The organism is Streptomyces sp. NPDC029216, from assembly GCF_040648015.1.
Lineage (GTDB): Bacteria > Actinomycetota > Actinomycetes > Streptomycetales > Streptomycetaceae > Streptomyces.
On sequence record NZ_JBEZWL010000041.1, the window covers coordinates 1 to 54,358 of the forward strand.

Consider the following 54,358-nt stretch of genomic DNA (forward strand, 5'->3'; position numbering starts at 1 on the left):
CCAGCCCCCGCCGGCGCCGCCAGCGCCCCCGCGGCCCAGCCCAGCCCCCGCCGGTCCTCCCGCACCGCCCCCGCCGCGCAGACCACTCCGCCCAGCGCGAGCACCAGGGCCAGCACCGGCGCGTCCCCCGCCGCCAGAGCCGCCCCCAGGGCCCCGGCCCCCGCCGCGGCCGCCTCCGCCGGGACGCGCACCGGCCCCAGCCGGGGCCCCAGGGCCACCGCCGCCGCCGGGACCGCCAGCACCGCCACCCCCTGCCAGGACACCGCCAGGCCGCCCTGCGCGCCCAGCGCCACCACCGTCGCCGCCGCGTACCCGACGGCCGCGACCGCGCAGGGACCCCGCAGGGCCGCCCGGGCGCCCCCGTACGCCGCTCCCAGCGCGGCCCCGGCGCCCAGCACCCCGAACACCCCGAAGGTGGCCACACGGCCGTCCAGGGCCGCCAGGGACACCCCGAAGGCCCCGACGGCCGCGCACACCCCCGCGGGCCCCGCGACGGCCGCCCCGCCCGCCCGCAGCGCCACCACCCCGGCCCCCGCCGTCACCGCCACCTGCGCCACGAGCACCGCCGCCACCGGCAGCCCCACCGCCACCGGCGCCACGAACACCCCGGCCCATCCGCACACCACCGCCACCGCCCGGGCCACCCGCTCCGGCGCGCCCCACCGGCGTCCCGGCTCGCCCGCACCGCCCGGGAGGGCGCGGGGGAGGAGGGCGAAGGCCGCGGCTGCCAGAAGCAGGGCCGCCGGGAGGCCCGGCGCGGGCGTTTCCGAAGGCGGGGTCGTCGGGGCCCACACCTCGCGCAGCACACCCAGGCGGGACACCAGCACCACCAGGACCGCCGGCAGACCCGCCAGGGCCGTCAGGGCGGCCACCCCCGCCCCCGCCAGGGCCAGCCCGCGCCGGACCGGCTCCGGGACCGCGTGCACCCGTACCGCCGCCACCAGCGCCAGCCCCGCCGCCACCCGCACCGCCACGGGCCACCACGCGGAACCCGACCCGGCCGGGACCAGCGCACCCACCGCCGACACCGCCGCCAGACCCCCCGCCACCGCGGCCGCCGAAGCCCGCGGCTCCCGCCAGGCCACCGCCACGCCCAGCAGGGCCCCCGCGGCCAGCAGCAGCGCCGGACCGGCCGCCCCGGGCTCCACCAGGGACATCACCAGCCCCGCCGCCGTCGCCGACCCGCCCAGCACCCCCGCGCACACCCACGCCGGCACCCGCACCGCCCGCCGGGCCACCGCCACCGCCAGGACGGCGTCCAGCGCGGCCGTCACCAGCAGCGCCCAGCCGCCGGCCGTCAGGTCCGCCCCCGCGGCGGCCGCCGCCAGCGGCAACGGCAGCTGCGCCGCCCCCACCGCGGCGAGCGGCGCCGCCCGCAGCCCGCACAGCAACGCCCCGTAGACCGCCCACAGCGCGGCCAGTGCCGCGGACGCCCAAGCCGAGTAGGCCGGGCCGTCGCTGCCGGGCAGGCCCACCGCGTGCAGCGCGTACGCGTCCAGCACCGTCAGCGCCAGCCCCACCCCCGCGACCGCCTCGGCCGTCGAACGCAGCCCCCGCCGCAGCAGCGCGACCGGCGCCGCCAGCGCCGCCGCCGTCACCGCGGCCAGCACCGCCGAGCGGCCCCCGATGCCGAGCGAACCCCAGCTGACCAGCGTGAAGGCCAGCGCGGCCACCGCCAGCAGCACCGCACCCAGCACCAGCAGCACGTTCTGCGCACTCCGCTTCGAGGCGGCAGGGGCGGCAGGCGCGAAGGGTGCGGCAGGCGCGAACGCGGGCGTCGCCGGCCCGAACTCGCCCGCCCGCGCCGCGCCCGACTGCCACAGCAGCCGCAACAGCCAGTCCCGGCGGGCCAGCAAGTACAGCCTCCGGGCGTCCAGTCGGGCCAGCTCATCGTCGATGAGCGCCAGCTCCCGGGCCGGCGGAAGGGGGGTGTCCATAGCCGGAGCGTGGCGCCCGTCACGCCGTCAGGACATCGGTGTGCGTACTCAGATCGCCCGTGAGTACCCCCGGCACCCCCTGCGTACCCGGCCCCGCCGCCACCCGTCCGGGGCGCTCTCGCCAGAAACCGCCCGTACGCCGGCGCACGACGCACCAGACTGGAGCCATGCCCCGCTGGACGCACTACCGCTTCCGCAGCGTGTGGGACCTCGACGCCCCGCCCGCCCTCGTCTACTCCCTCCTGGAGGACCCCGGGCGCTACCCCGGCTGGTGGCCACAGGTCCGCCGGGTCGCGCAGGCCGACCGGCAGTCCGGGAGCGCGGTGATCCGCTCCGTCCTCCCGTACGAGATCCACGTCACCCTCACCGGCCTGCTCCGCGACCCCGCCCGCGGTGTCCTGGAGGTGGCGCTCGGCGGGGACCTCGACGGCTGGGCGCGCTGGACCGTACGCCCGCGCGGCGGGCCCGGCGGCGGCCGCACCCGGGCCGTCTACCAGCAGGAGGTCGACGTACGGGCCCCGCTGCTGCGGCGGTTCGCGCTCGTCGGACGGCCCGTGCTGCGGCTCAACCACGCCCTGATGATGCGGGCCGGACGGCGCGGCCTCGCCGCCCGCCTGACCCCTCCGCCCGAAGCGGTTTGAACAGACCCCGGGGCTCTTGTATTGTTCAGTGCGTTCCCGGGCGATTAGCTCAGCGGGAGAGCACTTCGTTCACACCGAAGGGGTCACTGGTTCGATCCCAGTATCGCCCACCGGGACAGGCCGGTCCGTCGAAAGACGGACCGGCCTTCCGCATTCCGGGGCTCCTTTTCAGGCGGCCGCCGCCGGGACCTCCGGGCGCAGCGGCCAGTGCGGGTCCACCGACTCCGGAGTGCCCTGCCGCGCGAACCACGCCTGGAGCCCGCGCGCCTGCGCCGCGTGCCACACCGCCTGCAGCTGGTGCAGCTCCGCCGGCGTCAGCCGCTCCAGCCGGGCCGCGAACCGGCGCCCCACCGCCCGGACCAGCTCCAGCGAGGCCATCGCGTCCGCCGAGGCGTCGTGCGCCCCCTCCAGCTCTATCCCGTAGTGCGCGCACAGGTCCGTCAGCGTCCGGCGGCCCTTGCGGTAGCGGTCCAGGTGCTTGTCCAGCACCCGCGGGTCCAGCACCGTCAGCGGCCGGTCGTCCAGGTACCGGGCGAGCGTCGACGCCCGGTGCCGGCGCAACTCCCGGTCCAGCAGCGTCAGATCGAACGGCGCGTTCATCACCACCACCGGCCGGCCCGCCAGCTGCTGCTCGCCCAGCGCACGGGCTATCTCCTCCACCACCGGAGCCGGCCAGCGGCCGTTCCGCTGGAGGTGCTCATCGGTCAGGCCGTGCACTTCCGTGGCACCCGGGGGCACCGGGATGCCGGGATTGACCAGCCACCGTGTGGAGCGCACCCGGCCCCCCGCACACTCCTGCACGACGAGCGCGGCGGACACGATCCGGTCCTGCTCGACGTCCACCCCGGTGGTCTCCGTGTCGAAGGCGGCCAGCGGCCCCTCGTACCAGCGTGTCATGGCGAACTCCTCGTCCCCGATCGGCAGATGGGGCGCACCGGGCGCCACCGCCCCGGGACCTGCCGCCCCCGCCGATTCCGTGATACCCGGGCTCTTTGCCCCGTACGCCGTTTGCGCGCAGCCGGGTGCGGAGACAACTCCCCAGGGGGGTCGTGCACGTGACCGGCCGTCACCCCGCACCACCCACTACACCACCCGCACGGCAGAGCCCGGAAGGCATGGGGAGCCGGCCATGGCGCTCGCGCAGCCCGAACCGGGCGGGGTGCTGGACGCGGACACCGGAGCGAGAACCGGTCCGCTGCGCGGCACGCTCGCCACCACCGCCTGCATGGAGACCCTCCAGGTGGGCTACCTGCACGCCGTCGCGGCCGCCGCCGGCTGCTCGCTGTCCCAGCCGTTCCCGGACAACGGCATCGACTGGCACGTCAGCCACGGCGCGCCCGAGCACGTCGTCGACGACGAGGTCACCATCAAGGTGCAGTTGAAGGCGACCTACCAGGTACCGCCGCGGCCGGCCGGGCCCACCTTCGGCTTCACCCTCGACAACGAGCACCTGGTGAAGCTGGCCCGCACCCCGGTCGCCGTGCACAAGATCCTCGTCGTGATGCTCGTACCGCGGGAGCGGGAGCAATGGCTGAGCGCCGGGCACGACCGGCTCGACCTGCGGCACTGCTGCTACTGGACCAACCTCGCCGGGCACCCGGTGACCGGCCGGCGCCGGACCACCGTACGGATCCCGACCGCGCGGATCTTCGACGACCGGGCGCTGTGCGAGATCATGACCCGGGTCGGGTCGGGAGGGACACCCTGATGGACCGATACCCACCACGCCCGGAGCCGCGTCCGGCACCGCGCCCGCACGCGCGCCTCGACACGCGCCTCGACACGCGCCTGGAGCCGCTCCGGCTGCCGCCCGCCGGTCCCGCCGTACCGGGCGCACCCGATCCCGCCCAGGTCGACCCCGAGGTGCTCGGCGCGCTGCTGCGCCGGCACGGATGGCTGCGGCGCGGCGGCGCGGCGGGCCGCTACGGGCGCTGGACCCCGCCCGGCCACGGCGGCACCAGCCTGCTCGTCCCCGAGACCCGTACCTTCCCCGACTGCGCGGACCTGCTGGAGGAGGCGCTGACCGCGCTGTCGCGCAGCGCCCTGCCGTCGGCGCGGGAGGTGCTGTTCGGGCTGAGCGTGCCCAGCGACGAGGTCCGCTGGGAGCGCGAGATCCCCGAGGCGCCGTACGGGTTCCAGGGCGGGTCGGCCTGGACGGCGCAGGAGCGGCTGCGCTCGGCGGCCCGCAAGCTGCTGCTGGCCGGGGCCCTCGCCGAGCGGGCCCGCGCCGGGTACTACGGCGCCCGCCACCGGGCCCAGGCCGAACGGTCCCTGGACGGGGTCCTGGTGGGGCCCGGCCCGGACGGGCGCCGGCTCGCCGCGTACGTACCGGTGGACGGGGGGCGGGGGGTGGTGACGCGGCTGCACCACGCCCTGCACGCGGCCCGCGAGGCCGTGGACTACCAGCGGGCCACCGGTGGCATGGAGGCCTTCGACGCGGCGGTCGCGGCGGGGGTCAGCCGGGAGTTCGCCGACGCGCTGATCGCCCTCGTGCGGGGTTCGGAGGGGGCCCGGATCGCCCTGGCCTGGGCCCCGGCGGCCGGGGTCCCTGCCGGGTGTGCGGCGCGGCCCGAACCGGTGGAGTTCTCGCCCGGCGACCTTCCCGTGCTGCGCGAGGCCTCCGCCCGCTACACCCGGGCCGAGCCGGCCGTGGCCGTACGGCTCGCGGGGGCGGTGGTCCGGATGCGGAGGGCCGCGGCGGGCGGCGGGGGGACGGTCCGGCTGCGGGTGCTGGCCGGCGCGGAGGTCCCGTACGTACGGGCCGCGCTCGGGGAGGAGGCGTACCGGATCGCGGTCCACGCCCACCTCGCCGGTCTCCCGGTCCGCATCAGCGGCCGGCTGTCACGGCGGGGCGGCTTCCGCCGGCTGGCGGACGCCTCGGACGTGACGCCGGTACCGCTGGACGAGGTGGAGCGGGACCGGCTGATGAAGTCCCTGGACGAGGCCTTCGACCCGGAGGACGTGCTGCCGTCGGACGACTAGGGTCTGTCGTCAGCCCTCGGCCGGACCCGGGGCGGGCAGCCGGGGGTGGCCGCCCGCCGACCTTCGACAAGCAGGTCTACCGGCGCCGGAGCCTGGTGGAACGGTGCTTCAACCGCCTCAAGCGGTGCGGGCTTGTTCCACGTCGTGGAGGAACTCCGTCACCCGGGTGGTGAAGGGTGTCACGGGGATGCCGTGTGCGGCGCCCGGGACGATCTCGGTGCGGACGTCCGGGATCAGGTCTCGCGCACGGGTCTCGGCGCGGCGGGAGTCCATGACGCGGTCGGCGCCGCCGAGGAGAACGAGGGCGGGCGCGGCGATCGAGCGCAACTCCTCATCGGTCATGTGCTGTGGCTGCGGCAGCCGGATCCGGAAGCCGCGCATCGCCTCCAGTGACAGCCGCAACTCCGCCTCGGCCTGGTCCGGGGCCGCGCCCGTCTCGCCGAGGAGGTTGGCGAGCCAGCGGCGTTGGAGTTTCTCGGAGCCGCTCGCGAAGGCGGCGATGGCGCCCAGTACGAAGCCCGGCTTCAATGGGGCCAGGGCCCGGGGCGGGTCGTACACCGCGACCGAGGCGACTCGTCCCGGAACGCGTGCGGCGTGCTGGAGCGCGACGACGGCGCCGTACGAGTGCCCGATCAGGTGCACGCGTTCCAGGCCCAGCCCCGTGAGGGTCTCCTCCAGCCATGCGGCCGTATCGTCGGCGTCGCTGATCTCGCGGCTCTGCGTGCTGTAGCCGGGCGGGGGGAAGATCGCCGGGGGCGGAGCGCCCCGCCCTAGCGCGTGAGGCGGGGGAACCATTCGGGGTGCCGGGCGCGGAGGTCCGCCATCGCCGGGAGGAACGCGCGCACGGCCGTCAGGAGCGGGTGACCCTCGCCCTCCGTGACCTCCAGCCGGTGGTGCCCGAAGGCGTAGACCGTGGTGAAGGTCGGTACGTCCTCGCTGGACCCCGCCAGATCGGTGACGGTCACCACGCGCTCCACACGGGACGAGACGGACAGGGAGAGCTCCTGGAGCCGGACGTACGGGACCCTCAGGGCCCTCGGGGCGTCCACGACGTACAGGTGCGTGTCGCTGAAGGCGACGGCGCGGGCCAGGCTGTTCGCGGTGCGGCCGACCAGCCGCTCCTCTTCGGCCATGCCGTACCGCTTCCTCAGGGAGTTCGCGGCCCAGGTCAGGCGCGGTCCGCCGTCCCGTACGAGGGTGCACCCCTGCAGGAGCAGCACCAGGCGCAGCGCGTCCTCGAACGTGGCCGGCCGGTGGCGGTGCTCCTCGACATGGGCGTTCACCTCCGCGACGTCGAAGCCGTGGAACTTGCGCCGTGACTCGGTACGGAAGTACGGCGGGGCGGCCTGCGACCACCGCTCGGGGTCGGCCGCCGTCGCCCTGACCTCCGCCAGGCGCGCGTTGACCTCGTCCATCCGGTAGCCGCCGCCCTTGACGGTGGTGAAGTGGAGCTTCCCGTCGGCGGTCCGGGCCCGTGGGACCGCGGCGGCCACGGGGAGGGGCCCCGGGTCCGGGTCCGGGTCCGGGACGGGCTCCGGCGGGTGGTCGAGCCGGTTGCGTACGAAGGGGAAGGTGCCCGCGCCCGTCTTGCCGCAGTCCTGGGGCAGGTTGAGCCCCTCGGCCCACATGCGGCGGCGGACCTCCTCGTAGACCTCGCTCAGGCTCAGCACCGGCCCGGCGCCCGAGAGCCCCTTCCGCACGGTGTCCAGCAGGAACCCGGTGAACGCGCTGTACGTGGCCCCCGGCGGCGCCTTCGAGGTGCGGTCTTCGGGGGCCGAGGTCAGGGAGTAGATGCCCTGGAAGGCGGCCAGCTGGTCCGTCACCAGCCGGGACTCGGCGCCCATGAGGTCGGCGTGCGCCCTGCCGCTGTAGCAGGCGTCGAGGACGACGATCCTGACGCTCGCGGGGGACTGCTTGACGATGCCCGCCAGGTAGGAGAACGGCAGGCTGGTCCAGTCCTGACCGGGTTCGCTCTCCGTGAGGCTGAGGTGGAGGGCGCCGCCGGCCGTGAGCAGCCCGTGCCCGCTGTAGTAGACCAGCAGGACGTCCTGCGCCTCCCGGGCGGCCGCTGCCACGGGCGCCATGATGTCCTGCGCCTTGCCGGGATCGTCCACGAGCCGTACGTCCCGCGCCGCGAAGCCGCCCAGCGCCCGGTCGGTGAGCACGTCCGCGAGGCCGCGGATGTTGCGCGCGGAGTGGGGGATCGCCTTGAGGTCCCGCGAGACGTACGACCCGGTGCCGACCAGAACGGCGCGTGACGACGCGTACGACGGGAAGGGGCCCGCGCTCACCGACCGTCCAGCTCGCGCACGATGCGGACGGCGACCTCGTCGGGGTCCTGGAGCCGGGAGGCGTCGATCTCCACCTCCTTCTCCCCGCTGCGCACGCGGATCCGCACCGGCCGGCGCCGGACACCGGCCCAGGTCCCCAGGGAGGCCGCCACGGCGGTCAGCACCCCCTGTGGTTCCAGCAGCAGCTGGAGGGCCTCCGCCACGGGGCCCATGTCCCCGTCCTCGGCCGGGGCGGCCTGGGCGGTGATGGTGACCCGGGCGAGGTCCCGGTCCTGGCGCAGCCACTGTTCCAGCCGGCGCAGCTCGTCGCCCGCGCCGTCGCCGATCAAGCCCACCCGCACGATCATGGAGTACCCCCGGAAGTCACAACTCGCAGGCCGCACATGCTAGTCAGGCGTGGCGGCCGCCGCCGGTGATTCGGCGATGAGGGGGCGCCCGCGGCTGAACGAGGCCATGCGCAGGCCGGGGACGGGGGAGAAGTCGGCGCCCCGGACGAAGCCCAGGCGTTCGTACAGGGTCACCGCCGGGGTGTTGGCGGCGCCCGTGGTGACCTCCACCGGGCGGCCGGGGAAGAGCTCCTCCAGGGCGTGCCGCAGCAGCAGCGAGGCGACGCCCCGGCGGAACCGGGCCGGGTCCACGCAGAGCCGGTCCAGGCGGAGCGGACCGTCCCCGCCCGGCTCCTCCCAGGCCAGGAACCCGGCGATCTCCCCGTCGGGCCCCACCGCGCCGAGCCAGCGCAGCTCCCGCGCCCGCATCTCGGCCAGGCTCTCGCCCAGCGCCGGGATCCCGTCGAAGCCGATCAGCTCCGCCTCCACCGCGTACGCGGCCCGCCCGATCCGGTGCACGGCGACGGCGGTCGCCTCGTCGGCGAGGTCCAGCGGACGGACGTACGGGCTCGGCATGGGAGAGGTGTCCCTTCGGGGCGGGGCGGGGCGGGGCGGGCACGGAGCGGCCACGCTACCCGCGCCGCCGGGCGGGCCGCCGCGTATTTCGCCCGGCCCCGCCCGCCGGCGGCGCGGCGTCCGGAACAACCGTTTAGCGGCGCGGCCACTCCGCTCGGTACGATTCACATGCGCCGGAACCACCGGCGCGTTCCCCGCCCGGCTGCCGTCGGGAGGGCGCCCAGAGTTCAGGAGAAACCGGTGTCAGACGTCCGTGTGATCATCCAACGCGATTCCGAGCGGGACGAGCGCGTGGTGACCACGGGCACTACGGCTGCCGAGCTGTTCGCCGGTGAGCGCACCGTCGTCGCCGCGCGCGTCGCGGGCGAGCTGAAGGACCTCTCGTACGAGGTCCGGGACGGCGAGACCGTCGAGCCGGTGGAGATCTCCTCCGAGGACGGCCTGAACATCCTGCGCCACTCCACCGCGCACGTCATGGCCCAGGCCGTGCAGGAGCTCTTCCCCGAGGCCAAGCTGGGCATCGGCCCGCCGGTCCGCGACGGCTTCTACTACGACTTCGACGTGGCCAAGCCCTTCACTCCCGATGATCTGAAGACCATCGAGAAGAAGATGCAGGAGATCCAGAAGCGCGGGCAGCGGTTCGCCCGCCGCGTGGTCTCCGACGAGGCGGCCCGCGAGGAGCTCGCGGACGAGCCCTACAAGCTGGAGCTCATCGGCATCAAGGGCTCCGCGTCCTCCGACGACGGCGCGGACGTCGAGGTGGGCGGCGGCGAGCTGACCATCTACGACAACCTGGACGCCAAGACCGGCGAGCTGTGCTGGAAGGACCTCTGCCGCGGTCCCCACCTGCCCACCACCCGCAACATCCCGGCGTTCAAGCTGATGCGCAACGCTGCCGCCTACTGGCGCGGCAGCGAGAAGAACCCGATGCTCCAGCGCATCTACGGCACCGCGTGGCCGTCGAAGGAGGAGCTGAAGGCCCACCTCGACTTCCTCGCCGAGGCCGAGAAGCGCGACCACCGCAAGCTCGGCAACGAGCTCGACCTCTTCTCCGTCCCGGACGAGATCGGCTCCGGCCTCGCCGTCTTCCACCCGCGCGGCGGCATCATCCGCCGGACCATGGAGGACTACTCGCGCCGCCGGCACGAGGAGGAGGGCTACGAGTTCGTCTACTCCCCGCACGCCACCAAGGGCGCCCTCTTCGAGAAGAGCGGCCACCTCGACTGGTACGCGGAGGGCATGTACCCCCCCATGCAGCTCGACGGTGGTACCGACTACTACCTCAAGCCCATGAACTGCCCGATGCACAACCTGATCTTCGACGCGCGCGGGCGCTCCTACCGTGAGCTGCCGCTGCGCCTGTTCGAGTTCGGCACCGTGTACCGGTACGAGAAGTCCGGCGTGGTCCACGGCCTGACCCGGGCCCGCGGCTTCACCCAGGACGACGCGCACATCTACTGCACCCGTGAGCAGATGGCCGAGGAGCTCGACCGCACCCTCACCTTCGTGCTGAACCTGCTGCGCGACTACGGTCTGACCGACTTCTACCTGGAGCTGTCCACCAAGGACCCGGAGAAGTTCGTCGGCTCGGACGAGGTCTGGGAGGAGGCCACCGCGGTCCTCCAGCAGGTCGCCGAGAAGCAGGGCCTGCCGCTGACCCCCGACCCGGGCGGCGCGGCCTTCTACGGCCCGAAGATCTCCGTGCAGGCGCGCGACGCCATCGGCCGTACCTGGCAGATGTCGACCGTCCAGCTCGACTTCAACCTGCCGGAGCGCTTCGACCTGGAGTACACCGCGGCCGACGGTTCCCGCCAGCGCCCGGTCATGATCCACCGTGCGCTGTTCGGCTCGATCGAGCGGTTCTTCGCGGTGCTGCTGGAGCACTACGCGGGCGCCATGCCGCCGTGGCTGGCCCCGGTCCAGGCGGTCGGCATCCCGATCGGCGACGCGCACGTGGAGTACCTGCAGGAGTTCGCCGCCGAGGCGAAGAAGCAGGGGCTGCGGGTGGAGGTGGACGCGTCCTCCGACCGGATGCAGAAGAAGATCCGCAACCACCAGAAGCTCAAGGTCCCCTTCATGATCATCGTCGGTGACGAGGACATGGCTGCGGGCACTGTCTCCTTCCGCTACCGCGACGGTTCGCAGGAGAACGGCATCCCGAAGGACGAGGCGCTGGCGAAGCTGGCCAAGGTCGTCGCGGACCGCGTCCAGGTCTGACCCGTCCAGGCCTGACCCGGGCACGAGGGCCCCCGGAGGAGCGATCACCTGGTGATCACTTTCCGGGGGCCTTCCTCGTTCCTCCGGACGAGGTCATATGCTGCGTCCTATGACGATTGAGCCGGAGCAGCAGATCGGTGTGGGCACGCAGGACGCGTTCCAGCGTCTGTGGACGCCCCACCGGATGGCCTACATCCAGGGCGAGAACAAGCCGACCGGCCCGGAGGCCGGGGACGGCTGCCCCTTCTGCGGGATTCCGGAGATGTCCGACCAGGACGGCCTGGTCGTGGCGCGCGGCCGGCACGTCTACGCCGTGCTCAACCTCTACCCGTACAACGGCGGCCATCTGATGGTCGTCCCGTACCGGCACGTCGCCGATTACACCGAGCTCGACGGCCTGGAGACGGCCGAGCTGGCCGACCTGACGAAGCGGGCCATGGTCGCGCTGCGCAAGGCGTCCGGGGCGCACGGCTTCAACATCGGCATGAACCAGGGCGCCGCCGCCGGCGCCGGTATCGCCGCGCACCTGCACCAGCACATCGTGCCGCGCTGGGGCGGGGACACGAACTTCATGCCGGTCGTCGGGCACACCAAGGTGCTGCCGCAACTCCTCGCGGACACCCGCCAGATGCTCTCCGACGCCTGGCCGAGCGACTAGTCCTCCCGGCGGGGGCCCGAGCAGGGCCCCCGGGGCGTTCCGGGTTCCTCCAGCCTGCCTAAGCGTCGTACACGTCCGCCTTGCGCGGGGCCGGCTCCTGGATCAGGCCGTTCATGATCGAGGAGCGGTTGGTGAAGGCCGACGTGTCCACGCCGTTCTCGTCCAGCACCCTGAAGGCCGCCGTGTGCACCGCCCGCAGCACCGGGGCCACCGTGCGCAGGGCGTCGTCCGCCATGAAGCGGTGGCGCCACATGGAGCCCGCCCAGACGTGCCGCAGCCCGAAGGGCTCGGGCAGGACCAGCTTGCCGCCGAGGTAGTCCAGCAGCGGCGGGTACCAGGTCAGAGGGGCGCGCACGGCGAGCCGTACGACCTCGCTCGCGTCGACCAGCGGCAGCGGGCGCTCCACCGTCTCCCAGAACCGGATGGACTTGGGGACCTCGACCACCGGGGGCTTGGACTTGGTGGTGAACAGGCCGTGCACGGGGCCGAGGGCGTGCGCGGTGACGTCCACGCGCAGGGTCTTGTAGAGCACGGTGACGGTGACCAGCATCGTGATGACGAGCTGGCCGTCCCACAGCGGCCACTGGACGCCCAGGTAGTGCCGGTTGCCGGCGCTGAACTGCTGCTCGTTGCAGATGCGGGTGATCTCGTGCGGCTTGACCAGGAAGGTGTCCACGTCCTCGCCGCCCGGCCGGGCCACCTCGGTGGCGCCCTCGCCGACGGGGGTGACGATCCAGTGCTGGATCGAGGCGGGCGGGAAGCCGCCGGTGTGCAGGGGGCCGCGCTCCAGCTTGCGCAGCTGGGTGTCGATGGCGCGTATGACGTCCCAGCTGCGGAACGGGTGGATGTCGTGGCCCTCGGTCTTCGGGGTGAGCTCCTCGGCCATCTGCCAGCTGCCCCAGCGGGTGCCCATGCCGAGGATGCCCTTGGGGCCGGCGTAGAAGACGGAGTTGCTGCGGTCCTCGGCGGTGAGCTTCGCCAGCTGGTGGCGCAGGTCCTCGCGGGCCTTCTCGTCGGGGTTGCCGGGGACCGCCTCCGGGATCTTGGCGGCGACCAGGCCACCGCCGCCGAGCAGCCCGTCCCAGCGCGAGCGCAGGTCGGCCGCGGTCCGCTCGCAGGTCCGGCGGGCCCCGTACCAGCCCAGGACGGGGGCGACGACGGCGCCGAGCAGGTAGAGCTCCAGCAGCCCGCTGCCCGGCTGGCGGTAGGCCACCCGGTAGAGCAGGACGGCGGCCACGAGGGCGACGCCGACCAGCAGGGCGGTGCCGATCCAGGTGTTCTTCTTGCCCTCGCCCTTGGCCAGGGTCTTGCGCAGCTGGAAGAGGCCCAGCCACATCAGCAGGCCGGGCAGGAAGACCACCCCGCACACCAGCATGATCAGGCGCAGTCTGCGGTCGCGCTCCTTGCGGATGCGGGAGGCGGCCAGGCAGTGCTCCACGACGGTCTGCGGGTCGGCGCCGAAGGACTGGATGAGCGGCTTGCGGCCCGCGCCGAGGGTGCGGGCCTCGACGGCGCGGCAGAAGGCCTCGCCGAGGTTGGGTTCGAAGAGGGAGATCTTCGGGTCCTTGACCGAGGCCGGGTGGTTCTCGCTGTTGGCCCCGAGTATGTCCTTCAGCTTGGTGTCCTTGCCGCCGTCGCGGTACGCGGCGGAGGCCAGCGCGTTCGTCGCCGCGGTCTGGCCGCCGCCCCCCTGCAGAGGAATCTGTGCCCCGGGCCTGAAGTCGAAACCGTCGTCCGCCACCGCTGCCCCCATCGCCGTGCCACTGTGCTCTTTGCCGGTCGTGCTCGTCGTGCTCGTCGCGTTCACCGGCTCGTCGTACGGTCTTGCCGTCGTGCGCGCCGTCCCGCCGGTTGCGCTCCGTCGTGGTCCGTTGTGCTCTGCGTCGCGCCCGAAGAGCCTAACGGGGTACTCCGCCCCATGGTCATGGGACAGGGAAATACCGCCCACCGCAAGCGGGTTGGGTGGGCGGTGGCCGGAGCGCCGGGTGGGCGCTATGTCAACGGGCTTCCCTTCTCTGCCTGTTCGCGAACCTTGTCCGCCAACTGCGGGGGCATCGGCTCGTGCCGGGCGTAGCCGCGGCCGAACCGGCCCGTGCCGTGGGACACGGAGCGCAGGTCCACGGCGTAGCGGCCGATCTCGATCTCGGGGACCTCGGCGCGCACCCTGGTCCGGCCGGATTCGGCCTGCTCGGTGCCGACGACGCGGCCGCGCCGGCCCGCCAGGTCGCTCATGACCGGGCCGACGTACTCGTCGGGGACGACGACGTCGAGTTCGGCGACGGGCTCCAGCAGGTGGATCGGGGTCTGCGCGGCGGCCTCGCGCAGGGCGAGGGCGCCCGCCGTCTGGAAGGCGGCGTCGGAGGAGTCCACCGAGTGCGCCTTGCCGTCGAGCAGGGTGATCCGTACGTCGACCAGCGGGTAGCCGGCCGCGACGCCGCGGGCGGCCTGGGCCCGTACGCCCTTCTCCACGGAGGGGATGAACTGGCGGGGCACGGCGCCGCCGACCACCTTGTCGACGAACTCGATGCCGCTGCCGGGCGGGAGCGGTTCCACTTCGATCTCGCAGATGGCGAACTGGCCGTGCCCGCCGGACTGTTTGACGTGCCGTCCGCGCCCGGCCGCCTTGGCGCCGAAGGTCTCGCGCAGGCTGACCTTGTGCGGCACGGGGTCGACCTGGACCCCGTAGCGGGTGCGCAGCCGTTCGAGCGCGACGTCCTGGTGGGCCTCGCCGAGGGACCACAGGACGAGCTGGTGGGTGTGGGGGTTCTGCTCCAGACGCATCGTCGGGTCCTCGGCGACGAGCCGGGCCAGGCCCTGGGAGAGCTTGTCCTCGTCGGCCTTGCTGTGGGCCTCGATGGCGAGGGGGAGGAGCGGTTCGGGCATCGCCCAGGGCTCCATCAGCAGGGGGGCCTCCTTGGCGGAGAGGGTGTCGCCGGTCTCGGCGCGGGTGAGTTTGGCCACGCAGGCGAGGTCGCCGGCGATGCAGGTGCCGAGGGTGCGCTGCTGTTTGCCGAAGGGGGAGGTGAGGGCGCCGATGCGTTCGTCGACGTCGTGGTCCTCGTGCCCGCGGTCCTCCAGCCCGTGTCCCGAGACGTGGACGGTCTCCTCGGGGCGCAGGGTGCCCGAGAAGACGCGGACGAGGGAGACGCGGCCGACGTAGGGGTCGGAGGAGGTCTTGACGACCTCGGCGACGAGCGGTCCGGCGGGGTCGCAGGTGACGTCCGGGCGCGGGCTGCCATCGGGGGCGGTGACCGCGAGGGGGGCGCGTTCGGCGGGGGTGGGGAAGCCGCCGGTGATCAGTTCGAGGAGTTCCACCGTGCCCAGGCCCTGGCGGGCGCCGTCGGTGGCGGGGGCGGCCATCAGGACGGGGTGGAAGGTGCCGCGGGCGACGGCCCGCTCCAGGTCGTCGACCAGGGTCTTGATGTCGATGTCCTCGCCGCCGAGGTAGCGGTCCATGAGGGTCTCGTCCTCGCTCTCGGCGATGATCCCCTCGATGAGGCGGGAGCGGGCGCCGTCGATGAGGGCGAGTTCCTCGGGGTCCGGGTCGCGTTCGGCGCGTTCGCCGGAGGTGTAGTCGTAGACGCGCCGGGAGAGCAGGCCGAGCAGGCCGTGGACGGGGCGGTGGCCGTCGGGGCCGGGGGTTCCGTGCAGGGGCAGGTAGAGGGGGATGACGGCGTCCGGGTCGTCGGCGCCGAAGATCTCTCCGCACACGGAGGCCATCTGCGAGTAATCGGAGCGGGCTGCCTCCAAATGGGTGACGACGATGGCGCGCGGCATGCCGACGGCCTCGCATTCGTCCCACACCATCCGGGTCGCCCCGTCGATCCCGTCGGAGGCCGAGACGACGAAGAGGGCCGCGTCCGCGGCGCGCAGACCGGCCCGCAGTTCCCCGACGAAGTCGGCGTATCCGGGGGTGTCCAGGATGTTGATCTTGATTCCGGCCCATTCGACGGGGACCAGGGAGAGCTGGATGGAGCGCTGGCGGCGCTGCTCGATCTCGTCGTAGTCCGAGACCGTGCCCCCGTCCTCGACCCGTCCGGCGCGGTTCACGGCCCCTGAGGTCAGGGCCAGGGCTTCGACCAGGGTGGTCTTGCCGGCGCCGCTGTGGCCGACCAGCACGACGTTCCGTACGGAGTCGGGGCGGTCGGCCGTCAGTGCCCTGCCGGCGGCCCCGGCTTGGTGTGATGTGGGTCCCATGATGCTCGTGCCTCCCGGTGTCGCGGTGAAGGAGGGTGATCGGGGTCCTTCGAGCTTTGCACTGGCGTCACACTGCGTCCATACGTCGTACCGGTCACGGCCGGCGGTGTGAAGGAGCGCCGGCGCGGGGATGGCCGAAGGACTGCGCAGGGCGAACCGGAGGGTGCGCGGCGCCCCGGACCCGGGGCGCTGGCTACGATGGGCCAGCCGGTGGCCGTGGTGGCCGCGCGGCCCAGCGACCCTCTGGGAAGGCCATGCTGAACAAGTACGCGCGTGCGTTCTTCACGCGTGTTCTCACGCCGTTCGCCGCATTTCTCCTCCGTCGGGGGGTGAGCCCCGACGCGGTCACGCTGATCGGCACCGCAGGAGTGGTGGCCGGGGCGCTGGTCTTCTTCCCCCGGGGCGAGTTCTTCTGGGGCACGATCACCATCACCCTCTTCGTCTTCTCCGACCTGGTGGACGGGAACATGGCCCGCCAGGCCGGCGTCTCCAGCCGCTGGGGCGCGTTCCTCGACTCCACCCTCGACCGGGTGGCCGACGCGGCGATCTTCGGCGGCCTCGCGCTCTGGTACGCGGGCTCCGGCCACGACAACGTGCTGTGCGCGGTGGCGATCTTCTGCCTGGCCAGCGGCCAGGTCGTCTCGTACACCAAGGCCCGCGGCGAGGCGATCGGCCTGCCGGTGGCCGTCAACGGGCTCGTCGAGCGCGCCGAGCGCCTGGTGATCTCGCTGGTCGCGGCCGGCCTGTCCGGGCTGCAGACCTTCGGGGTCCCCTCGTGGATCGGGGTGCTGCTGCCGATCGCCCTGTGGGTGGTGGCGGCGGGCTCGCTCGTCACGCTGGTCCAGCGGGTGGTCACCGTACGCCGTGAGGCCGCCGAGGCCGACGCGGCGGCCGCCGAGGGCGGGGCCCTCTGATGGGGGCGGCCAGGGACAAGCTGGTCGACGGGCTCTACGGACTCGGCTGGGCGGGCGTCAAGAAGCTGCCCGAGCCCGCGGCGGCGGCCCTCGGCCGCAAGATCGCGGACGTGGCCTGGAAGCGGCGCGGCAAGAGCGTGCTGCGGCTGGAGTCCAACCTGGCCCGGGTGGTGCCGGACGCCGGCCCCGAGCGGCTGCGCGCGCTCTCGCAGGCGGGCATGCGCTCGTACATGCGCTACTGGATGGAGTCCTTCCGGCTGCCCGCCATGGATCCGCGGCGGTTCGGCACGGACGTCGCCATAGGGGACGAGCACATCCTGCGCGAGGCCCTCGCCTCCGGCCGCGGAGTGATCGTGGCCCTGCCGCACCTGGCCAACTGGGACCTGGCCGGGGCCTGGGTCACCGGCCACGTCGGCGTCCCCTTCACCACGGTCGCCGAGCGGCTCAAGCCCGAGTCCCTCTACGACCGTTTCGTGGCCTACCGGCAGAGCCTGGGCATGGAGGTCCTGCCGCACAGCGGCGGAGCCGCCTTCGGCACCCTTGCGCGCCGGCTGCGCTCCGGGGGGCTGATCTGCCTGGTCGCGGACCGGGACCTGTCCTCCTCCGGGGTCGAGGTGGACTTCTTCGGCGCCACCGCCCGGATGCCCGCCGGGCCCGCGCTGCTGGCGCAGCAGACCGGCGCGGCCCTGCTGCCGGTCACCCTGTACTACGGGGACGCCCCCAAGATGTACGGCCGCATCCACCCCGAGGTGGAGGTGCCCGGGGCCGGGACGCGGACCGAGAAGACCGCCGCCATGACCCAGGCGGTGGCCGACGCCTTCGCCTCGGGGATCGCCGAGCACCCGGAGGACTGGCACATGCTCCAGCGCTTGTGGCTCGACGACCTGGAGGAGCGCCCGTAGTGAAGATCGGCATCGTCTGCCCGTACTCGTGGGACGTCCCGGGCGGCGTCCAGTTCCACATCCGCGACCTGGCCGAACACCTGATCCGCCGCGGCCACGAGGTGTCGGTCCTTGCCCCCGCGGACGACGAGACCCCGCTGCCTCCCTACGTGGTCTCGGCCGGGCGGGCCGTGCCCGTGCCCTACAACGGCTCCGTCGCCCGGCTGAACTTCGGCTTCCTGTCGGCCGCCCGCGTACGGCGCTGGCTGCACGAGGGCGTCTTCGACGTCATCCACATCCACGAGCCGGCCTCCCCCTCCCTCGGGCTGCTGTCCTGCTGGGCGGCGCAGGGGCCGATCGTGGCCACCTTCCACACCTCCAACCCCCGCTCCCGGGCGATGATCGCGGCGTACCCGATCCTCCAGCCCGCGCTGGAGAAGATCAGCGCCCGCATCGCCGTCAGCGAGTACGCCCGGCGCACCCTGGTGGAACACCTCGGCGGGGACGCCGTGGTCATCCCCAACGGCGTCGACGTCGACTTCTTCGCCCGCGCCGAACCGAAGGCGGAGTGGGGCGGGCAGACCCTCGGCTTCATCGGCCGCATCGACGAGCCGCGCAAGGGCCTGCCCGTGCTCATGGCCGCCTTCCCCCGCATCGCCGCGCAGTGCCCGGACGTACGGCTGCTCGTGGCGGGACGCGGCGACGAGGAGGAGGCCGTCGCCTCGCTGCCCGCCGAGCTGCGCTCCCGGGTGGAGTTCCTCGGGATGGTCTCCGACGAGGACAAGGCCCGCCTGCTGCGCAGCGTCGACGTGTACGTCGCCCCCAACACCGGCGGCGAGAGCTTCGGGATCATCCTCGTCGAGGCCCTGTCCGCCGGGGCGGCCGTCCTCGCCTCCGACCTCGACGCCTTCGCCCAGGTGCTCGACCAGGGCGCGGCCGGCGAGCTGTTCGCCAACGAGGACGCCGACTCCCTGGCGGACGCGGCGATCGCCCTGCTGCGCGACCCGGCCCGGCGCGCGGAACTCAGCGCCCGCGGCTCGGCCCACGTACGCCGCTTCGACTGGTCCACGGTCGGCGCGGACATCCTGGCCGTCTACGAGACCGTCACCGACGGCGCGGCCGCGGTGGCCGCCGACGAACGCGTCCCGCTCCGCACCCGCCTGGGCTTCTCCCGGGAGGGTTAGGCCGTCTCCGACGGCCTGCGGGACGGGCGGGCGGCGCGCCGGAGCCGGTAGTGTCGCCGCCCGTGATCGAAAACCTTGTCTGGATCGCGGTGGCGCTCGGCGTCGTCGGGGTCTACCTCAGCTGGACCGCCGGGCGGCTGGACCGGCTGCACACCCGGATGGACGCCGCCCGGGCCGCCCTGGACGCGCAGCTCGTGCGGCGCGCCTCCGTCGTCCTGGAGGTCGCCACCTCCGGGGCGCTCGACCCCGCCTCCTCCCTCGTGCTGTACGAGGCCGCGCACGCCGCCCGGCAGGCCGAGGAGGAGCACCGCGAGGTCGCCGAGAGCGAGCTCAGCCAGGCGCTGCGCGCGGTCTTCGCCGACGCCGACCAGGTCGAGGTGCTCAAGGCCGCCCCGGGCGGAGTGGAGGCCGCCGAGGAGCTGGCCGCGGCGGTGCGCCGGGTACCGATGGCCCGGCGCTTCCTCAACGACGCCGTACGGGCCGCCCGCGCGCTGCGCCGCCACCGCAAGGTCCGCTGGTTCAGACTGGCCGGACACGCGCCGTTCCCGCTCGCCTTCGAGATGGACGACGAGCCGCCCGCCGACCTCGCGGACCGTCCCGTGTAGCCGCTTCGAGGCGGGACACTGGGCCGAACGGGGTCCACCAGGGCCGCGGGGGACAAATGAAAGGGCCACCGGCTCCATATTGGCCCTTGTAGTGGACTGGTCGGTGAGGTTTTCTCTGCCGAGTAGTACCCGTCTTCCTTCCGAGTGAGGTCAACCCGTGAGCACGCTTCCCACCTCTCCCCAGTCCGAGTCGGCCATCGGCACCTCCCGCGTCAAGCGCGGCATGGCCGAGCAGCTCAAGGGCGGCGTGATCATGGACGTGGTCAACGCCGAGCAGGCGAAGATCGCCGAGGACGCCGGCGCCGTGGCCGTCATGGCCCTGGAGCGGGTTCCGGCCGACATCCGCAAGGACGGCGGCGTGGCCCGGATGTCGGACCCGAACATGATCGAGGAGATCATCGAGGCCGTCTCCATCCCGGTCATGGCCAAGTCCCGCATCGGCCACTTCGTCGAGGCCCAGGTGCTCCAGTCCCTCGGCGTCGACTACATCGACGAGTCCGAGGTCCTGACCCCGGCCGACGAGATCAACCACTCCGACAAGTGGGCCTTCACCACCCCCTTCGTCTGCGGTGCCACCAACCTGGGCGAGGCCCTGCGCCGCATCGCCGAGGGCGCGGCCATGATCCGCTCCAAGGGCGAGGCCGGCACCGGCAACGTCGTCGAGGCCGTCCGTCACCTGCGCCAGATCAAGAACGAGATCGCCCAGCTGCGCGGCTACGACAACAACGAGCTGTACGCCGCCGCCAAGGAGCTGCGCGCCCCGTACGAGCTCGTCAAGGAGGTCGCCGAGCTCGGCAAGCTCCCCGTCGTCCTGTTCTCCGCCGGTGGCGTCGCCACCCCGGCCGACGCCGCGCTGATGCGCCAGCTCGGCGCCGAGGGCGTCTTCGTCGGCTCCGGCATCTTCAAGTCCGGCGACCCGGCCAAGCGCGCCGCCGCCATCGTGAAGGCCACCACCTTCTTCGACGACCCGAAGGTCATCGCGGACGCCTCCCGCAACCTGGGCGAGGCCATGGTCGGCATCAACTGCGACACCCTCCCCGAGGCCGAGCGCTACGCCAACCGCGGCTGGTAAGGCACCCCACGATGAACAACCCCCCCGTGATCGGTGTCCTGGCGCTCCAGGGCGACGTACGGGAGCACCTGATCGCCCTGGCCGCGGCGGACGCCGTGGCCAGGCCGGTCCGGCGTCCCGAGGAGCTCGCCGAGGTCGACGCCCTGGTGATCCCCGGCGGCGAGTCCACGACCATGTCGAAGCTCGCGGTCCTGTTCGGCATGCTGGAGCCGCTGCGCGAGCGCGTGAAGGCCGGCATGCCGGTCTACGGCACCTGCGCCGGCATGATCATGCTCGCCGACAAGCTGCTGGACGGCCGTGACGACCAGGAGACGCTCGGCGGCATCGACATGATCGTCCGCCGCAACGCCTTCGGGCGGCAGAACGAGTCCTTCGAAGCGAAGATCGACTTCACCGGCATAGCGGGCGGCCCCGTCGAGGGCGTCTTCATCCGCGCCCCCTGGGTCGAGTCGGTCGGAGCCTCCGCCGAGGTCCTCGCCGAGTACGACGGCCACACGGTCGCCGTGCGCCAGGGCAACGTCCTCGCCACCTCGTTCCACCCCGAACTGACCGGCGACGACCGCGTCCACGCGTACTTCGTCGACATGGTGCGCGCGGCGCTGTAATCAGGTCCCGGTAGGATCTGAGGTGAACACTGTTGGTTACGCGAAGGAGACAGGCGGATGTCCGGCCACTCTAAATGGGCTACGACGAAGCACAAGAAGGCCGTGATCGATGCCAAGCGCGGCAAGCTCTTCGCGAAGCTGATCAAGAACATCGAGGTCGCGGCGCGTATGGGCGGCGCCGACATCGAGGGCAACCCGACGCTGTTCGACGCCGTTCAGAAGGCCAAGAAGCAGTCGGTCCCGAACAAGAACATCGACTCCGCGGTCAAGCGCGGCGGCGGCCTTGAGGCCGGCGGCGCCGACTACGAGACGATCATGTACGAAGGCTACGGCCCGAACGGTGTCGCGGTGCTCATCGAGTGCCTCACCGACAACCGCAACCGCGCCGCCTCCGACGTCCGCGTCGCCATGACCCGCAACGGCGGTTCGATGGCCGACCCGGGCTCGGTCTCGTACCTGTTCAACCGCAAGGGCGTCATCCTCCTGCCCAAGGCCGAGCTCACCGAGGACGACGTCCTCGGCGCGGTCCTGGACGCCGGTGCCGAAGAGGTCAACGACAACGGCGACACCTGGGAGATCATCAGCGAGGCCACCGACCTGGTCGCGGTCCGCACCGCCCTCCAGGAGGCCGGCATCGACTACGACTCGGCCGACTCCAGCTTCGTCCCGACCATGCAGGTCGAGCTCGACGAAGAGGGCGCGCGCAAGATCTTCAAGCTGATCGACGCGCTGGAGGACAGCGACGACGTGCAGAACGTCTTCGCCAACTTCGACGTCTCGGACGAGGTCATGGAGAAGGTCGACGCCTAGTCCCCCCTTTGCGGCTGAACCGCCGCCGCTCTCGCGGATGTGGTTGCTCGCCGTCGGGCTGGCTCAATTGACGGTTGCTGTTTCGACGGGCCGACAGGACACACCCTGTCGGCCCGTCGGCGTTGTCAGCGGTGCGGGATAGCCTGCACGCACTGGCGATCGAAGAGGGAGGGGCGCGGTGCGCGTACTGGGTGTGGACCCCGGGCTGACGCGGTGCGGTGTCGGCGTGGTCGAAGGGGTCGCCGGACGGCCCCTGACCATGATCGGCGTGGGGGTCGTACGGACCCCCGCGGACGCCGAGCTGGGACACCGCCTCGTCGCCATCGAGCGCGGCATCGAGGAATGGCTCGACGCGCACCGGCCGGAATTCGTCGCCGTGGAGCGGGTGTTCAGCCAGCACAACGTCCGCACCGTGATGGGTACCGCCCAGGCCAGCGCCGTCGCGATGCTGTGCGCCGCGCGCCGCGGCATACCCGTCGCGCTGCACACCCCCAGCGAGGTCAAGGCCGCCGTCACCGGCAGCGGCCGGGCCGACAAGGCGCAGGTCGGGGCCATGGTCACCCGGCTGCTGCGGCTGGCCGAGCCGCCCAAGCCGGCCGACGCCGCCGACGCCCTCGCCCTCGCCATCTGCCACATCTGGCGGGCCCCCGCCCAGAACCGCCTCCAGCGGGCGGTAGCCCAGCACGCCTCGAAAGGCCCCATCCGATGATCGCCTTCGTCAGCGGCCCGGTCGCCGCGCTCAGCCCCACCCTGGCCGTGATCGAGGTCGGGGGCGTCGGCATGGCCGTGCAGTGCACCCCGAACACCATCGCGGGCCTGCGCACCGGCGAACCGGCCCGGCTGGCCACCTCCCTGGTGGTCCGGGAGGACTCCCTGACCCTGTACGGCTTCGCCGACGACGACGAACGGCAGGTCTTCGAGCTCCTCCAGACCGCCAGCGGGGTCGGCCCGAGGCTGGCCCAGGCGATGCTCGGGGTGCACAGCCCGGACGCGCTGCGGCTGGCCGTCGAATCGGGGGACGAGAAGGCGCTGACGGCCGTTCCCGGCATCGGGAAGAAGGGGGCGCAGAAGCTGCTGCTGGAGCTGAAGGGGAAGCTGGGCGCGGCCCCGTCGGTGGGCGCCCAGCGGGCGCCGGCCGCCTCCGGCCCGGCGCCCTGGACCGAGCAGCTCACCGCCGCGCTGATCGGGCTCGGATACGCCTCCCGCGAGGCGGAGGACGCGGTCGACGCGGTGACCCCGCAGGCGGAGGCGGCCATCGCCGCGGGCGGTACCGCCCCCGTCCCGCAGCTCCTCCGAGCGGCCCTCCAGACCCTGAACCGCACCCGCTGACCGGCACCCCGCTGCGCGGAGCCCCTCCCCGCCCCGCCCGGTACCGACGAGAAGGCAGACTGAACCCGTGAACTGGGACGACGAAACCGACACCCCCGAGCCCGACCGGCTGGTCGCAGCGGCAGCCGACGGTGAGGACACCGCCGTCGAGGCCGCCCTGCGCCCCAAGGACCTCGGCGAGTTCGTCGGCCAGGAGAAGGTCCGCCAGCAGCTGGACCTCGTCCTGAAGGCGGCCCGCCAGCGCGGCGCCACCGCCGACCACGTCCTGCTCTCCGGCGCGCCCGGCCTCGGCAAGACCACCCTCTCCATGATCATCGCCGCGGAGATGGGCGCCCCGATCCGGATCACCTCCGGCCCCGCCATCCAGCACGCCGGCGACCTCGCCGCCATCCTCTCCTCCCTCCAGGAGGGCGAGGTCCTCTTCCTCGACGAGATCCACCGCATGTCCCGGCCCGCCGAGGAGATGCTGTACATGGCCATGGAGGACTTCCGGGTCGACGTCATCGTCGGCAAGGGCCCCGGCGCGACCGCCATCCCGCTGGAGCTGCCCCCGTTCACCCTCGTCGGCGCCACCACCCGCGCCGGCCTGCTGCCGCCCCCGCTGCGCGACCGCTTCGGGTTCACCGGGCACATGGAGTTCTACGCCCCCGAGGAGCTCCAGCGTGTCGTCCACCGTTCCGCCCGCCTCCTCGACGTGGAGATCGACACCGCCGGCGCCGCCGAGATCGCCGGCCGCTCCCGCGGCACCCCGCGCATCGCCAACCGCCTGCTGCGCCGCGTCCGCGACTACGCCCAGGTGCGGGCCGACGGAGTGATCACCCGTGAGGTGGCCGCCACGGCCCTCCAGGTGTACGAGGTCGACGCGCGCGGGCTCGACCGGCTGGACCGGGCCGTGCTGGAGGCCCTGCTCAAGCTGTTCGGCGGCGGACCCGTCGGGCTGTCCACCCTCGCCGTCGCGGTGGGGGAGGAGCGGGAGACGGTCGAGGAGGTCGCGGAGCCCTTCCTGGTCCGGGAGGGCCTGCTGGCCCGTACCCCGCGGGGCCGGGTCGCGACCCCCGCCGCATGGGCTCACCTGGGGCTTGTTCCCCCGCAGCAGCAGGCCGGCGGATCAAGCGGACAACAGGGCCTGTTCGGGCCGTGACGGCGCGGAGGTTCGACCGGTCAGGAACTGCGGTGCCATGCTGGGCGTTGTTCCATCGGTGCGGACTCGCCTAGACTCCGCCGATGCCGACCCTTCGGGTCGGCGTGCCCACCCCCGTAGAAAAAGGCCGTCTCCCGTGCGGTCGTGCGAAGGATCTCCGTCCCGTGAATCTCGTGACACTCCTCCCGTTCATCGTGCTCATCGGGGCGATGTTCCTGATGACCCGCTCCGCGAAGAAGAAGCAGCAGCAGGCCGCGCAGATGCGCGACCACATGACGGCCGGTACCGGCGTCCGCACCATCGGCGGCATGTACGCCACGGTGAAGGAGATCGGTGACGACACCGTCACCCTCGAGGTGGCTCCCGGCGTCCACGCGATCTACGCGAAGAACGCCATCGGCGCCGTGCTGGACGACGACGAGTACAACCGCATCGTCCACGGCACCACCACCGACGAGCTGACCGTCCCCGACGACGCCTCCTCGCTGACGGACTCCGAGTCCCCGAAGACGGACCTGTCGAAGGACTCCGGTTCGCAGGACGCCCCCAAGCTCGACCTGTCCAAGGACGACGAGCCGAAGGACGACGAGCCGAAGGACGGCAAGACCGACGGCGAGGCCGGCGCCAAGTAGCGCCGGCCGGGAACCGCGGTGGCGCCCGACCGGCGGCCGCCGTGGTTCCCGCACCGAACTTCTGCGGGGGGCAGGGGTCCCCACCACACATTTCGTGGCCGTCCGCGTGCTGACCCGGCGCGGGACGGTTGGACAGGGAGATACGACAAGGTGGCAGCACCGAAGAAGGGCCGGCGGCCCACGGGGGCTCAGGGGAGGCCGGGGCGCGCCCTGGCCTTCATCCTGATCGCGATGGTGGCGCTCACCGCGGGGATGTTCCTCTCTCATCAGACCACCCCCCGCCTGGGCATCGACCTGGCGGGCGGAACGAGCATCACGCTCAAGGCGAAGAGCGAGCCCGGCAAGCCGGACGCGGTCAACGAGACCAACATGAACACCGCGGTCGGCATCATCGAGCGCCGTGTCAACGGTCTCGGCGTCTCCGAGGCCGAGGTCCAGACCCAGGGCCGCGACCACATCATCGTGAACATCCCCAAGGGGACGAACGAGCAGCAGGCGCGTGAGCAGGTCGGTACCACCGCCCAGCTGTACTTCCGCCCCGTGCTGACCTTCGCCGACGGCGCCCCCGCCGCCCCGGAGACCAAGCCCAGCGGCTCCCCGAGCCCCTCCGCGAGCGGTTCCGGCGCCCCCAAGGCCGAGGGCAGCTCCAAGCCGTCCGCGCAGGCCACCCCGTCGTCCAGCGCCACTTCCCAGGGCCGTGTGCTCAGCGAGGCCCTCAAGGCCCCGGGCACCCCCACTCCCTCGCCCTCGGCGAGCGAGTCGAAGAAGGCAGACGACAACAAGGCCACGCCTTCCGCTCAGGCCTCCGGTTCCGCCTCGGCGCCCGCCCCCGCCCCGACCCCGCCCGCAGTGGACCCGGCCCTGGCCGGCCTGCAGGCGAAGTTCGCGGCGCTGGACTGCACCAACGAGGAGCAGCGTGCCGCCGCGGGCAAGGGCGTCAAGCCCGAGGACCCGATGATCGCCTGCGGCAAGCGCGGCAACCAGTGGGGCAAGTGGATCCTCGGCCCGGCCCAGGTCAACGGCCAGGACGTGAAGGACGCCAAGGGCGTCATCGACCAGCAGCGCGGTCAGTGGATCGTCACCATGCAGTTCACCGACAAGGGCGCCGACAAGTTCGCCAAGATCACCGGTGAGCTGGCCACCAAGCAGGCCCCGCAGAACCAGTTCGCGATCGTGCTCGACGGCGAGGTCATCTCCGACCCGTCCGTCAGCCAGGCGCTGACCGGTGGCAACGCCGAGATCTCCGGCGGCTTCACCCAGCAGTCCGCGCAGGACCTGGGCAACATGCTCTCGTACGGCGCCCTGCCGCTGTCCTTCCAGGAGGACAGCGTCACCACCGTCACCGCCGCGCTCGGCGGGGAGCAGCTGAAGGCCGGCCTGATCGCCGGTGCCATCGGCCTGGCCTTCGTCGTGATCTACCTGCTGGTCTACTACCGCGGTCTGGCCTTCATCGCGATCGTCAGCCTCCTGGTGTCCGCGATCCTCACGTACACGATCATGGCGCTGCTGGGCAAGGGAATCGGCTTCGCCCTGAACCTGCCGGCCGTCTGCGGCGCGATCGTCGCCATCGGCATCACGGCGGACTCGTTCATCGTGTACTTCGAGCGCATCCGTGACGAGATCCGCGAGGGCCGCACCCTGCGTCCGGCCGTCGAGCGCGCCTGGCCGCGCGCCCGGCGCACCATCCTGGTCTCCGACTTCGTGTCGTTCCTCGCCGCCGCGGTGCTCTTCATCGTCACCGTCGGCAAGGTCCAGGGCTTCGCCTTCACGCTGGGTCTGACCACCCTGCTCGACGTGGTCGTGGTGTTCCTGTTCACCAAGCCCGTCATGACCCTGCTGGCGCGGACGAAGTTCTTCTCCAGCGGTCACCCGTGGTCCGGACTGGACCCGAAGCGGCTCGGCGCCAAGCCGCCGCTGCGCCGGTCCCGCCGCACCGGCCCCGTCCCCGCCCCCGTCGACGCAAAGGAGGCGTGAGATGTCGAAGCTGGGAGATCTCGGCGCCAAGCTGTACCGCGGTGAGGTCGGATACGACTTCGTCGGCAAGCGCTTCGTCTGGTACGGCGTCTCCATCCTGATCACCATCACGGCGGCCGTGGCCCTGGCCGTCCAGGGCCTCAACATGGGCATCGAGTTCAAGGGCGGCGCCGTCTTCACCACCCCGAAGACGAGCGTGTCCGTCGCGAAGGCGACCGAGGACGCGGAGAAGGCCTCGGGGCACGACGCGATCGTCCAGGAGCTCGGCACCGGCGGCCTGCGCATCCAGATCTCCGGTCTGGACACCGATTCGGCCGCCTCCGTGAAGAAGCAGCTCGGCACCGACCTCAAGGTCGACGCGGGCCAGATCAACGCGGACCTGGTCGGCCCGAGCTGGGGCGAGCAGATCGCGACCAAGGCCTGGACCGGCCTCGCGATCTTCATGGTCCTCGTGGTGATCTACCTGGCCATCGCCTTCGAGTGGCGGATGGCCGTCGCGGCCCTGATCGCGCTGATCCACGACCTCACCATCACCGTCGGCGTGTACGCGCTCGTCGGCTTCGAGGTCACCCCGGGCACCGTGATCGGTCTGCTCACGATCCTCGGTTACTCCCTCTACGACACCGTCGTCGTCTTCGACGGTCTCAAGGAGGGCGCGAAGGACATCACCAAGCAGACCCGCTGGACCTTCAGCGACGTCGCCAACCGCAGCATCAACGGCACGCTGGTCCGCTCGATCAACACCACCGTCGTGGCGCTGCTGCCGGTCGCGGCCCTGCTGTTCATCGGCGGCGGCTTCCTCGGCGCGGGCATGCTCAACGACATCTCGCTGTCGCTGTTCGTCGGCCTCGCGGCCGGTGCGTACTCCTCGATCTTCATCGCGACCCCGCTGGTCGTGGACCTGAAGGAGCGCGAGCCGGCGATGAAGGCGCTGACGAAGCGCGTGCTCGCGAAGCGGGCGGCCGCGGCCGCCAAGGGCGAGGACCCCGACGTGGACACCGACCAGGACGAGGCCCCGCAGGTCGTGTCCCAGGGCGGCCAGGGGAGGCGGCGCCGGTGACCACCGCCCCCTGCACCCCCGAGGTCCGCGAGCTGCTGCTCAGCCGGATCACGGACGTCCCGGACTACCCGAAGCCGGGTGTGGTGTTCAAGGACATCACCCCGCTGCTGGCCGACCCCAAGGCCTTCGGCGCGCTGACCGACACGCTGGTGGAGCTGGCCGGCCGCTACGGTGCGACGAAGATCGTCGGGCTGGAGGCGCGCGGGTTCATCCTCGCGGCCCCGGTCGCCGTCAAGGCGGGCATCGGCTTCATCCCCGTACGCAAGGCGGGCAAGCTGCCGGGCGCCACGCTCGCGCAGGCCTACGAGCTGGAGTACGGGACGGCGGAGATCGAGGTCCACGCGGAGGACCTGTCGGCCGGTGACCGGGTCATGGTCATCGACGACGTCCTGGCCACCGGCGGTACCGCCGAGGCCTCGCTGGAGCTGATCCGGCGGGCCGGGGCCGAGGTGGCCGGCGTGGCCGTCCTGATGGAACTGTCGTTCCTCCCGGGGCGGGCCAAGCTGGACACTGCGCTGGCGGGGGCCCCGCTGGACTCGCTGATCGTCGTCTGACGTCGCTCTGCCGAAGCGGCGGGTGCCCGGATTGCCGGGTGCCCGCCGCTTTCGTGTGCGGCGCCGCTGCCGGGGGCCGGCCCCCGGACCCCAGCGCCTCAAACGCCGTCGGGGCTGGATGTCGGCGGCTCGGGGTCGGACGGAGGGGGGCTGGGGTTCCGTCTTGGTGGGCGGGCGCGGAGAACAGGGTGGCGGAACGCTCGCTACCATGGGTTATCCGGACCTGACCGGGCCCCGGATCCTCCCCCAAACTCCGTCCGGGGGGACCCCCAGAGGAGCGCTCTTGCCAGACGAGGTCCAGCCACTCTCCGCCGCGCAGCCCGACCCCAAGGCCGACCCGGCCGCGGCGGCCGCAGCCACGCCCCCGCCGGCCCCGCCGGTCAAGCCCCTCCCGGCCAAGCCGGCCGGGTCCTCCAACCGGGTGCGCGCCCGGCTGGCCCGCCTCGGCGTGCAGCGTTCCAACCCGTACAACCCGGTACTGGAACCCCTGCTCCGTATAGTCCGCAGCAACGATCCGAAGATCGAGACGGCGACGCTGCGGCAGATCGAACAGGCCTACCAGGTCGCGGAGCGCTGGCACCGCGGACAGAAGCGCAAGAGCGGCGACCCGTACATCACCCATCCGCTCGCGGTGACCACGATCCTCGCCGAGCTCGGGATGGACCCCGCCACCCTCATGGCGGGCCTGCTGCACGACACCGTCGAGGACACCGAGTACGGCCTCGACCAGCTCCGCCGCGACTTCGGCGACGCCGTGGCCCTCCTCGTCGACGGCGTCACCAAGCTCGACCGGGTCAAGTTCGGCGAGGCCGCCCAGGCCGAGACCGTGCGCAAGATGGTCGTCGCCATGGCCAAGGACCCGCGCGTCCTGGTCATCAAGCTCGCCGACCGCCTGCACAACATGCGCACCATGCGCTACCTCAAGCGGGAGAAGCAGGAGAAGAAGGCCCGCGAGACCCTTGAGATCTACGCGCCGCTGGCCCACCGCCTCGGCATGAACACCATCAAGTGGGAGCTGGAGGACCTCGCCTTCGCGATCCTCTACCCCAAGATGTACGACGAGATCGTGCGCCTCGTCGCCGAGCGGGCCCCCAAGCGCGACGAGTACCTGGCCATCGTCACCGACGAGGTGATGGTCGACCTCAGAGCCGCCCGGATCAAGGCCACCGTCACCGGCCGCCCCAAGCACTACTACAGCGTCTACCAGAAGATGATCGTCCGCGGCCGTGACTTCGCGGAGATCTACGACCTGGTGGGCATCCGCGTCCTCGTGGACACCGTCCGGGACTGCTACGCGGCCCTCGGTACCGTGCACGCGCGCTGGAACCCGGTCCCCGGCCGGTTCAAGGACTACATCGCGATGCCCAAGTTCAACATGTACCAGTCGCTGCACACGACGGTCATCGGACCCAACGGCAAGCCGGTCGAACTCCAGATCCGCACCTTCGACATGCACCGCCGCGCCGAGTACGGCATCGCCGCGCACTGGAAGTACAAGCAGCAGACCGTCGCCGGCGCCTCCAAGGTCCGTACCGACGTCCCGCAGGCCGCCAAGGGCAGCGCCGGCCAGGACACCGTCAACGACATGGCCTGGCTGCGCCAGCTCCTCGACTGGCAGAAGGAGACGGAGGACCCGGGCGAGTTCCTCGACTCGCTGCGCTTCGACCTCTCCCGCAACGAGGTCTTCGTCTTCACCCCCAAGGGCGACGTCATCGCGCTGCCGGCCGGAGCGACCTCCGTGGACTTCGCGTACGCGGTCCACACCGAGGTCGGCCACCGCACCATAGGGGCGCGGGTCAACGGGCGGCTCGTCCCGCTCGAATCGACCCTCGACAACGGTGACCTGGTCGAGGTCTTCACCTCCAAGGCCGAGGGCGCCGGCCCGTCCCGCGACTGGCTGGGCTTCGTCAAGTCCCCCAGGGCCCGCAACAAGATCCGCGCCTGGTTCTCCAAGGAGCGCCGCGACGAGGCCATCGAGCACGGCAAGGACGCCATCGCGCGGGCCATGCGCAAGCAGAACCTGCCGATCCAGCGGATCCTGACCGGCGACTCCCTCGTCACCCTCGCGCACGAGATGCGCTACCCCGACATCTCCTCGCTCTACGCGGCGATCGGCGAGGGCCACGTGGCCGCGCAGGGCGTCGTGCAGAAGCTGGTGCAGGCCCTCGGCGGCGAGGAGGCCGCCAACGAGGACATCGAGGAGAGCATCCCGCCGTCCCGCGCCCGCACCAAGCGGCGCGGCAAGGCCGACCCGGGCGTGGTCGTCAAGGGCGTCGACGACGTGTGGGTGAAGCTGGCCCGCTGCTGCACGCCGGTGCCGGGCGACCCGATCATCGGCTTCGTCACCCGCGGCAGTGGCGTATCGGTTCACCGCGCCGACTGCGTCAACGTCGACTCCCTCTCCCAGCAGCCCGAGCGGATGCTGGAGGTGGAGTGGGCCCCGACCCAGTCCTCCGTCTTCCTGGTCGCCATCCAGGTCGAGGCGCTGGACCGCTCCCGGCTGCTGTCGGACGTCACGCGGGTCCTGTCGGACCAGCACGTCAACATCCTCTCCGCGGCCGTGCAGACCTCCCGCGACCGGGTGGCGACCTCCCGGTTCACCTTCGAGATGGGCGACCCGAAGCACCTGGGACACGTCCTGAAGGCCGTACGGGGCGTCGAGGGCGTCTACGACGTCTACCGCGTGACCTCGGCCCGCAGGCCGTAGCGGCAGGACATACGACGGTGGGCGCCACCCCGGAAGGGGTGGCGCCCACCGTCATGAGGCGCGGGGCCCGGTCAGGGGCAGCCCCACCAGACGAAGTTGAGGTTGCCCCCGAAGAGCGCGGAGACGGCCGTCGCGGACCCTATGATCCACACCACCGTGCTCCGCCGCGCCCGGGCCAGGGCCAGCGCGAAGGGGAAGAGCAGCGGGAACGCGGGCATGATGAAGCGCATCTTCGAGAAGTAGAAGCCCGCGCCGCCCAGCGCCATCAGCATGATCATGGCCGCGAAGATCCACACGACCATGGGGGGCCGGCGCCGGCGCGTCATCAGGACGAACAGCACCACCGCCGTGACCACCGTCAGCGAGACCACCACGTGGTTGAGGGTGGTGTGCACCTCGGTGAAGGTCTTCTTCAGCTCGTTGACCGTGTCGAAGCCGCCGTCGTACACCGAACCCCAGCGCCGCTGGAGCTCGAAGTAGCCGTCCCAGCGCCCGAAGTGCCAGCCGACGTAGCCCACGTACCCGAACCAGCCCAGCGGGGCGATCAGCGAAGCGGCCACGATCCGTCCCACCGGGGGCCGCTGCGAGCGGCGCTTGCGGCGCCACTGCACGTACTCCCAGACCCCCGCCAGCACCACGGCCGCGACGATCGCCGAACCCGAGGGCCGGGTGGCACCCGCGAAGAAGGCCAGCACACCGGCCGTCAGCCAGGACTTCGTCATCACCGCGTACATCGCCCACACCGACAGGGCGAGGAACAGCGGCTCGGTGTACGCCATCGACTGGACGAGCGCCGCCGGCACGATCGCGAACAGGGCGCAGGTGAAGAGCGCGACCCGACGGCCGTAGATCTTGTCGGTGACGGCGAAGATGCCCCACGCGGCGATCACCGACGCGAACAGCGCCAGCCCCATCGCCACCCAGTTCATCGGCAGGTGCGTGACGTACGAGGTGTAGCGCACCAGCATGGGGTAGACGGGGAAGAACGCCATCTGGCAGCTCGGCCCCGCGAACGCACAGGGCGACGGCGTCGCCAGCGGGGTCGTCAGACCGTTCTCGGCGATGTGCAGGTAGTAGACGGCGTCCCAGCGCCCGCCCAGGATCTCCAGCGGCCGCACGTCCTTGCGCTCGGCCCAGATCGCCATGACGGCGAGTCCGGTGGCGCGCAGGGCGAGGTGGATCAGCAGGGCCTTGCGGGCACGCTTCAGGTTGGCGAGTACGCGCCGTCCGACACCACGGAGCCCGGAGTCCTTCTTGCCGGAAAGCGGTTCGGCGACGAGAAGTGAGTCGGGGACATCAGCGCGTATCTGGGTATGCGTCACATTCGATCCTGGTCGTCGCCCGGCAGAAGGCCGCCGAGGCGGCACCGTACAACGTTACACAGGTGGAGGGTGCAACCCGCGCGCACCCTGTGTGGAATCCACGTAACGAATCGGACGCACCCATATCCGCACACAAGCCCGCCCACACACCCGTACACACGCCGACGGGCACCACCGGAAGTAACCGGTGGTGCCCGTCGGCCTACGCGTCCGAGGACGGCGGCGGGTGTCAGCCGCCGAACTCCTCCAGACCCTTCAGCGCCTGGTCCAGCAGGGCCTGGCGGCCCTCCAGCTCCCGGGACAGCTTGTCGGCCTTGGCGTTGTTGCCTGCCCCGCGCGCGGCGTCGATCTCACCGCGCAGCTTGTCCACGGCCGCCTGGAGCTGCCCCGTCAGACCGGCCGCACGGGCCCGCGCCTCCGGGTTCGTACGCCGCCACTCGCCCTCCTCGGCCTCCTGGATGGCCCGCTCCACGGCGTGCATCCGGCCCTCGACCTTGGGACGGGCGTCGCGCGGCACGTGGCCGATGGCCTCCCAGCGCTCGTTGATGGAACGGAACGCGGCCCGGGCCGCCTTCAGGTCCGTCACCGGGAGGAGCTGCTCCGCCTCGACGGCCAGCTCCTCCTTCAGCTTCAGGTTCTCGACCTGCTCGGCGTCCCGCTCCGCGAAGACCTCGCCGCGCGCCGCGAAGAACACGTCCTGCGCACCGCGGAATCGGTTCCACAGGTCGTCCTCGGCCTCGCGCTGCGCCCGTCCCGCCGCCTTCCAGCTGTCCATCAGCTCGCGGTAGCGGGCGGCCGTCGGACCCCAGTCCGTCGACTTCGACAGCGACTCGGCCTCGGCGACCAGCTTCTCCTTGGCCTTGCGGGCCTCCTCGCGCTGGGCGTCCAGCGCGGCGAAGTGCGCCTTGCGGCGCTTGGAGAAGGCGGACCGGGCGTGCGAGAAGCGGTGCCACAGCTCGTCGTCCGACTTGCGGTCGAGCCGGGGCAGGCCCTTCCAGATGTCCACCAGCGCGCGCAGCCGCTCGCCGGCGCTGCGCCACTGGTCGCTCTGCGCCAGCTGCTCGGCCTCGGTCACCAGGGCGTCCTTGGCCGTACGGGCCTCGTCCGCCTGCTTGGCCTTCTGGACCTTGCGCTCCTCGCGCCGCGAGTCCACCGTCGCCACCAGCTTGTCCAGCCGGACGCGCAGCGCGTCGAGGTCACCGACGGCGTGGTGCTCGTCCACCTGCGTCCGCAGGTGCTCGATGGCCGTCTGGGCGTCCTTGGCGGACAGATCGGTGGTCCGCACCCGCCGTTCGAGGAGGCCGATCTCGACCACCAAGCCCTCGTACTTGCGCTCGAAGTAGGCCAGGGCCTCCTCGGGGGTGCCCGCCTGCCACGAGCCGACGACCTGCTCGCCCTCGGAAGTACGCACGTACACGGTGCCGGTCTCGTCGACTCGGCCCCACGGGTCGCTGCTCACAGCGCCTCCTCCACCTGATGCCCGCGAGGGGTTCATCCCCCTGGCATCGTCCACAGTTTCCTGGGGCGGGCAGCGCCCGCCCTGCACAACGCCAACATAGGCGACCGCCGGGCCGGCTGTCCGCATCCCGCACGACGGAATATCGCCGCGGGGGCCGCGGGCCGGCCGGGCCGGGGCCGCCGGACCCTTCAGTTCTTGGTGACGGTGGCCTTCTCGATGTTCACGGGGGTCTTCGGGGCGCCGTCCTGGGCCCCGTCGGCGGTGCCGGCCTTCGCGACCTCCGCCAGCACCTTCAGCCCGGCCGCGTCGATCTTCCCGAACGGGGTGTAGGAGGGTGCGAGGGGGCTGTCCTCGTAGACCAGGAAGAACTGGCTGCCGCCGGTGCCGGGCCGACCCGTGTTGGCCATCGCCACCGTGCCGGCCGGGTAGACCACCTGGCCCTGCTCGTTCGGCTTGCCCAGGGAGTCCAGGTTCTCGTCCGGGATGGTGTAGCCCGGGCCGCCGCGGCCGGTGCCCTCGGGGTCGCCGCACTGGAGCACGTGGATCCCGCTCGTCACCAGGCGGTGGCACTTGGTCTTGTCGAAGAAGCCCTTGTCGGCGAGCGACTTGAAGGAGTTGACCGTCTGCGGGGTCTTCGAGGCGTCCATCTCGAACGTGACGTCGCCCGCGCTGGTCTTCAGGGCGAAGGTGTACTTCGCCTTGTCGTCGATCGCCATCGCCGGGGACGGGGACTTCTTCGGCTCGGGCAGCGACGGCGACGCCGAGGGCTCGGCCGAGGCGTCGTTCTCGTCCTTGCCGTCGAAGACACCGCCCGCGATCAGCCCGATCAGCGTCGCGATCACCGCGGCCGAGGCCGCACCGATGACCGCCAGCCGCTGCCGCGACTTGCGGCGGGCCTCCGCGCGGCGCTTCTGCTGGCGCTCGTACTTCTCCCTGGCGAGCTGTCGCCGACGCTGATCGCTCGTGACCACCGGTCGTCTCCTTGTGCGTCTCTGGTACCGCTGTCCGGGCTGGGTTAGGCCGTACCGTATATGGGTTCGCTGTGTGATGAGCGGCGCCGGTAGGCTCTGAGCAGCAGATTCCGAACTGCTGCCTCCCGCCGAGCGACGATTGAGGACGAACGTGCTGATTGCCGGGTTCCCCGCCGGGGCCTGGGGGACCAACTGCTACCTGGTCGCCCCCGCCGCGGGTGAGGAGTGCGTCATCATCGACCCGGGCCACCAGGCCACCCAGGGTGTCGAGGAGACGCTGAGGAAGCACCGTCTCAAGCCCGTCGCGGTCGTCCTGACCCACGGCCACATCGATCATGTGGCCTCGGTGGTCCCGGTGTGCGGAGCGCACGACGTACCGGCCTGGATCCACCCCGAGGACCGCTACATGATGAGCGACCCGGAGAAGGCCCTCGGCCGCTCCATCGGGATGCCGCTCATGGGAGAACTGACCGTCGGCGAGCCGGACGACGTCCGCGAGCTGTCCGACGGCGCCGCCCTGAAGCTGGCCGGAATGGAGTTCTCGGTGGCGCACGCGCCGGGGCATACCAAGGGGTCGGTGACCTTCCGGATGCCCGAGCAGGCCGACGTTCCGCCGGTCTTCTTCTCGGGCGACCTGCTCTTCGCCGGCTCCATCGGACGCACCGACCTGCCCGGCGGCTCCCACGCCGAGATACTCCAGTCGCTGGCCCGCGTGTGCCTGCCGCTGGAGGACTCGACGGTGGTGCTGTCCGGCCACGGTCCCCAGACCACCATCGGCCGCGAGCGCGCGACCAACCCGTACCTGCGGGAAGTCGCCGCCGGCCTGGGGGACGGCACCGCCGCCCCACGACGAGGAATGTGACGAGAGTTTCGTGGCTACTTTTCAGGCCCCCAAGGGCACGTACGACCTGATCCCGCCGGTTTCCGTGAAGTACCTGGCGGTGCGCGAGGCCATCTCCGCGCCCCTGCGGAACTCCGGCTACGGCTACATCGAGACCCCCGGCTTCGAGGACGTCGGCCTCTTCGCCCGCGGTGTGGGCGAGTCGACCGACATCGTCTCCAAGGAGATGTACGCCTTCACGACCAAGGGCGGCGACCAGCTGGCCCTGCGCCCCGAGGGTACGGCCTCCGTGCTGCGCGCGGCCCTGGAGTCGAGCCTGCACAAGAAGGGCAACCTGCCGGTCAAGCTCTGGTACTCGGGCTCGTACTACCGCTACGAGAAGCCGCAGAAGGGCCGCTACCGCCACTTCTCCCAGGTCGGTGCCGAGGCCATCGGCGCCGAGGACCCGGCGCTGGACGCCGAGCTGATCATCCTCGCCGACCAGGCGTACCGCTCCCTGGGCCTGCGCAACTTCCGCATCCTGCTGAACTCGCTCGGTGACAAGGAGTGCCGCCCCGTCTACCGGGAGGCCCTCCAGGGCTTCCTGGGCGGCCTCGACCTCGACGAGGAGACCGTCCGCCGGGCCGAGATCAACCCGCTGCGCGTCCTCGACGACAAGCGGCCCGACGTGCAGAAGCAGCTGGTCGGCGCGCCCGTGCTGCGCGACTACCTGTGCGACGCGTGCAAGGCGTACCACGAGGAGGTCCGGGCGCTGATCACGGCCGCCGGGGTCGCCTTCGAGGATGACGAGAAGCTGGTGCGCGGCCTCGACTACTACACCCGCACCACCTTCGAGTTCGTCCACGACGGCCTGGGCTCCCAGTCCGCGGTCGGCGGCGGCGGCCGCTACGACGGCCTGTCCGAGATGATCGGCGGACCGGCCCTGCCGTCGGTCGGCTGGGCGCTCGGCGTCGACCGGACCGTGCTCGCCCTGGAGGCCGAGGGCGTGGAGCTGGACATCCCGGCCGCCACGTCGGTGTTCGCCGTGGCGCTCGGCGAGGCCAAGCCGGCCGTGTTCGGCCTGGTCACCGAGCTGCGCAAGGCGGGCGTTGCCGCGGACATGTCGTACGGGGGCAAGGGCCTCAAGGGCGCCATGAAGGACGCGAACCGCAGCGGTGCGCGCTTCGCCGTCGTCGTGGGCGACCGAGACCTCGCCGAGGGCGTCGTCCAGCTCAAGGACATGGAGTCCGGCGAGCAGACCGCCGTGGCGGTCGACGGCCTGGTCGCCGAGGTCAAGGCCCGCCTGGCCTGACGCACGCGGGCCGGCCCGCACGGCCGCCGGAGGCGGGACGGTGAGTGCTCCCCGTCCCGCCTCCACCGCTTTCCGGCCGCCCTTATACCGATCGAACGGGAGGCGGAGCCCGCGGTACGGCACAATGGCCCCTGCTTGATGACCTTGCCGACGTGGGATGTGGAGCGCGCGGGATGACGACTACGGGAGCCGGCGCGGATACCGCTCCGCGGACCTACGGCGGGAGCCGGGCGCTGGCCCTGCTGCTGGTCATCACGGGAGCGGCGGCGCTGCTCGCCGCCTGGGTGATCACCATCGACAAGTTCAAGCTGCTGGAGGACCCGAACTTCACGCCGGGCTGCAGCCTGAACCCGGTCGTCTCCTGCGGCAACATCATGAAGAGCGAGCAGGCGTCGGCCTTCGGCTTCCCGAACCCGATGCTGGGGCTCGTCGCCTACGGCATCGTCATCTGCGTCGGCATGAGCCTGCTCGCCGGGGCCCGGTTCCGCCGCTGGTACTGGCTGACCCTCAACGCGGGCATGCTCTTCGGCGTCGGGTTCTGCGCCTGGCTGATGTACCAGTCGCTGTACAACATCAACTCGCTCTGCCTGTGGTGCTGCCTCGCCTGGGTCTGCACGATCCTGATGTTCTGGTACGTCACCTCGCACAACGTCCGCCAGGGGATGCTGCCCGCGCCCGGCTGGCTGCGCGGCTTCCTCGACGAGTTCACGTGGGTGCTGCCCGTCCTGCACATCGGGATCATCGGAATGCTGATCCTGACCCGCTGGTGGGACTTCTGGACCTCCTGAGGCCCGGCGGTACTGTCACAGGGCTCGCTTAGGCTCTAGGTGTGGAACCAGACCTCTTCACCGCCGCCGCCGAGGACCGCCAGGAGAAGGACCCGGCCAGCTCCCCGCTGGCCGTCCGGATGCGCCCGCGCACCCTGGACGAAGTGGTCGGCCAGCAGCACCTGCTGAAGCCCGGCTCACCGCTGCGGCGACTGGTGGGGGAGGGCGCCGGGGGACCGGCCGGAGCCTCGTCCGTGATCCTCTGGGGGCCGCCGGGGATCGGGAAGACCACCCTCGCGTACGTGGTCAGCCAGGCCACGCAGAAGCGGTTCGTCGAACTGTCGGCCATCACGGCGGGGGTCAAGGAGGTCCGGGCCGTCATCGAGGGCGCCAAGCGCGCCGCCGGCGGCTACGGCAAGGAGACCGTCCTCTTCCTCGACGAGATCCACCGCTTCAGCAAGGCGCAGCAGGACTCCCTGCTCCCGGCCGTGGAGAACCGCTGGGTCACCCTGATCGCGGCGACCACGGAGAACCCCTACTTCTCGATCATCTCCCCGCTGCTGTCGCGCTCGCTGCTCCTCACCCTGGAACCGCTGACCGACGCCGACCTGAGCGGGCTCCTGCACCGCGCCCTGGAGGAGGAACGCGGCCTGGGCGGCGCGGTCTCGCTGCCCGCCGACGCCGAGGCGCACCTGCTGCGCATCGCCGGGGGCGACGCCCGCCGGGCGCTGACCGCGCTGGAGGCGGGGGCCGGATCGGCCCTCGCCAAGGGCGAGGAGGAGATCACCCTCCAGACGCTGGAGGAGGCCGTCGACCGGGCGGCCGTCCGCTACGACCGGGACGGCGACCAGCACTACGACGTGGCGAGCGCGCTGATCAAGTCGATCCGCGGCTCGGACGTGGACGCCGCGCTGCACTACCTGGCGCGGATGATCGAGGCGGGGGAGGACCCGCGGTTCATCGCGCGGAGGCTGATGATCTCCGCGAGCGAGGACATCGGCCTGGCCGACCCCACCGCCCTTCCGCTGGCGGTCGCGGCGGCCCAGGCGGTGGCGATGATCGGCTTCCCGGAGGCCGCGCTGACCCTGTCGCACGCCACGATCGCGCTGGCGCTGGCCCCGAAGTCCAACACCGCCACGACGGCGATCGGCGCCGCGCTGGCCGACGTACGGGCCGGGTTGGCCGGGGCCGTGCCGGCGCACCTGCGGGACGGGCACTACAAGGGCGCGGCCAAGCTGGGGCACGCCGTGGGGTACGTGTACCCGCACGACGTGCCGGGCGCGATCGCCGCGCAGCAGTACGCGCCGGACGCGATCCACGGGAAGCGGTACTACGAGCCGACGCGGTACGGGGCGGAGGCGCGGTACGCGGACGTGGTGGAGAAGGTCCGCGAGCGGCTGCGCGGCAGCGGCTCCTGAGCGGGCCGCGCCTTTCTTCAGTGGGCGGCCGCGGCGAACAGCGAGCGCAGCGCGCGGCGCAGACCGCAGACGTCCGCGACCGGCTCGGGGAAGTCGAAGCGGGCGTCGAAGGCGGCGAGGCCCGGCCCGCGGGTGAAGCGCACGCGCAGCCCGAGGCGGTCCAGGGCGAGCGGGACGGGGGTCAGCGCGGGCGCCTCCCGGGAGCCCAGCAGCCCGCACAGGCCGGCGAGGCGCTCGGGGTGGACGGACGCCAGGTGCTGGAGGAGTTCCGCCTCGTGGGCCGTCATCGGGTCCGGTTCGGCCGCCGCCAGCTCCTCGGGGTCCACCCGCTCGGCGCCCCACAGGTCGTCCACCGAGACCTCGCCGACCTCCAGGCGCAGCAGCATCCAGGCCGGACGGCCCGTGGAGGGGGCGTCGAGGGACTCCGTCAGCCCGAGCAGCTCGCCCACCGGATGGCGCTCGGCCATGAGCGCGGCGCAGACGGCGCGGTCGTCCCCGCGGACCGGGGTCAGCCACCCGGCGAGCCAGGCGCGGCCCCGTATACGATGGGGCACGGACACCGGCGCCACGTCCGTGATCTCGATCACGGCGGGGAGGTCGTCGTCCTGGGCGTGAGCGGCGGCCCTGGCCGCCGCGGATTCCCCTGGCACCAGGAGAATCACGTCCCCGTCCGGGGTGACGGTCCGAGCGGCCGGCGCCCCTGTCCCGCACTCTCCCTGGTCACGGGTCCACAGCTGGTCACGAGCACCCGGCAGAGTGAGGGATACTGAGGCGTTGGACTCTACGAGGGTTCGTACGCGTTCGGCTCCGGTGAGCTGCCGAACGCCTTCCCTGGGACGCGGCTGACCTTGCCTACCGTCATCGAAAGCGGATTCCGTTTCGTTGGAACCCGAACTGCGATGCGCACTGGGCAGGGGGATCCCATGTGGTCGAGACATTACGTCCTCCTCGATAAGGTAAGCCTCACCTAACTTACATGGAGGTAGGTTCCCCGTGAACCAGAAGCGACCCAAGGTCAAGAAGTCTCGTGCCCTCGGCATCGCCCTGACGCCGAAGGCCGTCAAGTACTTCGAGGCCCGCCCCTACCCGCCGGGCGAGCACGGCCGTGGCCGCAAGCAGAACTCGGACTACAAGGTCCGTCTGCTGGAGAAGCAGCGCCTGCGCGCTCAGTACGACATCTCCGAGCGCCAGATGGCCCGCGCGTACGACCGCGCGAAGAAGGCCGAGGGCAAGACGGGCGAGGCGCTGGTCGTCGAGCTCGAGCGTCGTCTGGACGCCCTGGTCCTGCGTGCCGGCATCGCCCGCACCATCTACCAGGCCCGCCAGATGGTCGTCCACGGCCACATCGAGGTCAACGGTGGCAAGGTCGACAAGCCGTCGTTCCGCGTGCGCCCCGACGACGTCATCACGGTTCGCGAGCGCAGCCGCGAGAAGCACCCCTTCCAGGTCGCCCGCGAGGGTGGCTACGCCGGTGAGGGCGAGACCCCGCGCTACCTGCAGGTCAACCTGAAGGCCCTGGCCTTCCGCCTCGACCGCGACCCGAACCGCAAGGAAATCCCGGTCATCTGCGACGAGCAGCTCGTCGTCGAGTACTACGCCCGCTGATCCAGCGGCCGCGTAGCCACTCACAGGCTGGTCCGGCCCGCCGTCCCCTCCGGGGGCGGCGGGCTTTGCCGTACCCGGGCCCGTGTCCGGAACGAGCCGCACGGGAATCCGGTACTGCGGCGGATCTCCGGCGCGATAGGGTCGGAGCAGACTCAACCCGTAGGTTTTCCAGATTCAGGAAGCGGTGCAACGTGTCCGGTGGAGAGGTGGCCGGGATCATCGTGGCCGTCTTCTGGGCCATCCTGGTCTCCTTCCTCGCAGTGGCGCTGGCCAGGCTCGCCCAGGTGCTCAGGGCCACCACCAAGCTCGTGGCCGAGGTCACCGAGCAGGCCGTCCCGCTGCTGGCGGACGCCTCGACGACCGTCCGCTCCGCGCGCACCCAGCTCGACCGGGTCGACGCGATCGCGAGCGACGTCCAGGAGGTCACCTCCAACGCCTCCGCGCTCTCCTCCACCGTGGCCTCCACCTTCGGCGGCCCGCTCGTCAAGGTCGCGGCCTTCGGCTACGGGGTGCGCAAGGCACTGGGCAGGACCGACGCGGGAACCGAGCGGACCCCCCGGCGCACCGTGATCGTCGGCCGTACGGTGCCGGCGCCCCGGCGCCGCAAGCAGAAGGGCTGAGACCTCCGATGTTCCGCCGAGCCTTCTGGTTCACCGCCGGCGCCGCCGCCGGCGTCTGGGCCACCACCAAGGTCAACCGCCAGCTCAAGAAGCTGACGCCGGAGAGCCTCGCGGCCCAGGCGGCCGAAAAGGCCGTGGAGGCGGGCCACCGCCTCAAGGACTTCGCCCTCGACGTCAAGGCGGGAATGACGCAGCGCGAGGACGAGCTGAACGACGCACTGGGCCTGACCCAGGACCCCGACCGGCCCGACAACGTCACCGCCCTCCCCGGGCCGCGGCGGCTGCGGGCCATCGCGAACGACACGACCACCCACCGCCGGAACCACTCGGCGGTTACGTACAACCGGAATGAGGACCACTGATGGAGTCGGCTGAAATCCGCCGCCGCTGGCTGAGCTTCTTCGAGGAGCGCGGTCACACCGTTGTCCCTTCGGCGTCGCTCATCGCGGACGACCCGACTCTGCTGCTGGTCAACGCGGGCATGGTCCCGTTCAAGCCGTACTTCCTCGGTGAGACCAAGCCCCCGGCCCCCCGGGCCACCAGCGTGCAGAAGTGCGTCCGCACCCCGGACATCGAAGAGGTCGGCAAGACCACCCGCCACGGCACGTTCTTCCAGATGTGCGGCAACTTCTCCTTCGGGGACTACTTCAAGGAAGGCGCCATCAAGTACGCCTGGGAGCTGCTCACCAGCTCCGTGGCGGACGGCGGCTACGGCCTGGAGCCCGAGAAGCTCTGGATCACCGTCTACCTCGACGACGACGAGGCCGAGACGATCTGGCGCGAGAAGATCGGCGTTCCCGCCGAGCGCATCCAGCGCCTGGGCAAGAAGGACAACTTCTGGTCCATGGGCGTCCCCGGCCCCTGCGGCCCCTGCTCCGAGATCAACTACGACCGCGGCCCCGAGTTCGGCGTCGAGGGCGGCCCGGCCGTCAACGACGAGCGGTACGTGGAGATCTGGAACCTGGTCTTCATGCAGTACGAGCGCGGCGCCGGCGAGGGCAAGGAGGACTTCCCGATCCTCGGCGACCTGCCCTCCAAGAACATCGACACCGGTCTCGGCCTCGAACGCCTGGCGATGATCCTCCAGGGCGTCCGGAACATGTACGAGACCGACACCCTGCGCGTGGTCATGGACAAGGCCACCGAGCTGACGGGCGTGCGCTACGGCGCCGCCCAGGACAGCGACGTGTCGATGCGCGTGGTCGCCGACCACATCCGCACCTCCGTCATGCTCATCGGCGACGGCGTCACCCCCGGCAACGAGGGCCGCGGCTACGTGCTGCGCCGCATCATGCGCCGCGCCATCCGCAACATGCGCCTCATGGGCGCCACCGGCCCGGTCGTCCAGGAGCTCATCGACGTCGTCATCGACACGATGGGGCAGCAGTACCCGGAGCTCATCACCGACCGCAAGCGCATCGAGACCGTCGCGCTCGCCGAAGAGGCCGCCTTCCTCAAGGCCCTCAAGGGCGGCACGAACATCCTCGACACCGCCGTGACCGAGACCAAGGCCGCCGGTGGCACGGTCCTCTCCGGCGACAAGGCGTTCCTGCTCCACGACACCTGGGGCTTCCCGATCGACCTCACCCTGGAGATGGCCGCCGAACAGGGCCTCTCCGTGGACGAGAGCGGCTTCCGCCGCCTGATGCAGGAGCAGCGCGACCGCGCCAAGGCCGACGCCAAGGCCAAGAAGACCGGTCACGCCGACGTCTCCGCCTACCGCGAGATCGCCGACGGCTCCGGCGCCACCGAGTTCACCGGCTACGCCACCAACCAGGGCGAGGCCACCATCGTCGGCCTCCTGGTCAACGGCGTCTCCGCGCCCGCCGCCTCCGAGGGCGACGAGGTCGAGGTCGTCCTCGACCGCACCCCCTTCTACGCCGAGGGCGGCGGCCAGCTCGCCGACCAGGGCCGCATCAAGCTCGACAGCGGCGCCGTCATCGAGGTCCGCGACGTCCAGCAGCCCGTCCCGGGCGTCTCCGTCCACAAGGGCTCCGTCCAGGTCGGCGAGGTCACGGTCGGCGCCTCCGCGTACGCCGCCATCGACGTCAGGCGCCGCCGGGCCATCGCCCGCGCCCACTCGGCGACCCACCTGACCCACCAGGCGCTGCGTGACGCCCTCGGCCCGACGGCCGCCCAGGCCGGCTCCGAGAACAGCCCCGGCCGCTTCCGCTTCGACTTCGGCTCGCCGAACGCCGTCCCCGGCACGGTGCTCACCGACGTGGAGCAGAAGATCAACGACGTGCTCTCCCGCGAGCTCGACGTCACCGCCGAGATCATGAGCATCGACGAGGCGAAGAAGCAGGGCGCCATCGCCGAGTTCGGCGAGAAGTACGGCGAGCGGGTCCGCGTCGTGACCATCGGCGACTTCTCCAAGGAGCTCTGCGGCGGTACGCACGTCGGCAACACCGCCCAGCTGGGTCTGGTGAAGCTGCTCGGCGAGTCCTCCATCGGCTCCGGCGTGCGCCGCGTCGAGGCCCTCGTCGGCGTGGACGCGTACAACTTCCTCGCCAAGGAGCACACGGTCGTCGCCCAGCTCCAGGAGCTGGTCAAGGGCCGTCCGGAGGAGCTGCCGGAGAAGATCGCCTCCATGCTCGGCAAGCTGAAGGACGCCGAGAAGGAGATCGAGAAGTTCCGCGCGGAGAAGGTGCTCCAGGCCGCCGCCGGCCTCGCCGAGAACGCCCAGGACATCCGCGGCGTCGCCCTCGTCGTCGGCCAGGTGCCGGACGGCACGGGCGCCGACGACCTGCGCAAGCTGGTCCTGGACGTCCGCGGACGCATCCCTGGCGACCGCCCGGCCGTCGTCGCGCTGTTCACCGTGGCGAACGACCGCCCGCTGACCGTCATCGCCACCAACGAGGCGGCCCGCGAGCGCGGCCTCAAGGCCGGCGACCTGGTCCGCACCGCCGCCAAGACCCTCGGCGGCGGCGGTGGCGGCAAGCCGGACGTGGCCCAGGGCGGCGGCCAGAACCCGGCCGCCGTGCCCGAGGCCATCGCCGCGGTCGAGCGCCTCGTCGTCGAGACGGCCTGACGATGAGCCTGCGCCGTGGCCGCCGGCTGGCCATCGATGTCGGAGACGCCCGGATCGGGGTCGCCTCGTGCGACCCCGACGGGGTGCTGGCCACGCCGGTGGAGACCGTCCCGGGCCGGGACGTCCCGGCCGCCCACCGGCGGCTGCGGCAGCTCGTCGAGGAGTACGAGCCCCTCGAAGTCGTCGTCGGCCTCCCCCGCTCGCTCAGCGGGCGGGAGGGGCCGGCCGCGGCCAAGGTGCGCGCCTTCGCGAACGAACTGGCCAAGGGCATCAAGCCGGTGGCGGTCCGTCTGGTGGACGAGCGGATGACCACGGTCACCGCCGCACAGGGACTGCGGGCCTCCGGGAAGAACGCGAAGAAGGGCAGGTCGGTGATCGACCAGGCCGCCGCTGTGGTCATCCTTCAGAACGCTCTTGAGACCGAACGGGTATCAGGTAATCCGCCTGGTGAGTGCGTCGAAGTGGTTGTCTGATCGCGATACGGTAACGTTCCGCGCGATGAGACGGCATTCGAACAGCCGTCGCCCACCACTCAAGAGGCGGAACCGGGTGCCGCGGCCGAGATGAGCCGAGGACCACGTCTCGCGGCTCTAGGGGACCGATGACTGACTATGGCCGGGGCCACGGCTCCGAACCGTGGAGCCCCCAGGACCCCCTCTACGGGGACCAGGGGTGGACCGCGCACCAGACGCAGCAGGAGCAGGTGCCCTACGGCGGTGACCCGCAGCAGCAGTACCAGCACCCTCTGGAGCCGCAGTACCCGGACCTGCAGTACCAGCAGCCGCAGTACCAGCAGGAATATCCCGCGCAGTACCCGCAGCAGCAGCACCCGCAGTACGCCGAGCAGCAGGTGTACGCGGCGCAGCACGCCCACGCCCAGCAGCAGCTCCAGCAGCAGCCGCTGTACGAGGGCCAGGGCTGGGACGGCGGCCACGAGCAGCAGTACATGGCCGCCGTCCAGACCGACCCCTACGCGGGCGCCGACCCGTACGCCCAGCAGTCCGCCGGGGCCTACCCCGGCGAGGCCCCCGACCTGTACGCGACGCCGGACGCCTTCCCTCCGCCGCAGCCCCCGGGCCGGCGCCACCTGGAACCGGAACCGTCCGAGGTGGACGAGGAGCCGGAGGAATCCCTGCTTCCGGCGGACGGCGGCGGGGACGACGCCGACGAGCCGGCGTCCGGCGGCCGCCGTGCGGGCCGCGGCAAGGGCGGCAAGGCCGGCAAGAAGAAGCAGAAGAAACGCAGCGGCGCGGCCTGCTTGATCGCCGCCGTGGTGATCGTCGGCATCGTCGGCGGTGGCGGCTACTACGGCTACGGCTACCTGAAGGACCGGTTCGGCGCGACCGAGGACTTCGCGGGCGAGGGCACGGACGAGACCGTGGACGTCGAGATCCCGAAGAACGCGGGCCTCGGCCAGATGGGCCGCATCCTCAAGGAAGCCGGCGTGGTCGCCAGCGCCCAGGCCTTCGTGGACGCCGCGAACGCCAACCCCAAGGGCAAGTCGATCCAGCCCGGCATCTACCCGCTGAAGAAGAAGATGTCGGGTACGGCCGCCGTCGCGCTGATGGTCGACCCCAGCAAGCTGGCCGTCATCACCGTGCCCGAGGGCGCGCGGAACTCCGCCGTCTACTCGATGATCGACAAGAAGCTCGGCAAGCCGGACGGCACCACCCGGGAGATCGCCCAGCGCGAGTCCAAGAACCTGGGCCTGCCGGCGTGGGCCGCCAGCAACCCGAAGGTCATGGACCCCCTTGAGGGCTTCCTGTACCCGATGCGGTACGACCTCAAGAAGGACAGCACCCCGGAGTCCCTGCTCAAGCAGATGGTCAAGAACGCGTCCGACAAGTACGCAGAGCTGGGCGTCGAGGGCAAGGCCAAGGAGCTCAACCTGGAGAACCCGCTCCAGGTGGTCACGGTCGCCAGCCTCGTCAACGCCGAGGGCAAGAACCACGACGACTTCCGCAAGATGGCCGAGGTGGTCTACAACCGCCTCAAGAAGACCAACGACGTCACGAACCAGAAGCTCCAGTTCGACTCGACGTACAACTACGTCAAGAACCAGAGCGAGATCAACTTCAACCTGAAGGAAGCCCAGGCCTTCGACCACCCGTACAACACGCACTTCGTCAAGGGCCTCCCGCCCGGCCCGATCAACAATCCCGGCATGGACGCGCTGACCGCTACGCTCAGCCCCGACCACGGCGGCTGGATGTTCTTCGTGTCGGTCGACGGCGACAAGACGACGTTCACCAAGACCTACGACGAACACCTCAAGCTCGTCGCCGAGTTCCAGGAACGTCAGGCGAAGAAGAAGAACGGCGGGTAGCAGGACATGTCACGGACACGGGCCGCGGTGCTGGGTTCTCCCATCGAGCACTCCCTCTCACCGGTGCTGCACCGGGCGGCCTACGAGGAGCTCGGCCTCGACGACTGGTCCTACGACCGGTTCGAGATCGACGAGGCCGCGCTCCCCGGGTTCGTGGCCGGACTCGGCCCCGAGTGGGCCGGGTTCTCCCTGACGATGCCGCTCAAGCGGGCGGTCATCCCGCTGCTCGACGAGATCAGCGACACCGCCGCATCGGTGGAGGCGGTCAACACCCTCGTCCTCACCGAGGACGGCCGGCGCGTCGGCGACAACACCGACATCCCCGGGATAGTCGCCGCCCTGCACGAGCGGGGCGTCGACAAGGTGCCCGCCGCCGCCGTTCTCGGGGCGGGGGCCACGGCCTCCTCGGCGCTGGCCGCCCTCGCGCGGATCTGCACCGGCGAGATCACCGCGTACGTCCGCTCGGCCGCCCGCGCCGACGAGATGCGCCGGTGGGGCGAGCGCCTCGGCGTCGAGGTCCGTACCGCCGACTGGTCGCGGGCCGCGGAGGCCCTGGCGGCCCCGCTGGTGATCGCCACCACCCCGGCGGGCGCCACCGACGAGCTGGCCTCCGCCGTGCCCGCGGACCCGGGCGCCCTCTTCGACGTCCTCTACGACCCCTGGCCCACCGCGCTGGCGGCCGCCTGGTCCGGCCGTGGCGGCAAGCTGCTCGGCGGCCTCGACCTGCTGGTCCACCAGGCCGTGCTCCAGGTCGAGCAGATGACCGGGCGGGCCCCGGGCCCCCTCGCGGCCATGCGGGCCGCCGGAGAACGGGCACTCGCCGCCCGTTAGCCTCCTGAGGGCGCTGCCCGGCAGTCTGCCGGCCCGGGCGAAGTGGATCATCGGCTCGCTCGTGGCCGCGATCGTCCTCTACGAGGGCTACCAGTGGTGGCGCCGGCGTGAGACGGCCGTCCGATAGCTGGACGGGAGAGCGGTGCAGCCGCCGGGACGTGGGAGGATTCGGGTACCGGCGGTCCCGGTCCGCGCTCCCCCAGCTACCGCTGGGAGGGGCCCCCAGGACTCGCCGCCGCAGTGGCAGGCGCGAGCATGAGGAGCATCGTTGAGCAGGTTGCGTTGGCTGACCGCAGGAGAGTCGCACGGACCGGCCCTGGTCGCGACGCTGGAGGGCCTTCCCGCCGGCGTCCCGGTCACCACCGAGCTGGTGGCCGACCACCTGGCCCGGCGCCGGCTCGGCTATGGACGCGGTGCCCGGATGAAGTTCGAGCAGGACGAGATCACCTTCCTCGGCGGCGTCCGCCACGGCCTGTCCCAGGGCGGCCCGGTCGCGGTCATGATCGGCAACACCGAGTGGCCCAAGTGGGAGACGGTCATGTCGGCCGACCCGGTCGACCCCTCGCTGCTCAAGGAGACCGGCCGTAACGCCCCCCTGACCCGTCCGCGCCCCGGCCACGCCGACCTCGCGGGCATGCAGAAGTACGGCTTCGACGAGGCCCGGCCGATCCTGGAGCGCGCCAGCGCCCGTGAGACCGCCGCCCGCGTCGCGCTCGGCGCCGTCGCCCGCTCCTTCATCAAGGAGGTCGCGGGCATCGAGATCGTCTCGCACGTGGTGGAACTGGCCTCGGCCAAGGCCCCCTACGGCGTCTACCCGACCCCCGCCGACGTCGACAAGCTCGACGCCGACCCGGTGCGCTGCCTCGACGCCGACGCGTCGAAGGCGATGGTCGCGGAGATCGACCAGGCCCACAAGGACGGCGACACCCTCGGCGGCGTCGTCGAGGTCCTCGCCTACGGCGTGCCCGTCGGCCTCGGCTCCCACGTCCACTGGGACCGCCGCCTCGACGCCCGCCTCGCCGCCGCGCTCATGGGCATCCAGGCCATCAAGGGCGTCGAGGTCGGCGACGGCTTCGAGCTGGCCCGCGTGCCCGGCTCCCAGGCGCACGACGAGATCGTCTCCACCCCCGAGGGCCTCAAGCGCACCTCCGGCCGCTCCGGCGGCACCGAGGGCGGCCTGACCACCGGTGAACTGCTGCGCGTCCGCGCCGCGATGAAGCCCATCGCGACCGTTCCGCGTGCCCTCGCCACCGTGGACGTCGCCACCGGCGAGGCGGCCGTGGCGCACCACCAGCGCTCCGACGTCTGCGCCGTGCCCGCCGCGGGCATCGTCGCCGAGGCCATGGTCGCGCTGGTCCTGGCCGACGCGGTCGTCGAGAAGTTCGGCGGCGACTCCGTCGGCGAGACCCGCCGCAACGTGCGGTCCTACCTCGACAACCTGCAGATCCGGTGACGGGCGGACCGCTCGTCGTCCTCGTCGGCCCCATGGGGTCCGGCAAGTCCACGGTGGGGGCGCTGCTCGCCGAACGGCTCGGCGTCTCCTACCGGGACACGGACGCGGACATCGTCGCGGCCCAGGGCCGCGAGATCTCCGACATCTTCGTCGACGAGGGCGAGCCGTACTTCCGTGAGCTGGAACGGCAGGCCGTCGCGGCCGCCGTCGCCGGGCACACGGGGGTCCTCGCCCTCGGCGGCGGCGCCGTCCTCGACGAGGGCACCCGCGCCCTGCTGCGCGGGCTGCCCGTCGCCTACCTGTCGATGGACGTCGAGGAGGCCGTGCGCCGCGTCGGCCTCGGCGCCGCCCGCCCGCTGCTGGCCGTCAACCCGCGCCGCCAGTGGCGCGAGCTGATGGACGCCCGGCGGCACCTGTACACCGAAGTCGCGCGCGTCGTGGTGGCCACGGACGAGCGCACCCCCCAAGAGGTCGCCCAGGCGGTCCTCGACGCTCTGGAGTTGAAGGACGTATGACAGACCAGGTGACGCGGATCCACGTCGGTGCCGCCGCCGGACACGACGCGTACGACGTGCTGGTCGGCCGGCAGCTGCTCGGCGAGCTGGGCGGCCTGATCGGCACCAAGGCCCAGCGGGTCGCCGTGATCCACCCCGAGGCCCTCGCCGAGACCGGCGAGGCGCTGCGCGCGGACCTGGCGGACCAGGGCTACGAGGCCGTCGCCATCCAGGTGCCCAACGCCGAGGAGGCCAAGACCGTCGAGGTGGCCGCCTACTGCTGGAAGGCCCTCGGCCAGTCCAACTTCACCCGCACCGACGTGATCGTCGGCGTGGGCGGCGGCGCGACCACCGACCTGGCGGGCTTCGTCGCGGCCAGCTGGCTGCGCGGGGTGCGCTGGATCGCGGTCCCGACCACCGTCCTGGGGATGGTGGACGCGGCCGTCGGCGGCAAGACCGGCATCAACACCGCCGAGGGCAAGAACCTCGTCGGCGCCTTCCACCCGCCCGCCGGCGTGCTGTGCGACCTCGCGGCCCTGGAGTCGCTGCCCGTCAACGACTACGTCAGCGGCCTCGCCGAGATCATCAAGGCCGGTTTCATCGCCGACCCGGTGATCCTCGACCTGATCGAGGCGGACCCGGCGGCGGCCCGTACGCCCGCCGGCCCGCACACGGCCGAGCTGATCTGCCGCTCCATCCAGGTCAAGGCGGACGTGGTCTCCAGCGACCTCAAGGAGTCCGGGCTGCGGGAGGTGCTCAACTACGGGCACACCCTCGCGCACGCCATCGAGAAGAACGAGCGCTACAAGTGGCGGCACGGCGCGGCCGTCTCCGTCGGCATGGTCTTCGCCGCCGAGCTGGGCCGCCTCGCGGGCCGCCTCGACGACGCGACCGCCGACCGCCACCGGGCCGTCCTCGCCTCCGTCGGCCTGCCGCTGACCTACCGCGGCGACCAGTGGCCCAAGCTGCTCCAGACCATGCAGGTCGACAAGAAGTCCCGCGGCAACCTGCTGCGCTTCATCGTCCTCGACGGCCTCGGCAAGCCCACCGTCCTGGAGGGCCCCGACCCGGCCCACCTGATCGCCGCGTACGGCGAGGTCTCGGCGTGAGCCGCCGGGTCCTGGTGCTGAACGGCCCGAACCTGGGCCGGCTCGGCTCCCGCGAGCCCGACGTCTACGGGGCCACCTCGTACGCCGGCCTGGTCGAGAGCTGCCGCACCCTCGGCGCCGAACTCGGCTTCGACGTCGAGGTCCGCGAGACCAACGACGAGGGGGAGCTCGTGCGCTGGCTGCACGAGGCGGCGGACGAGAAGCTCCCGGTCGTCATCAACCCGGGCGCCTTCACGCACTACTCGTACGCCATGCGGGACGCGGCCGCGCAGCGCACCGCGCCGCTGATCGAGGTGCACATCTCGAACCCGTACGCCCGGGAGGAATTTCGGCACACCTCGGTCATCGCGGCCGTGGCCACCGGTACCGTCGCCGGGTTCGGCCTGGGCTCCTACCGGCTGGCGCTGCGCGCGCTGGCCGAAGAGGTCACGGCCTGAGATAACGTTCTCGCATCAGTCGCCTGAACGAGACGGAGTGGCGCGGATGCAGCACGGAGTGGGGGGCTGGGGTCCACCGGGACAGCACCCGGCGGCGCCCCCGCCACCGCCGATACCCCCTGCGCAGGGCTGGCCGGCGGCCCCGGTGCCCGAGGCGACGGGGCACATCCCGCTGCCCCCCGTCGCGCCCGCGCCGCCCGCGCCCCCCACCGGGGGGACGGGCGGTGCCGTGCTCGCCGTCCTGCTCATCGGCCCGGCGGGCGCCGGCAAGACCACCGTGGCCCGGCACTGGGCGCAGACCCGCCCGGTGCCGACCGCGCACGTCAGCCTCGACGACGTCCGCGAATGGGTCCGCTCGGGCTTCGCGGACCCGCAGGCGGGCTGGAACGACCACTCCGAGGCCCAGTACCGCCTCGCCCGCCGCACCTGCGGCTTCGCCGCCCGCAACTTCCTGGCCAACGGGATCTCCTGCATCCTCGACGACGCCGTCTTCCCCGACCGGCCCGTGGTCGGGCTCGGCGGCTGGAAGCGCCACGTCGGACCCGCCCTGCTCCCGGTCGTGCTGCTCCCCGGCCTGGAGATCGTCCTGGACCGCAACGCCGCCCGCTCCGGCAACCGGCGGCTGTCCGACGAGGAGGTCGCCCGCATCCACGGCCGGATGGCCGGCTGGTACGGCTCCGGGCTGCCGATCATCGACAACTCCCACCTCGACGTGGAGGCCACCGCGCGCGCCCTGGACGAGGTCCTCGCGCGGGCCCTGGCGAGCCCTCCCCGCTGGTAGGCCCCGGAGGGACGGCGGGCTCCCGGCCCGTCCGGACGCGCTCACCGGGCCGGATGCGCGGGGCGCTCGTACGCTCGAAGACATGTCAGACGTGTACGCGGCCCGCAGGGGCCTGCTCCGCGAGCGCTGCGCCGCCGCGGGCAACTCCGCCGCCCTGATCACGCGTCCGGCGAACGTCCGCTACCTCGCCGGGGCGTCCCCGCTGGGCGCCGTGCTGCTGGTCGGGCCCGCCGACGACGAGCTGTTCTGCGCCGGCGCCCCCACCGGCGAGGCCGACGAGGGGCGGCTGGACGAGAAGCTGCCGCTCAGCCTGCTGAGCGGCCCGGGGGCCGATCCGGCCGTGGCGGCGGCCGACCGCGCCGCCGCCGTGCGGGCGGACTCCCTCGCCGTCGAGGAGCACCACCTCACCGTCGCCCGGCACCGCGCCGTGCGCTCCGTCGCGCCCCGGCTGCGGCTGGCCGACCTGGGGACCGCCGTGGAGCAGCAGCGGCTGGTCAAGGACGAGGAGGAGATCGCCTGCCTGCGCATCGCCGCCGAGATCGCCGACCAGGCCCTCGGCGAGCTGCTGGAGTCGATCCTCGTCGGGCGCACCGAACGCCACCTGGCCCTGGAGCTGGAGCGCCGGCTCGTCGACCACGGCGCGGACGGCCCCGCCTTCCCGACCTCCGTCGGCACCGGCCCGCACTCCGGCCGCTCCCGGCACCGGCCCTCGGACCGGCGGGTGGAGGAGGGCGACTTCCTGTCCGTCTGCCTCGGCGCGAACTACCGGGGCTACCGCTGCGAGATCGGCCGCACCTTCGTGATCGGCACCACTCCGGCCGACTGGCAGATCGAGCTGTACGACCTCGTCTTCGCCGCCCAGCGGGCCGGCCGGGAGGCGCTGCTGCCCGGCGCCGCGTACCGCGACGTCGACCACGCGGCACGGTCCGTACTGGACTCGGCGGGGTACGGCGAGGCCCTCGCCGGATGCACGGGACACGGGGTCGGCCTCGAAATCGACGAGGACCCGCAGCTTGCACCTACGGCAATGGGTAAACTGGACGCTTGCGTGCCGGTCACCGTCGAACCGGGGGTTCACCTCCCGGGCCGGGGAGGTGTCCGGATCGATGACACGCTCGTCGTGCGCCCCGAGGCGGACGGCGGTCCCGAGCTACTCACCATTACGACCAAGGAGCTGCTCGCACTGTAGTCCGCTGTGGCGGGCTGGGTGCGCCTCCCCGGTCTTCCAGTGCAGGAGATTCCGCAACCGTGGCTTCCACGAACGACCTCAAGAACGGCATGGTGCTCAAGCTCGACGGTGACCAGCTCTGGTCCGTCGTCGAGTTCCAGCACGTCAAGCCCGGCAAGGGCCCGGCCTTCGTGCGCACCAAGCTCAAGCACGTGCTCTCCGGCAAGGTCGTCGACAAGACCTTCAACGCCGGCACGAAGGTCGAGACCGCCACGATCGACCGCCGTGACATGCAGTTCTCGTACATGGACGGCGACTACTTCGTCTTCATGGACATGCAGACCTACGACCAGCTGATGGTCGACCGCAAGGCCGTCGGCGACGCCGCCAACTTCCTCATCGAGGGCTTCACCGCCTCGGTCGCCACGCACGAGGGCGAGGTGCTCTACGTCGAGCTCCCGGCCGCCGTCGAGCTGACCATCGAGCACACCGACCCGGGCGTCCAGGGCGACCGCTCCACCGGCGGCACCAAGCCCGCCAAGCTGGAGACCGGCCACGAGATCCAGGTCCCGCTCTTCGTCACCACCGGCGAGAAGATCAAGGTCGACACCCGCACCAGCGCTTACCTCGGCCGGGTGAACAGCTAACCGTGGCTGCCCGGAGCAACGCGCGCAAGCGCGCCTTCCAGATCCTCTTCGAGGCCGACCAGCGCGGCGTCCCCGTGCGCGAGGTCCTCGCGGACTGGATCCGGCACGCGAATGCGGACGTCCGGCAGCCGCCGGTCAACGCCTTCACGATGGACCTCGTCGAGGGCTATGCCGAGAAGGTGAACCGCATCGACGACCTGATCGTCACCTACGCCGTGGACTGGGAGCTCGACCGCATGCCGGTCGTGGACCGGAACATCCTGCGGCTGGGCGCCTACGAGCTGATCTGGGTCGACGAGACCCCGGACGCCGTGGCGATCGACGAGGCGGTGCAGCTGGCGAAGGAGTTCTCCACGGACGAATCGCCGGCCTTCGTCAACGGCCTGCTGGCCCGCTTCAAGGACCTCAAGCCGAGCCTGCGCCGCGGCGAGGACTGACGCGCGCACCGCGCACATACGGAAGGGCCCGCAACGTCCGCGTTGCGGGCCCTTCCG

51 protein-coding genes and 1 tRNA gene are annotated in these 54,358 nt (G+C 72.1%); 40 read left to right on the forward strand and 12 right to left on the reverse strand.

Annotation, left to right across the window (positions count from 1 at the left end):
• Window positions 1–1,937: hypothetical protein (locus AB0F18_RS17180; protein ID WP_362060883.1), on the reverse strand; the 1,937-nt coding region annotated here is incomplete at its 3' end.
• Between the two features lie 167 nt (window positions 1,938–2,104).
• Here AB0F18_RS17180 and AB0F18_RS17185 point away from each other — a divergent pair.
• Window positions 2,105–2,578 (forward strand): SRPBCC family protein, encoded by a 474-nt coding sequence (locus tag AB0F18_RS17185; protein ID WP_362060886.1) that lies wholly within the window; start codon window positions 2,105–2,107, stop codon window positions 2,576–2,578.
• Window positions 2,579–2,616: 38 nt separating this feature from the next.
• Window positions 2,617–2,688, forward strand: a tRNA-Val gene (locus tag AB0F18_RS17190).
• 58 nt (window positions 2,689–2,746) lie between these two features.
• Here AB0F18_RS17190 and AB0F18_RS17195 read toward each other — a convergent pair.
• Entirely contained in the window at window positions 2,747–3,475 is a 729-nt protein-coding gene (locus AB0F18_RS17195) for a 3'-5' exonuclease (protein ID WP_362060889.1), read from the reverse strand.
• A 232-nt stretch (window positions 3,476–3,707) separates the two neighbouring features.
• Between AB0F18_RS17195 and AB0F18_RS17200 the strand changes: the two genes are divergently transcribed.
• Window positions 3,708–4,286, forward strand: coding sequence for a DUF4365 domain-containing protein (locus AB0F18_RS17200; RefSeq protein ID WP_362060892.1), 579 nt, complete (start codon window positions 3,708–3,710; stop codon window positions 4,284–4,286).
• Entirely contained in the window at window positions 4,286–5,560 is a 1,275-nt protein-coding gene (locus tag AB0F18_RS17205; protein WP_362060894.1) for a hypothetical protein, read from the forward strand. Before AB0F18_RS17200 ends, AB0F18_RS17205 begins: the two co-directional genes overlap by 1 nt.
• 117 nt (window positions 5,561–5,677) lie before the next feature.
• Here AB0F18_RS17205 and AB0F18_RS17210 read toward each other — a convergent pair whose 3' ends face one another.
• Genes AB0F18_RS17210 through AB0F18_RS17225 form a run of 4 tightly spaced genes read right to left on the reverse strand, consistent with a single transcriptional unit; the run spans window position 5,678 to window position 8,753 of the window.
• On the reverse strand, window positions 5,678–6,355 hold the full coding sequence (locus tag AB0F18_RS17210) for an alpha/beta fold hydrolase (RefSeq protein WP_362060897.1): 678 nt from the start codon (window positions 6,353–6,355) through the stop codon (window positions 5,678–5,680).
• Window positions 6,331–7,851 carry a caspase family protein gene (locus AB0F18_RS17215; RefSeq protein WP_362060900.1) on the reverse strand — a complete coding sequence of 507 codons (1,521 nt, stop codon included), beginning with the start codon at window positions 7,849–7,851 and terminating at the stop codon, window positions 6,331–6,333. Before AB0F18_RS17215 ends, AB0F18_RS17210 begins: the two co-directional genes overlap by 25 nt.
• Window positions 7,848–8,198, reverse strand: a complete 351-nt coding sequence (locus AB0F18_RS17220; RefSeq protein ID WP_362060903.1) for a hypothetical protein — start codon at window positions 8,196–8,198, stop codon at window positions 7,848–7,850. The genes AB0F18_RS17215 and AB0F18_RS17220 overlap by 4 nt, the downstream gene beginning before the upstream one ends.
• A gap of 39 nt (window positions 8,199–8,237) precedes the next feature.
• Entirely contained in the window at window positions 8,238–8,753 is a 516-nt protein-coding gene (locus tag AB0F18_RS17225) for a GNAT family N-acetyltransferase (protein ID WP_362060905.1), read from the reverse strand.
• 240 nt (window positions 8,754–8,993) lie between these two features.
• Between AB0F18_RS17225 and thrS the strand changes: the two genes are divergently transcribed.
• Both thrS and AB0F18_RS17235 read left to right on the forward strand, forming a co-directional pair.
• Complete coding sequence (thrS, locus tag AB0F18_RS17230) at window positions 8,994–10,970, forward strand: threonine--tRNA ligase (protein ID WP_362060908.1); 1,977 nt, start codon at window positions 8,994–8,996, stop codon at window positions 10,968–10,970.
• 97 nt (window positions 10,971–11,067) lie between these two features.
• The gene (locus AB0F18_RS17235; RefSeq protein ID WP_362060911.1) at window positions 11,068–11,628 is read left to right on the forward strand and encodes an HIT domain-containing protein; all 561 of its coding nucleotides are present in this window, start codon (window positions 11,068–11,070) and stop codon (window positions 11,626–11,628) included.
• 58 nt (window positions 11,629–11,686) lie between these two features.
• Here the strand turns inward: AB0F18_RS17235 and AB0F18_RS17240 are convergent, their stop codons facing one another.
• Window positions 11,687–13,369 (reverse strand): hypothetical protein, encoded by a 1,683-nt coding sequence (locus AB0F18_RS17240; protein ID WP_362061021.1) that lies wholly within the window; start codon window positions 13,367–13,369, stop codon window positions 11,687–11,689.
• A 251-nt stretch (window positions 13,370–13,620) separates the two neighbouring features.
• A complete protein-coding gene (locus tag AB0F18_RS17245; RefSeq protein ID WP_362060914.1) occupies window positions 13,621–15,825 on the reverse strand; it encodes an elongation factor G-like protein EF-G2 in 2,205 nt (734 codons plus the stop codon).
• A 254-nt stretch (window positions 15,826–16,079) separates the two neighbouring features.
• On the opposite strand from AB0F18_RS17245, the gene pgsA reads away from it, so the two are divergent.
• The 15 genes from pgsA to AB0F18_RS17320 all read left to right on the forward strand — a co-directional run bounded on the left by pgsA (window position 16,080) and on the right by AB0F18_RS17320 (window position 31,293).
• Window positions 16,080–16,739, forward strand: coding sequence for a phosphatidylinositol phosphate synthase (pgsA, locus tag AB0F18_RS17250; protein ID WP_362060917.1), 660 nt, complete (start codon window positions 16,080–16,082; stop codon window positions 16,737–16,739).
• Window positions 16,739–17,641 carry a phosphatidylinositol mannoside acyltransferase gene (locus tag AB0F18_RS17255; protein ID WP_362060920.1) on the forward strand — a complete coding sequence of 301 codons (903 nt, stop codon included), beginning with the start codon at window positions 16,739–16,741 and terminating at the stop codon, window positions 17,639–17,641. Before pgsA ends, AB0F18_RS17255 begins: the two co-directional genes overlap by 1 nt.
• Complete coding sequence (locus AB0F18_RS17260) at window positions 17,641–18,804, forward strand: glycosyltransferase family 4 protein (protein ID WP_362060922.1); 1,164 nt, start codon at window positions 17,641–17,643, stop codon at window positions 18,802–18,804. Before AB0F18_RS17255 ends, AB0F18_RS17260 begins: the two co-directional genes overlap by 1 nt.
• Window positions 18,805–18,866: 62 nt before the next feature.
• The gene (locus tag AB0F18_RS17265) at window positions 18,867–19,409 is read left to right on the forward strand and encodes a hypothetical protein (RefSeq protein ID WP_362060925.1); all 543 of its coding nucleotides are present in this window, start codon (window positions 18,867–18,869) and stop codon (window positions 19,407–19,409) included.
• Window positions 19,410–19,566: 157 nt separating this feature from the next.
• Window positions 19,567–20,481, forward strand: coding sequence for a pyridoxal 5'-phosphate synthase lyase subunit PdxS (gene pdxS / locus AB0F18_RS17270; protein WP_362060927.1), 915 nt, complete (start codon window positions 19,567–19,569; stop codon window positions 20,479–20,481).
• A gap of 11 nt (window positions 20,482–20,492) precedes the next feature.
• Window positions 20,493–21,086: a pyridoxal 5'-phosphate synthase glutaminase subunit PdxT gene (gene pdxT / locus AB0F18_RS17275; RefSeq protein WP_362060930.1), complete on the forward strand. Its 594-nt coding sequence runs from the start codon at window positions 20,493–20,495 to the stop codon at window positions 21,084–21,086.
• Window positions 21,087–21,143: 57 nt separating this feature from the next.
• Window positions 21,144–21,896 (forward strand): YebC/PmpR family DNA-binding transcriptional regulator, encoded by a 753-nt coding sequence (locus AB0F18_RS17280; protein ID WP_362060933.1) that lies wholly within the window; start codon window positions 21,144–21,146, stop codon window positions 21,894–21,896.
• A 178-nt stretch (window positions 21,897–22,074) separates the two neighbouring features.
• Window positions 22,075–22,605 (forward strand): crossover junction endodeoxyribonuclease RuvC, encoded by a 531-nt coding sequence (gene ruvC, locus AB0F18_RS17285; protein ID WP_362060936.1) that lies wholly within the window; start codon window positions 22,075–22,077, stop codon window positions 22,603–22,605.
• The gene (gene ruvA / locus AB0F18_RS17290; RefSeq protein ID WP_362060939.1) at window positions 22,602–23,225 is read left to right on the forward strand and encodes a Holliday junction branch migration protein RuvA; all 624 of its coding nucleotides are present in this window, start codon (window positions 22,602–22,604) and stop codon (window positions 23,223–23,225) included. The genes ruvC and ruvA overlap by 4 nt, the downstream gene beginning before the upstream one ends.
• A gap of 67 nt (window positions 23,226–23,292) precedes the next feature.
• On the forward strand, window positions 23,293–24,366 hold the full coding sequence (gene ruvB, locus AB0F18_RS17295) for a Holliday junction branch migration DNA helicase RuvB (RefSeq protein ID WP_362060942.1): 1,074 nt from the start codon (window positions 23,293–23,295) through the stop codon (window positions 24,364–24,366).
• A gap of 164 nt (window positions 24,367–24,530) precedes the next feature.
• Entirely contained in the window at window positions 24,531–24,998 is a 468-nt protein-coding gene (yajC, locus tag AB0F18_RS17300) for a preprotein translocase subunit YajC (RefSeq protein ID WP_362060945.1), read from the forward strand.
• 150 nt (window positions 24,999–25,148) lie between these two features.
• A complete protein-coding gene (secD, locus tag AB0F18_RS17305) occupies window positions 25,149–26,972 on the forward strand; it encodes a protein translocase subunit SecD (protein WP_362060948.1) in 1,824 nt (607 codons plus the stop codon).
• Between the two features lies 1 nt (window position 26,973).
• Window positions 26,974–28,032, forward strand: a complete 1,059-nt coding sequence (gene secF, locus AB0F18_RS17310; RefSeq protein WP_362060951.1) for a protein translocase subunit SecF — start codon at window positions 26,974–26,976, stop codon at window positions 28,030–28,032.
• Window positions 28,029–28,586, forward strand: a complete 558-nt coding sequence (locus AB0F18_RS17315; RefSeq protein ID WP_362060954.1) for an adenine phosphoribosyltransferase — start codon at window positions 28,029–28,031, stop codon at window positions 28,584–28,586. The genes secF and AB0F18_RS17315 overlap by 4 nt, the downstream gene beginning before the upstream one ends.
• Before the next feature lie 283 nt (window positions 28,587–28,869).
• The gene (locus AB0F18_RS17320) at window positions 28,870–31,293 is read left to right on the forward strand and encodes a bifunctional (p)ppGpp synthetase/guanosine-3',5'-bis(diphosphate) 3'-pyrophosphohydrolase (protein ID WP_362060957.1); all 2,424 of its coding nucleotides are present in this window, start codon (window positions 28,870–28,872) and stop codon (window positions 31,291–31,293) included.
• A 71-nt stretch (window positions 31,294–31,364) separates the two neighbouring features.
• On the opposite strand, the gene AB0F18_RS17325 is transcribed toward AB0F18_RS17320, so the two are convergent.
• The 3 genes from AB0F18_RS17325 to AB0F18_RS17335 form a co-directional block, all read right to left on the reverse strand.
• Window positions 31,365–32,615, reverse strand: coding sequence for a hypothetical protein (locus tag AB0F18_RS17325; protein ID WP_362060960.1), 1,251 nt, complete (start codon window positions 32,613–32,615; stop codon window positions 31,365–31,367).
• A 229-nt stretch (window positions 32,616–32,844) separates the two neighbouring features.
• Complete coding sequence (locus tag AB0F18_RS17330) at window positions 32,845–34,074, reverse strand: DUF349 domain-containing protein (RefSeq protein ID WP_362060963.1); 1,230 nt, start codon at window positions 34,072–34,074, stop codon at window positions 32,845–32,847.
• 188 nt (window positions 34,075–34,262) lie between these two features.
• The gene (locus AB0F18_RS17335; protein ID WP_362060966.1) at window positions 34,263–35,045 is read right to left on the reverse strand and encodes a peptidylprolyl isomerase; all 783 of its coding nucleotides are present in this window, start codon (window positions 35,043–35,045) and stop codon (window positions 34,263–34,265) included.
• Window positions 35,046–35,196: 151 nt separating this feature from the next.
• On the opposite strand from AB0F18_RS17335, the gene AB0F18_RS17340 reads away from it, so the two are divergent.
• The 4 genes from AB0F18_RS17340 (at window position 35,197) to AB0F18_RS17355 (ending at window position 39,362) form a co-directional block, all read left to right on the forward strand.
• Window positions 35,197–35,907, forward strand: coding sequence for an MBL fold metallo-hydrolase (locus AB0F18_RS17340; protein ID WP_362060969.1), 711 nt, complete (start codon window positions 35,197–35,199; stop codon window positions 35,905–35,907).
• Window positions 35,908–35,917: 10 nt separating this feature from the next.
• Window positions 35,918–37,177: a histidine--tRNA ligase gene (hisS, locus tag AB0F18_RS17345; RefSeq protein ID WP_362060972.1), complete on the forward strand. Its 1,260-nt coding sequence runs from the start codon at window positions 35,918–35,920 to the stop codon at window positions 37,175–37,177.
• 173 nt (window positions 37,178–37,350) lie between these two features.
• Complete coding sequence (locus AB0F18_RS17350; RefSeq protein ID WP_362060975.1) at window positions 37,351–37,965, forward strand: vitamin K epoxide reductase family protein; 615 nt, start codon at window positions 37,351–37,353, stop codon at window positions 37,963–37,965.
• Window positions 37,966–38,006: 41 nt separating this feature from the next.
• The gene (locus AB0F18_RS17355; RefSeq protein WP_362060978.1) at window positions 38,007–39,362 is read left to right on the forward strand and encodes a replication-associated recombination protein A; all 1,356 of its coding nucleotides are present in this window, start codon (window positions 38,007–38,009) and stop codon (window positions 39,360–39,362) included.
• A 17-nt stretch (window positions 39,363–39,379) separates the two neighbouring features.
• On the opposite strand, the gene AB0F18_RS17360 is transcribed toward AB0F18_RS17355, so the two are convergent.
• Window positions 39,380–40,096, reverse strand: coding sequence for a DUF2470 domain-containing protein (locus tag AB0F18_RS17360; protein ID WP_362061024.1), 717 nt, complete (start codon window positions 40,094–40,096; stop codon window positions 39,380–39,382).
• Window positions 40,097–40,355: 259 nt separating this feature from the next.
• On the opposite strand from AB0F18_RS17360, the gene rpsD reads away from it, so the two are divergent.
• The 15 genes from rpsD (at window position 40,356) to nusB (ending at window position 54,301) form a co-directional block, all read left to right on the forward strand.
• Complete coding sequence (gene rpsD / locus AB0F18_RS17365; protein ID WP_007263048.1) at window positions 40,356–40,967, forward strand: 30S ribosomal protein S4; 612 nt, start codon at window positions 40,356–40,358, stop codon at window positions 40,965–40,967.
• Window positions 40,968–41,158: 191 nt separating this feature from the next.
• Window positions 41,159–41,587, forward strand: coding sequence for a DUF948 domain-containing protein (locus AB0F18_RS17370; protein ID WP_362060981.1), 429 nt, complete (start codon window positions 41,159–41,161; stop codon window positions 41,585–41,587).
• Between the two features lie 8 nt (window positions 41,588–41,595).
• Window positions 41,596–41,949 (forward strand): DUF6167 family protein, encoded by a 354-nt coding sequence (locus AB0F18_RS17375; RefSeq protein ID WP_362060984.1) that lies wholly within the window; start codon window positions 41,596–41,598, stop codon window positions 41,947–41,949.
• Window positions 41,949–44,618, forward strand: a complete 2,670-nt coding sequence (alaS, locus tag AB0F18_RS17380) for an alanine--tRNA ligase (protein ID WP_362060987.1) — start codon at window positions 41,949–41,951, stop codon at window positions 44,616–44,618. The genes AB0F18_RS17375 and alaS overlap by 1 nt, the downstream gene beginning before the upstream one ends.
• A 2-nt stretch (window positions 44,619–44,620) precedes the next feature.
• Window positions 44,621–45,091, forward strand: a complete 471-nt coding sequence (gene ruvX, locus AB0F18_RS17385; RefSeq protein ID WP_362060990.1) for a Holliday junction resolvase RuvX — start codon at window positions 44,621–44,623, stop codon at window positions 45,089–45,091.
• A gap of 128 nt (window positions 45,092–45,219) precedes the next feature.
• On the forward strand, window positions 45,220–46,944 hold the full coding sequence (gene mltG, locus AB0F18_RS17390) for an endolytic transglycosylase MltG (RefSeq protein WP_362060993.1): 1,725 nt from the start codon (window positions 45,220–45,222) through the stop codon (window positions 46,942–46,944).
• 6 nt (window positions 46,945–46,950) lie between these two features.
• Complete coding sequence (locus tag AB0F18_RS17395) at window positions 46,951–47,775, forward strand: shikimate dehydrogenase (RefSeq protein WP_362060996.1); 825 nt, start codon at window positions 46,951–46,953, stop codon at window positions 47,773–47,775.
• 268 nt (window positions 47,776–48,043) lie between these two features.
• Window positions 48,044–49,228, forward strand: coding sequence for a chorismate synthase (gene aroC / locus AB0F18_RS17400; protein WP_362060999.1), 1,185 nt, complete (start codon window positions 48,044–48,046; stop codon window positions 49,226–49,228).
• Window positions 49,225–49,743, forward strand: a complete 519-nt coding sequence (locus tag AB0F18_RS17405) for a shikimate kinase (protein WP_362061002.1) — start codon at window positions 49,225–49,227, stop codon at window positions 49,741–49,743. The genes aroC and AB0F18_RS17405 overlap by 4 nt, the downstream gene beginning before the upstream one ends.
• A complete protein-coding gene (gene aroB, locus AB0F18_RS17410; RefSeq protein WP_362061005.1) occupies window positions 49,740–50,831 on the forward strand; it encodes a 3-dehydroquinate synthase in 1,092 nt (363 codons plus the stop codon). The genes AB0F18_RS17405 and aroB overlap by 4 nt, the downstream gene beginning before the upstream one ends.
• Entirely contained in the window at window positions 50,828–51,268 is a 441-nt protein-coding gene (aroQ, locus tag AB0F18_RS17415; RefSeq protein WP_362061007.1) for a type II 3-dehydroquinate dehydratase, read from the forward strand. The genes aroB and aroQ overlap by 4 nt, the downstream gene beginning before the upstream one ends.
• Before the next feature lie 46 nt (window positions 51,269–51,314).
• Window positions 51,315–52,049 (forward strand): AAA family ATPase, encoded by a 735-nt coding sequence (locus AB0F18_RS17420; protein ID WP_362061010.1) that lies wholly within the window; start codon window positions 51,315–51,317, stop codon window positions 52,047–52,049.
• Between the two features lie 82 nt (window positions 52,050–52,131).
• On the forward strand, window positions 52,132–53,238 hold the full coding sequence (locus tag AB0F18_RS17425) for an aminopeptidase P family protein (protein ID WP_362061013.1): 1,107 nt from the start codon (window positions 52,132–52,134) through the stop codon (window positions 53,236–53,238).
• A gap of 59 nt (window positions 53,239–53,297) precedes the next feature.
• The gene (efp, locus tag AB0F18_RS17430; RefSeq protein ID WP_362061016.1) at window positions 53,298–53,864 is read left to right on the forward strand and encodes an elongation factor P; all 567 of its coding nucleotides are present in this window, start codon (window positions 53,298–53,300) and stop codon (window positions 53,862–53,864) included.
• A gap of 2 nt (window positions 53,865–53,866) precedes the next feature.
• Window positions 53,867–54,301 (forward strand): transcription antitermination factor NusB, encoded by a 435-nt coding sequence (gene nusB, locus AB0F18_RS17435; protein WP_362061019.1) that lies wholly within the window; start codon window positions 53,867–53,869, stop codon window positions 54,299–54,301.
• Window positions 54,302–54,358: the final 57 nt, after the last annotated feature.

Excerpts from the sequence above, each read along its gene's own strand:
- AB0F18_RS17195 (WP_362060889.1), bottom strand. The coding sequence starts at position 3,475 with ATGACACGCTGGTACGAGGGGCCGCTGGCCGCCTTCGACACGGAGACC.
- AB0F18_RS17200 (WP_362060892.1), top strand. The coding sequence starts at position 3,708 with ATGGCGCTCGCGCAGCCCGAACCGGGCGGGGTGCTGGACGCGGACACC.
- AB0F18_RS17425 (WP_362061013.1), top strand. The coding sequence starts at position 52,132 with ATGTCAGACGTGTACGCGGCCCGCAGGGGCCTGCTCCGCGAGCGCTGC.
- AB0F18_RS17225 (WP_362060905.1), bottom strand. The coding sequence starts at position 8,753 with ATGCCGAGCCCGTACGTCCGTCCGCTGGACCTCGCCGACGAGGCGACC.
- AB0F18_RS17205 (WP_362060894.1), top strand. The coding sequence starts at position 4,286 with ATGGACCGATACCCACCACGCCCGGAGCCGCGTCCGGCACCGCGCCCG.
- ruvX (WP_362060990.1), top strand. The coding sequence starts at position 44,621 with ATGAGCCTGCGCCGTGGCCGCCGGCTGGCCATCGATGTCGGAGACGCC.
- pdxT (WP_362060930.1), top strand. The coding sequence starts at position 20,493 with ATGAACAACCCCCCCGTGATCGGTGTCCTGGCGCTCCAGGGCGACGTA.
- secF (WP_362060951.1), top strand. The coding sequence starts at position 26,974 with ATGTCGAAGCTGGGAGATCTCGGCGCCAAGCTGTACCGCGGTGAGGTC.
- AB0F18_RS17220 (WP_362060903.1), bottom strand. The coding sequence starts at position 8,198 with ATGATCGTGCGGGTGGGCTTGATCGGCGACGGCGCGGGCGACGAGCTG.
- mltG (WP_362060993.1), top strand. The coding sequence starts at position 45,220 with ATGACTGACTATGGCCGGGGCCACGGCTCCGAACCGTGGAGCCCCCAG.
- AB0F18_RS17420 (WP_362061010.1), top strand. The coding sequence starts at position 51,315 with ATGCAGCACGGAGTGGGGGGCTGGGGTCCACCGGGACAGCACCCGGCG.
- AB0F18_RS17350 (WP_362060975.1), top strand. The coding sequence starts at position 37,351 with ATGACGACTACGGGAGCCGGCGCGGATACCGCTCCGCGGACCTACGGC.
- AB0F18_RS17375 (WP_362060984.1), top strand. The coding sequence starts at position 41,596 with ATGTTCCGCCGAGCCTTCTGGTTCACCGCCGGCGCCGCCGCCGGCGTC.
- AB0F18_RS17235 (WP_362060911.1), top strand. The coding sequence starts at position 11,068 with ATGCTGCGTCCTATGACGATTGAGCCGGAGCAGCAGATCGGTGTGGGC.
- AB0F18_RS17210 (WP_362060897.1), bottom strand. The coding sequence starts at position 6,355 with ATGGTTCCCCCGCCTCACGCGCTAGGGCGGGGCGCTCCGCCCCCGGCG.
- AB0F18_RS17395 (WP_362060996.1), top strand. The coding sequence starts at position 46,951 with ATGTCACGGACACGGGCCGCGGTGCTGGGTTCTCCCATCGAGCACTCC.
- pgsA (WP_362060917.1), top strand. The coding sequence starts at position 16,080 with ATGCTGAACAAGTACGCGCGTGCGTTCTTCACGCGTGTTCTCACGCCG.
- alaS (WP_362060987.1), top strand. The coding sequence starts at position 41,949 with ATGGAGTCGGCTGAAATCCGCCGCCGCTGGCTGAGCTTCTTCGAGGAG.
- AB0F18_RS17185 (WP_362060886.1), top strand. The coding sequence starts at position 2,105 with ATGCCCCGCTGGACGCACTACCGCTTCCGCAGCGTGTGGGACCTCGAC.
- AB0F18_RS17245 (WP_362060914.1), bottom strand. The coding sequence starts at position 15,825 with ATGGGACCCACATCACACCAAGCCGGGGCCGCCGGCAGGGCACTGACG.
- AB0F18_RS17280 (WP_362060933.1), top strand. The coding sequence starts at position 21,144 with ATGTCCGGCCACTCTAAATGGGCTACGACGAAGCACAAGAAGGCCGTG.
- AB0F18_RS17255 (WP_362060920.1), top strand. The coding sequence starts at position 16,739 with ATGGGGGCGGCCAGGGACAAGCTGGTCGACGGGCTCTACGGACTCGGC.
- aroB (WP_362061005.1), top strand. The coding sequence starts at position 49,740 with ATGACAGACCAGGTGACGCGGATCCACGTCGGTGCCGCCGCCGGACAC.
- ruvA (WP_362060939.1), top strand. The coding sequence starts at position 22,602 with ATGATCGCCTTCGTCAGCGGCCCGGTCGCCGCGCTCAGCCCCACCCTG.